Annotated in this window: 47 protein-coding genes; 17 read left to right on the top strand and 30 right to left on the bottom strand. The window is 67.9% G+C overall.

Annotated elements, in window-relative coordinates; translation table 11 throughout:
* Window positions 1-135: 135 nt before the first annotated feature.
* From ACEU5R_RS17385 to ACEU5R_RS17360, 6 genes are all read right to left on the bottom strand, one after another.
* A complete protein-coding gene (locus ACEU5R_RS17385; protein ID WP_212312711.1) occupies window positions 136-1032 on the bottom strand; it encodes a DUF6999 family protein in 897 nt (298 codons plus the stop codon).
* Window positions 1029-2960 carry a StlD/DarB family beta-ketosynthase gene (locus ACEU5R_RS17380; protein ID WP_103271672.1) on the bottom strand — a complete coding sequence of 644 codons (1932 nt, stop codon included), beginning with the start codon at window positions 2958-2960 and terminating at the stop codon, window positions 1029-1031. The genes ACEU5R_RS17385 and ACEU5R_RS17380 overlap by 4 nt, the downstream gene beginning before the upstream one ends.
* Before the next feature lie 28 nt (window positions 2961-2988).
* A complete protein-coding gene (locus ACEU5R_RS17375; protein WP_103271673.1) occupies window positions 2989-3897 on the bottom strand; it encodes a fatty acid desaturase in 909 nt (302 codons plus the stop codon).
* Window positions 3881-4657 (bottom strand): sterol desaturase family protein, encoded by a 777-nt coding sequence (locus ACEU5R_RS17370; protein WP_392411041.1) that lies wholly within the window; start codon window positions 4655-4657, stop codon window positions 3881-3883. The genes ACEU5R_RS17375 and ACEU5R_RS17370 overlap by 17 nt, the downstream gene beginning before the upstream one ends.
* Before the next feature lie 144 nt (window positions 4658-4801).
* Window positions 4802-5695, bottom strand: a complete 894-nt coding sequence (gene dapA / locus ACEU5R_RS17365; protein WP_103271675.1) for a 4-hydroxy-tetrahydrodipicolinate synthase — start codon at window positions 5693-5695, stop codon at window positions 4802-4804.
* A gap of 336 nt (window positions 5696-6031) precedes the next feature.
* Entirely contained in the window at window positions 6032-6517 is a 486-nt protein-coding gene (locus ACEU5R_RS17360; protein ID WP_212312715.1) for a GAF domain-containing protein, read from the bottom strand.
* A gap of 156 nt (window positions 6518-6673) precedes the next feature.
* On the opposite strand from ACEU5R_RS17360, the gene ACEU5R_RS17355 reads away from it, so the two are divergent.
* The 5 genes from ACEU5R_RS17355 to ACEU5R_RS17335 all read left to right on the top strand — a co-directional run bounded on the left by ACEU5R_RS17355 (window position 6674) and on the right by ACEU5R_RS17335 (window position 11560).
* A complete protein-coding gene (locus ACEU5R_RS17355) occupies window positions 6674-7873 on the top strand; it encodes a PLP-dependent aminotransferase family protein (protein ID WP_392411040.1) in 1200 nt (399 codons plus the stop codon).
* A 97-nt stretch (window positions 7874-7970) separates the two neighbouring features.
* Window positions 7971-8897, top strand: coding sequence for a 4-hydroxybenzoate octaprenyltransferase (gene ubiA, locus ACEU5R_RS17350; RefSeq protein ID WP_103271678.1), 927 nt, complete (start codon window positions 7971-7973; stop codon window positions 8895-8897).
* A gap of 108 nt (window positions 8898-9005) precedes the next feature.
* The gene (locus tag ACEU5R_RS17345) at window positions 9006-9404 is read left to right on the top strand and encodes a DUF1090 domain-containing protein (protein ID WP_392411039.1); all 399 of its coding nucleotides are present in this window, start codon (window positions 9006-9008) and stop codon (window positions 9402-9404) included.
* Window positions 9405-9834: 430 nt separating this feature from the next.
* Complete coding sequence (locus tag ACEU5R_RS17340; RefSeq protein ID WP_103271680.1) at window positions 9835-10218, top strand: DUF4148 domain-containing protein; 384 nt, start codon at window positions 9835-9837, stop codon at window positions 10216-10218.
* A gap of 223 nt (window positions 10219-10441) precedes the next feature.
* A complete protein-coding gene (locus ACEU5R_RS17335) occupies window positions 10442-11560 on the top strand; it encodes a saccharopine dehydrogenase NADP-binding domain-containing protein (protein ID WP_392411037.1) in 1119 nt (372 codons plus the stop codon).
* Between the two features lie 87 nt (window positions 11561-11647).
* On the opposite strand, the gene glcC is transcribed toward ACEU5R_RS17335, so the two are convergent.
* Window positions 11648-12412 carry a transcriptional regulator GlcC gene (glcC, locus tag ACEU5R_RS17330; protein ID WP_212312724.1) on the bottom strand — a complete coding sequence of 255 codons (765 nt, stop codon included), beginning with the start codon at window positions 12410-12412 and terminating at the stop codon, window positions 11648-11650.
* A gap of 247 nt (window positions 12413-12659) precedes the next feature.
* Here glcC and ACEU5R_RS17325 point away from each other — a divergent pair, with 247 nt between their 5' ends.
* The 3 genes from ACEU5R_RS17325 to ACEU5R_RS17315 all read left to right on the top strand — a co-directional run bounded on the left by ACEU5R_RS17325 (window position 12660) and on the right by ACEU5R_RS17315 (window position 16772).
* Window positions 12660-14834 (top strand): malate synthase G, encoded by a 2175-nt coding sequence (locus tag ACEU5R_RS17325; RefSeq protein ID WP_392411034.1) that lies wholly within the window; start codon window positions 12660-12662, stop codon window positions 14832-14834.
* A 217-nt stretch (window positions 14835-15051) separates the two neighbouring features.
* Entirely contained in the window at window positions 15052-15669 is a 618-nt protein-coding gene (locus ACEU5R_RS17320; protein WP_103271684.1) for a TetR/AcrR family transcriptional regulator, read from the top strand.
* A gap of 248 nt (window positions 15670-15917) precedes the next feature.
* On the top strand, window positions 15918-16772 hold the full coding sequence (locus ACEU5R_RS17315; protein ID WP_392411033.1) for a cysteine hydrolase: 855 nt from the start codon (window positions 15918-15920) through the stop codon (window positions 16770-16772).
* A 102-nt stretch (window positions 16773-16874) separates the two neighbouring features.
* Here ACEU5R_RS17315 and ACEU5R_RS17310 read toward each other — a convergent pair whose 3' ends face one another.
* The 7 genes from ACEU5R_RS17310 to ACEU5R_RS17280 all read right to left on the bottom strand — a co-directional run bounded on the left by ACEU5R_RS17310 (window position 16875) and on the right by ACEU5R_RS17280 (window position 23085).
* On the bottom strand, window positions 16875-17465 hold the full coding sequence (locus tag ACEU5R_RS17310; RefSeq protein ID WP_392411032.1) for a TetR/AcrR family transcriptional regulator: 591 nt from the start codon (window positions 17463-17465) through the stop codon (window positions 16875-16877).
* Between the two features lie 138 nt (window positions 17466-17603).
* Window positions 17604-17912, bottom strand: a complete 309-nt coding sequence (locus ACEU5R_RS17305) for a DUF4148 domain-containing protein (protein ID WP_392411031.1) — start codon at window positions 17910-17912, stop codon at window positions 17604-17606.
* An 80-nt stretch (window positions 17913-17992) separates the two neighbouring features.
* Entirely contained in the window at window positions 17993-18298 is a 306-nt protein-coding gene (locus ACEU5R_RS17300; protein WP_392411029.1) for a DUF4148 domain-containing protein, read from the bottom strand.
* 228 nt (window positions 18299-18526) lie between these two features.
* Complete coding sequence (locus tag ACEU5R_RS17295) at window positions 18527-19723, bottom strand: glycosyltransferase (protein ID WP_392411028.1); 1197 nt, start codon at window positions 19721-19723, stop codon at window positions 18527-18529.
* A gap of 42 nt (window positions 19724-19765) precedes the next feature.
* A complete protein-coding gene (locus ACEU5R_RS17290; RefSeq protein WP_392411027.1) occupies window positions 19766-20776 on the bottom strand; it encodes a hypothetical protein in 1011 nt (336 codons plus the stop codon).
* Window positions 20777-21098: 322 nt separating this feature from the next.
* Window positions 21099-21608, bottom strand: a complete 510-nt coding sequence (gene ssb / locus ACEU5R_RS17285; RefSeq protein WP_392411025.1) for a single-stranded DNA-binding protein — start codon at window positions 21606-21608, stop codon at window positions 21099-21101.
* Window positions 21609-21900: 292 nt separating this feature from the next.
* Window positions 21901-23085, bottom strand: a complete 1185-nt coding sequence (locus ACEU5R_RS17280) for an MFS transporter (RefSeq protein WP_392411024.1) — start codon at window positions 23083-23085, stop codon at window positions 21901-21903.
* A 131-nt stretch (window positions 23086-23216) separates the two neighbouring features.
* Between ACEU5R_RS17280 and uvrA the strand changes: the two genes are divergently transcribed.
* Together uvrA and ACEU5R_RS17270 are read left to right on the top strand one after the other, a co-directional pair.
* Window positions 23217-26075: an excinuclease ABC subunit UvrA gene (uvrA, locus tag ACEU5R_RS17275; protein WP_392411023.1), complete on the top strand. Its 2859-nt coding sequence runs from the start codon at window positions 23217-23219 to the stop codon at window positions 26073-26075.
* Window positions 26076-26101: 26 nt separating this feature from the next.
* Window positions 26102-26731, top strand: coding sequence for a glutathione S-transferase N-terminal domain-containing protein (locus tag ACEU5R_RS17270; protein ID WP_392411022.1), 630 nt, complete (start codon window positions 26102-26104; stop codon window positions 26729-26731).
* A 74-nt stretch (window positions 26732-26805) separates the two neighbouring features.
* Here the strand turns inward: ACEU5R_RS17270 and ACEU5R_RS17265 are convergent, their stop codons facing one another.
* Complete coding sequence (locus ACEU5R_RS17265) at window positions 26806-27708, bottom strand: LysR family transcriptional regulator (protein WP_392411021.1); 903 nt, start codon at window positions 27706-27708, stop codon at window positions 26806-26808.
* Between the two features lie 109 nt (window positions 27709-27817).
* On the opposite strand from ACEU5R_RS17265, the gene ACEU5R_RS17260 reads away from it, so the two are divergent.
* Both ACEU5R_RS17260 and ACEU5R_RS17255 read left to right on the top strand, forming a co-directional pair.
* Window positions 27818-28825, top strand: coding sequence for a tripartite tricarboxylate transporter substrate binding protein (locus ACEU5R_RS17260; protein ID WP_392411020.1), 1008 nt, complete (start codon window positions 27818-27820; stop codon window positions 28823-28825).
* A gap of 40 nt (window positions 28826-28865) precedes the next feature.
* Window positions 28866-30059, top strand: a complete 1194-nt coding sequence (locus tag ACEU5R_RS17255) for a M20 aminoacylase family protein (protein ID WP_392411019.1) — start codon at window positions 28866-28868, stop codon at window positions 30057-30059.
* Window positions 30060-30195: 136 nt separating this feature from the next.
* Here the strand turns inward: ACEU5R_RS17255 and ACEU5R_RS17250 are convergent, their stop codons facing one another.
* Genes ACEU5R_RS17250 through ACEU5R_RS17240 form a run of 3 tightly spaced genes read right to left on the bottom strand, consistent with a single transcriptional unit; the run spans window position 30196 to window position 33072 of the window.
* On the bottom strand, window positions 30196-31323 hold the full coding sequence (locus tag ACEU5R_RS17250) for a deoxyguanosinetriphosphate triphosphohydrolase (protein WP_103271697.1): 1128 nt from the start codon (window positions 31321-31323) through the stop codon (window positions 30196-30198).
* A 34-nt stretch (window positions 31324-31357) separates the two neighbouring features.
* Window positions 31358-32434: a 3-dehydroquinate synthase gene (gene aroB / locus ACEU5R_RS17245; RefSeq protein WP_392411018.1), complete on the bottom strand. Its 1077-nt coding sequence runs from the start codon at window positions 32432-32434 to the stop codon at window positions 31358-31360.
* The gene (locus tag ACEU5R_RS17240; RefSeq protein ID WP_103271699.1) at window positions 32431-33072 is read right to left on the bottom strand and encodes a shikimate kinase; all 642 of its coding nucleotides are present in this window, start codon (window positions 33070-33072) and stop codon (window positions 32431-32433) included. The genes aroB and ACEU5R_RS17240 overlap by 4 nt, the downstream gene beginning before the upstream one ends.
* 114 nt (window positions 33073-33186) lie before the next feature.
* Between ACEU5R_RS17240 and ACEU5R_RS17235 the strand changes: the two genes are divergently transcribed.
* Window positions 33187-35631 (top strand): penicillin-binding protein 1A, encoded by a 2445-nt coding sequence (locus ACEU5R_RS17235; RefSeq protein WP_392411016.1) that lies wholly within the window; start codon window positions 33187-33189, stop codon window positions 35629-35631.
* Window positions 35632-35766: 135 nt separating this feature from the next.
* Here ACEU5R_RS17235 and cyaY read toward each other — a convergent pair whose 3' ends face one another.
* The gene (cyaY, locus tag ACEU5R_RS17230; protein WP_103271701.1) at window positions 35767-36096 is read right to left on the bottom strand and encodes an iron donor protein CyaY; all 330 of its coding nucleotides are present in this window, start codon (window positions 36094-36096) and stop codon (window positions 35767-35769) included.
* Window positions 36097-36151: 55 nt separating this feature from the next.
* Here cyaY and ACEU5R_RS17225 point away from each other — a divergent pair, with 55 nt between their 5' ends.
* Complete coding sequence (locus ACEU5R_RS17225; protein ID WP_233772643.1) at window positions 36152-36316, top strand: lipoprotein; 165 nt, start codon at window positions 36152-36154, stop codon at window positions 36314-36316.
* Between the two features lie 93 nt (window positions 36317-36409).
* On the opposite strand, the gene ccsB is transcribed toward ACEU5R_RS17225, so the two are convergent.
* From ccsB to ACEU5R_RS17210, 3 genes are all read right to left on the bottom strand, one after another.
* On the bottom strand, window positions 36410-37759 hold the full coding sequence (ccsB, locus tag ACEU5R_RS17220; protein WP_103271703.1) for a c-type cytochrome biogenesis protein CcsB: 1350 nt from the start codon (window positions 37757-37759) through the stop codon (window positions 36410-36412).
* 7 nt (window positions 37760-37766) lie between these two features.
* Window positions 37767-39845: a cytochrome c biogenesis protein ResB gene (locus tag ACEU5R_RS17215; RefSeq protein ID WP_392411014.1), complete on the bottom strand. Its 2079-nt coding sequence runs from the start codon at window positions 39843-39845 to the stop codon at window positions 37767-37769.
* Window positions 39846-39956: 111 nt separating this feature from the next.
* Window positions 39957-40658, bottom strand: coding sequence for a cytochrome c (locus ACEU5R_RS17210; protein WP_103271704.1), 702 nt, complete (start codon window positions 40656-40658; stop codon window positions 39957-39959).
* Window positions 40659-40873: 215 nt separating this feature from the next.
* Between ACEU5R_RS17210 and yihA the strand changes: the two genes are divergently transcribed.
* A complete protein-coding gene (gene yihA, locus ACEU5R_RS17205; RefSeq protein ID WP_392411013.1) occupies window positions 40874-41497 on the top strand; it encodes a ribosome biogenesis GTP-binding protein YihA/YsxC in 624 nt (207 codons plus the stop codon).
* Entirely contained in the window at window positions 41494-42510 is a 1017-nt protein-coding gene (gene hemB, locus ACEU5R_RS17200; protein WP_103271706.1) for a porphobilinogen synthase, read from the top strand. Before yihA ends, hemB begins: the two co-directional genes overlap by 4 nt.
* 7 nt (window positions 42511-42517) lie before the next feature.
* On the opposite strand, the gene ACEU5R_RS17195 is transcribed toward hemB, so the two are convergent.
* The 7 genes from ACEU5R_RS17195 to ACEU5R_RS17165 all read right to left on the bottom strand — a co-directional run bounded on the left by ACEU5R_RS17195 (window position 42518) and on the right by ACEU5R_RS17165 (window position 50913).
* Complete coding sequence (locus ACEU5R_RS17195) at window positions 42518-43411, bottom strand: DMT family transporter (protein ID WP_392411042.1); 894 nt, start codon at window positions 43409-43411, stop codon at window positions 42518-42520.
* Window positions 43412-43570: 159 nt separating this feature from the next.
* Window positions 43571-44281, bottom strand: coding sequence for an ABC transporter ATP-binding protein (locus ACEU5R_RS17190; RefSeq protein WP_392411012.1), 711 nt, complete (start codon window positions 44279-44281; stop codon window positions 43571-43573).
* A gap of 12 nt (window positions 44282-44293) precedes the next feature.
* A complete protein-coding gene (locus ACEU5R_RS17185) occupies window positions 44294-46081 on the bottom strand; it encodes an ATP-binding cassette domain-containing protein (RefSeq protein ID WP_392411011.1) in 1788 nt (595 codons plus the stop codon).
* The gene (locus ACEU5R_RS17180) at window positions 46078-47001 is read right to left on the bottom strand and encodes a branched-chain amino acid ABC transporter permease (RefSeq protein WP_392411010.1); all 924 of its coding nucleotides are present in this window, start codon (window positions 46999-47001) and stop codon (window positions 46078-46080) included. The genes ACEU5R_RS17185 and ACEU5R_RS17180 overlap by 4 nt, the downstream gene beginning before the upstream one ends.
* Window positions 47002-47032: 31 nt before the next feature.
* Complete coding sequence (locus ACEU5R_RS17175) at window positions 47033-48223, bottom strand: ABC transporter substrate-binding protein (protein WP_103271710.1); 1191 nt, start codon at window positions 48221-48223, stop codon at window positions 47033-47035.
* Window positions 48224-48299: 76 nt separating this feature from the next.
* Complete coding sequence (locus tag ACEU5R_RS17170; protein ID WP_392411009.1) at window positions 48300-49061, bottom strand: SDR family NAD(P)-dependent oxidoreductase; 762 nt, start codon at window positions 49059-49061, stop codon at window positions 48300-48302.
* A 61-nt stretch (window positions 49062-49122) separates the two neighbouring features.
* Window positions 49123-50913, bottom strand: coding sequence for an FAD-dependent oxidoreductase (locus tag ACEU5R_RS17165; protein ID WP_392411007.1), 1791 nt, complete (start codon window positions 50911-50913; stop codon window positions 49123-49125).
* Window positions 50914-51032: 119 nt separating this feature from the next.
* Between ACEU5R_RS17165 and ACEU5R_RS17160 the strand changes: the two genes are divergently transcribed.
* A complete protein-coding gene (locus tag ACEU5R_RS17160; RefSeq protein ID WP_103271713.1) occupies window positions 51033-51884 on the top strand; it encodes an IclR family transcriptional regulator in 852 nt (283 codons plus the stop codon).
* An 89-nt stretch (window positions 51885-51973) separates the two neighbouring features.
* Here ACEU5R_RS17160 and ACEU5R_RS17155 read toward each other — a convergent pair.
* Window positions 51974-52406 (bottom strand): thioredoxin family protein (locus ACEU5R_RS17155; RefSeq protein ID WP_392411005.1); only part of this gene is annotated, 433 nt, incomplete at its 5' end.

Here is a 52406-nt window from a genome sequence, read left to right as displayed (position 1 = left end):
CCCCCCCCCCCCCCCCGCCCCACCCCCCCCCCCCCCCCCCCCCCCCGCGCCGGCCGGCCAGGCGCGCTGCCATCACCCGCCTGGGCACGGCAGGCGCTCCGGCCGGACATGACGTCCGACCGGCGCAGCCGTCGCTCAGGCGATGGGCGCGGGCGGATCGCCGCCGTCCTGCGCCGCCTTCATCTCCATCAGCAGGCTGTGCAGCATCTCGGTGGACAGGCCGTGCAGCACCAGCCGGTAGCCGGCCCGCAGCGTCGACATCGGCACCAGCGGATGGCTGTTGTTGACCAGGATCAGGTGCTGCGGCGCGCCCAGCAGCTTGGCCGCGTAGATGCCGATGGTCTCGTCCAGCTGCAGCGAATTGGCCGCGCGCCAGAAGTCGTTGTCGGTGAGCATGAGCTGGTACAGCGGCGTGAACAGCTCGATGGCGCTTTGCAGGTCCAGGAAGTTCAGCCGCGCCTGCGGCATGTCGTCCAGCAACAGCCCGGGATCGCGGATCATGGAGAAGTCGACCCGCTCGGGCGCGTGCATCTCCACGCCCGCCTCGCGCAGCGCGGTGTTGAGCCGGATGACGAAGTTGAACAGATTCAGGTCGTGCTTGACGAACAGTTCGTCCTTCAGGTCGTCGATATCGCGCGGCTCCAGCGGCGTGGTGCTGACCGGCACCGGCGAATTGGCGGCGATGAAGGCCAGGATCTGCGCGCCCAGGTGGAAGTGCCGCAGGATCAGCCAGTTGGCCTCGGGCGAGACGAAGCGTTTCAGGCCCCAGGCCAGGATGCGATGCAGCAGCTTCGAGTGCGACCAGCGCCGCGGCACGAAGGTCTTGACCACCTGTATCAGCACGATGAAGGCCCGCGCCAGCGGCCGCAGGAAGGGCAGCAGGTATTGGCGCGAGCTGCTGCTCGAATCCGTCAGCCAGGCTTTCTTGACCTTGTCCGGCAGCGGCGTGCTGCGGTCCAGGTACAGGGCCAGCCAGGGGCTGGGATCCAGCGGATCGTGCGCCTTGGCCAGGAACTCGGGTTCTTGCTTCATTGCGCCTCGTCCTCCATCACGTGATGGAATTGCATCAGGTAGAGCGCGGCGGTGCGGCGCGCGGTGTCCACGATGCGCCGCTCGGCGCGGCCGTCCTCGTCGCAGTCCAGCGCCAGCTCCACCGCCGCCAGCCAGCGCGCCAGATGGTGCTCGTCGTTCTGGCCATGGTATTCCAGGAAACGGAAGGCGTCCGGCGGCAGCGGCAGGCTGGCCTTGAGCAGCGGCAGCAGGGCCGGCACGATGCGCTGGCCGGTGCCCTCGATGATGTAGATCGCGCCGAGCAGGCCGATGGGATCGCGCGTGGCGGCCAGGCTGTGCAGGTAGGCGTTGAGCGCCTCGCCGCCGGGATTGCGGCGCAGCGCGTCGATGTCGTCCACCGGGCCGCCGGCGTTGCGGTAGTCCTGGAACAGGATCTTGAAGTCGTTCTGTTCCTCGCCCGCGTGCACGTCGATCAGCGCCGCCAGCGGCTGGTAGGCCTCGCTCAGCGAGGCCGCGCCCTCGCGCATCCACTTGCTGCCCTCGCGCACCTGCGGGATCCAGCTTTCCATCCAGGTCAGGTAGTCGGCGGTCTGGAAACGGCGCTCGCGCAAGCGCCGCACCACCGGCGTGCGCCAGACGCGCGAACGGTAGTCATGCCAGATCGAGGCCAGCTCGGTCAGCAGCTGGCCCAGGCCCTGCGGCGCGCTGTCCGGATCGTGCGGCGGGGCGATGGCGTCGGCATCGGCGCTGTGCGCGTCGTGCGGCTGCGCGGCCGCCGGGCTCGCGGACGCGACGGCCCGCGCGGGCTGTTCATGCACGGCCTCGGCCTCGAACAGCATGTACGCGGTCATGAAGCGACCCGACTCGGGGATGTAGCACAGCAGCTGCTCGCCCGGCTTGATCTCGCGCGTTTCCAGGAACTCGGCCAGCATGATGAGAATGGACGCCGCGCCGGTGTTGCCGCGCCACGCCAGATTGCTGAACCAGCGCTCGCGCGGAATGGCCAGACCGGCCTTGTCCAGCAGGTCGGCCACCACCGGAATGAATTTCTCGGACGAGTAATGGCACAGGAAATGGTCAATCTGGTCCGGATCTACCCAGCCATCGCGCACCAGCTTGGCGTATTCGTGGATGCCGATGTCGAACAGGTGCGGCAGCAGCCGGATGTCCTGGCGCAGCGACAGCGCGCCGTCGGCCTCGGCGTCGGTCCAGGATGGGTAGTCCAGGTGCCCGCGCTGGCGGTCGGCCGACAGGCCCAGCTGCATGCAGACCGGATAGTCGCCCGAGAACGAGCGCTGGTGCACCCACTTGAGCCGCAGGCGCACGCCGCGCGAGATGCCCGGCAGCGCGCGGCCGGAGTTGCCCAGCAGCAGCGCGCCGGCGCCGTCGGACAGCATCCAGCGCAGGAAGTGCGCATCGAAATCGGCGTCATAGTCGCGCGCGGCGAAGCGCGAACGCTTGAACAGGCGCGAGGGCAGCTCGCTGGCCACGGCCAGGGCGCTGGCGTGCCCACCCAGTTCCACGCCCTGCGCGGCCGCCTGGATGGCCGACACGCCGGCGGCGCAGATGCCATGCACAGACAGGGTTTCCATCGGATGCGCGGCCATCTCGCCCTGGATCATGTTGGCGAAGCCCGGCATCAGCGCATCGCCGCCCGACGAGCCACTGGCCAGCATCGACACATCGGCCAGCTCGGATTCGTTGCGCCGAAGGCAGTCGCGGATGGCGTTGGCGGCGAGCTGCGCGTTGCTGAACACGGTTTCGCCTTCCGGGCCGATCGCGTAATGGCGCTGCTTGATGCCGTTCTCGGCCAGGATGCGCTGCTTGATGCGCCCCGAGATGCGGTTCAGCGGCGCGATGTAGCGGTCCATATCGTCATTGGACACGGGCTCGCCCGGCATGAAATAGCCGGCGCTTTCCAGGTAGACACGATGAAACGCGATGGGCATGACGACCTCTGGTGATGTGCGTGGCGGCCTAGCGGATGTGCTTGGCCGCCATGCGGGAACGGGTACGGAAGCGCGGGCTGAACGCGCCCAGCACGAAAACGCGGAACATGTAGGGGACCAGGCCGCCTTCATTCAGCGCGGCGGGAACTTGATCGCGGTAACGGCCGTAGTGCAGCTCGGTCAGCTCGGCCCAGTGCGCGCGCGAATGCTCGTGATGCGCGGTGTGCAGGCCGATGTTGAACAGCAGCGGATTGAGCAGGCCCTCGAAATTGCGCGCATAGCTCAGCGCCGCGCCGCGTCCGGGACCGCCATCGGCGTGCGCGTGCTGCAGGTAATTGGTGGCCAGCAGCCAGTGCAGGCCGTGCAGCTGCGGCACGATCACGAACACCAGCGCCTTGGCCGGATTCAGCGCCAGCAGACCCGCCCACAGGCCCAGCCAGGCGCCGTACTGCGCCATGCAGTAGCGCCAGGCGCCGGGCCAGTGCCGGCGCAGCCGGCCCAGCCAGGTGAAGAACAGCGGATACAGCACCCAGACCGCCTGCGCCGGATGGATCAGGTAGCCCCACAGATGATTGGTGTCGCCGCCGAAGCGATAGGTGCGCGCCTGGTCGTCCGGACCGTGCTTGTAGCGATGGTGGTTGGCCACGTGCGCCGGATAGAACACGAAGGTGGGGTGTCCCTGCAGCAACGTGATCCAGAAATCCGTGGCCCGGTTGGCCCAGCGCCCGCGCCACATGCGCAGGTGCGTGTGGTTGTGGTGGATCACGCCGATGCCCAGCGTGAGAAACAGCATCAGCGCATACAGCGGCCACCAGAAGCCGTGGACCCATTGCCAGGCCGCCAGCGCAGGCAGCGCCGCCAGATAGGCCAGGCTCTGCCAGTCGCGCCGGTTGCGCAGCGTGGGCAGCGAGAAACGCCGGCTACGCGCGTCCGCCAAGCGACTCTCGCTTCTGGTGAGCCTGCAGCTGCGCCTCGGCCGCGTCGGCCTTCAGCCGGGTGCGGAACAGCCGGTCCATGAAGGTGAACTGGAAACCATAGTTGCCGTTGTAGCAGGCATGATGCAGATGGTGCCGGCGGCTGGCTGCGAACCAGTGCGCATAGGACACCTTGGGGAAGAAATCGTAGTTGGCGTGGCCGATACAGTTGAAGAACAGGCTGAACAGCGGCACCGAGGCCAGCGACCAGAAGCTGAAGTCGTGCAGCATCATGGGCAGCATGATCACGTTGCCCAGCATCAGCGCCTCGATCGGATGGAAGCTGTAGGTCGAGAACGGCGTGGTCACCACCGAGCGGTGATGCGGCAGGTGAAAGCGCCGCAGCGGCCGGGTGTGCAACAGGCGGTGGTTGACCCAGAAGTGCACGTCGTTCCAGGCCAGCAGGAACAGGATCTCCAGCGTGATCTTCTGCCAGCTGGCGTCCGGATCCAGATGCGCGCAGCCCAGTTGCAGCAGTCCCCAGGGAAAGACCATGCCGGTGCCGAACAACAGCACCGACACGCCGGACTGCGCCAGCTCGCGGCGCAGCTGCCCCGGCGCCAGCGGACGCGGATCCAGCGGGCGCCCGATGCCGAGCGCGGGCAGGATGTGATGCGTCAGCAGCCAGGTGGCAGCGCCGAACAGCAGGTAGATACCGCCGAAAAACAGCAGCCCCGCCAGCATGACCTGCCAGACGGACAAGGCTTGAAAAGCTTGGGCCATGGAGTTTTTATTTCACCCGGAGAATGGCCGCATCATAAGCAATCCGTCAGCATCCGGGGGAGGCATGTATTACCAAATGAATCCGAAGCGGACAAAGCCTGCCGGACGCCCCATCCGCGCGGCCGGCAGACGCCCGCGCCGCGCTCAACGCGGCGGAAACGCGCGGTCCAGCTCGGCCACCGCCGCCTGCAGGCGGTCCGCCAGCGCGGCGCTGGCCGCCGGCATGGGCGCGCGCAGCTCATCGGTGAGCAGGCCCTGCCGCGCCAGCTGCGCCTTGACGGGTCCGGGATTGGGTTCGGCGAAGGCCAGCTGGATCATCGGCGCCAGCGCCAGGAACAGCGCGCGGGCCTGGTCCAGCCGCTGCTCGCGCACGGCGCGGTACAGCGCCACGAACAGGTCGGGCCGGATGTGCGCGGCGGCCGCGATGATGCCGGAACCGCCCAGGCACAAGGTCGACAGCGTCTGCAAATCCTCGCCCGCCATCACTTGCAGCCGGCCATCGGCGATCAACGCCACGGTCTTTTCCAGCGAGCCGCCGCAGTCCTTGATGGCGGCGATGTTCGGGTGCGCCGCCAGCTCCAGCAGCGTGGCCGTGTCCAGCGCCGCGCCGGTGCGGTAGGGAATGTCGTACAGCGCCAGCGGGAAGCGCGAGGCGTCGGCCAGGCAACGGAAATAGGCGGACGCGCCGGCCTGTCCGGGCCGCACGTAATACGGCGCGGGCGCCAGGATGCCCGCCAGCGGCCGCGTGCCGAAGGCCGACAGGCGGCGCAGCACATGGCCCTGGTGGTTGCCGGCCAGGCCCATCATCACGGGCAGGCCGTCGGCGACGTTCAGCACCGCGTCCAGCACGGCCAGCTGCTCGGCGTCGTCCAGCGCCGCGGCCTCGCCGGTGCTGCCGCACACGACCAGGCCGTCAACGCCGGCCGCGGCGTAGTGGCGCACCAGCCGGCGCAGCGCGCCGCCATCGACGGCGCCGCCCGAGAACGGCGTGACCAGGGGAATCCAGATGCCCTGGAACGGGGATGTTTGAGTCGGCATGAGAGAACACTCCTTCGGTATGGACCGTGGTTGGACCGTACAGAAGTGCTCGGGAATGCGCTGGGAGGTCGCGGGCGGCGCCATGCGCCGCCGGGAAGGCCGCTGTTCCGTCGCCCATCTGACGGAACAGCATGCTCCGGTCAGATGAGCGGCTGTTTTTTGGATTTCAGGCCGGCAGCAGCCAGCGCCACGCACAGGGCGCGGAACGGGGCAGCGGATTGAATGGCCTGGATCATCATGAATCGGAAAGCGCCGCGCGGCATGCGCGGATGCGGAAATCTACCGGGCGGCAGGCAGGCTGTCAACGGCGTCGGCCGCCCCCTGCGCAACGGACGCTCAGCGCAGGCTGGCCAGGAAGATCGCGCACAACGCTTCCATGCCGGCCTGGTCGTCGGCGTCGAAACGGTCGGGCACCGGGCTGTCCACGTCCCATACGCCGATCAGCTCGCCGTCGCGCACCAGCGGCACCACGATCTCGGAACGCGAAGCCGCGTCGCAGGCGATGTGGCCGGGAAACGCATGCACGTCCGCCACGCGCTGCGTGCGCCGCTGGCTGGCGGCCGCGCCGCACACGCCGCGATTCAGCGGGATACGCACGCAGGCCGGCTTGCCCTGGAACGGGCCCAGCACCAGCTCGGTGCCGTCGTAGAGATAGAAGCCCGCCCAGTTCAGCTGCGGCAAGGCCTGGTAGACCAGCGCGCTCAGGTTAGCGGCGTTGGCGATGCGGTCGTGTTCGCCTTCCAGCAGCGCGCGGGCCTGCGCGGCCAGCTCGGCGTACAGGGCGGGCTTGGAATCGGCGGAAATCGGGGCGGCTTCAAACATAGGCAAATGTAACTGTACAGGCGCTTATCGGTGCAAGTGATTGTAGGGCCCGCCGGCATAAACGGGGCTGGCCCGCGCGCCTGTGTGACAATAGATTTTCGCCGGCGCCCGTGCCGGCGTCCCTTTCTCAACCCTTCTTGGTCAAGAAGCCCATCCATGGACAAGCCTTTCGAACCTGCGTTTTCCTTTTCGGAACGCGCTCAGCAGCTCACCAGTTCCGCCATCCGCGAGATCCTCAAGGTCACCGAGCGGCCCGAAGTCATTTCGTTCGCCGGCGGCCTGCCTGCGCCCGGCGGCTTCCCGGTAGAAGTGGTACGCGCTGCGTTCGACAAGGTCCTGTCCACCAACGGGCGCGCCGCGCTGCAGTACGGCCCGACCGAAGGCTACGCGCCGCTGCGCAAGTGGGTCGCCGAAGACCTGACCCGCGCCGGCGCCGACGTGTCGCCCGACCAGGTCCTGATCGTGTCCGGCTCGCAGCAGGCGCTGGACCTGCTGGGCAAGGTGCTGATCGACAAGGACAGCAAGATCCTGGTCGAAGACCCCAGCTACCTGGGCGCGCTGCAATCGTTCAGCCTGTACCAGCCCAAGTACGTGCCGGTGCCCACCGATGACGGCGGTCTGATCCCCGAGGCCATCACGCCCGAGCTGGCCAGCGGCGCGCGCTTCCTCTACGCGCTGCCCAACTTCCAGAACCCCACCGGCCGCACGCTCAACCTGGAACGCCGCATCGCGCTGGTCAAGCGCGCCGCCGAGCTGAACCTGACCATCATCGAAGACGATCCCTACGGCGAGCTGCGCTACGCGGGCGAACCGCAGCCGGGCCTCTTGACGCTGGCCGCCGAATACGGCGCCAACGTCATCCGGCTGGGCACGTTCTCGAAGGTGCTGGCCCCCGGCCTGCGCCTGGGCTTCATCGCCGCCGCGCGCCCCATCATCAACAAGCTGGTGCAAGCCAAGCAGGCGACCGACCTGCACACGCCCACGCTGACGCAGATGGCCGTGTACGAGATCGTCAAGGACGGCTTCCTGGAAGAGCACCTGCCCAACGTGCGCGAGATCTACCGCGCGCAGGGCAGCTGCATGCTGGACGCCATCCAGAAGGAATTCCCGGCCAGCGTCAGCTGGACCAAGCCGGAAGGCGGCATGTTCATCTGGGTCACGCTGCCCGAGCACATGGACAGCGCCAAGCTGCTGGAAAAGGCCATCGCCCAGAACGTGGCCTTCGTGCCGGGCGCGCCGTTCTACAGCGGCGGCGGCCGTGCCAACACCCTGCGCCTGAGCTTCGCCACGGTGCCGGAAGACAAGATCCGCACGGGCATCGCCATCCTCGGCAAGCTTCTGAAAGAGGCTGTGTAAGGTAAGCCCACCTGCGGTATCGAAGTCACGGCCGGGCAGATGCCCGGCCGTTGTTGTTTTATGCTGTCGGTTTTCCCCCTTCCTCAAGCCCGTGACAGTGAGCGCCTCGCCCCAATCCCCCGTCGACCTCAGCGACATCGTCTTCACCGACTGGGTCGAACGCTGGCTGCCCAAGTCCTGGCGTCCCTATGCGCGCCTGTGCCGGCTGGACCGGCCCATCGGCACCTGGCTGACGCTGCTGCCCTGTATCGCCGCGCTGGTCCAGGCTGCGGGCGGGCTGCCTGACCTGCAACGGCTGATCGTGTTCTCGCTGGGCGCGCTGCTGATGCGCGGCATCGGCTGCACGGTCAACGACATGTGCGACCGCAACTTCGATAAGCACGTCGAGCGCACGCGCTTTCGCCCCCTGACCAGCGGGCAGCTGAGCATGCGCCAGGCGGTGGCGTTCCTGATCGGCCAGCTGCTGGTCTGCGGCTCGCTGCTGTTCTTCCTGAACGACATGAGCCGCTGGCTGGCGGTGGCGGTGCTGCCCTTCGTCTTTGTCTATCCGTTGTGCAAGCGCGTGACCTACTGGCCGCAGGTAGTGCTGGGCATATGCTTCAACTGGGGCATGCTGATGGCCTGGTCCGACACGCAGAACCACCTGCCGCTGGCCGCCGTGGCCATGTGGCTGGGCGCGGTGCTGTGGCAGGTCGGCTACGACAGCATCTACGCCTACGTGGACGTGCGCGACGACCGCAGCCTGGGCCTGCATTCCACCGCCATGCGTTTCGGCGACCAGGGCAAGCTGTGGATTGGCGGCTTCTACCTGGCCACCGTGGCGCTGTGGGCCTGGGGCGGCTACGCCATCGGTATGTCCTGGGCCTATTACGTCGGCATCGCCGCCGTGGCCCTGCACCTGGCCTGGCAGCTCAAGGTCTTCGACATCCAGCACCCCGCCCGCAACTTCCGCCTGTTCCGCGCCAACCTGTGGCTGGGCGCGCTGTTGATCGCGGCCGCGCTGGCGGGCACCTTGATCCGCTGAGCAATCAGCATCGTCTGAAATCGCGGCCGGCTTTGCGCCGGGCACATTGCCCGGCGCCTCGCGCCGCGCGATGATGAAAGCTCCTTCGATCATCCAGGAGTTTTCCGCATGCGTGCCCTGTTCCCTACGCTCATGACGGCCGCCGCCCTTGCCCTGCTGGCCACGGGCCCCGCCCAGGCGGCCGACTGCTCGGCCGCGCGTGGCTGCGCCGCCAAGTTCTGCCAGATCGAAAACGACATCGCGCAGGCCCAGGCGCACGGCAACAGCCGCCAGGAAGCCGGCCTGCGCCGCGCGCTGGCCGAAGCCAAGGCGCACTGCACCGATAGCCGCCTGCAGAACCAGCGCGAAGCCGACGTGCGCGAGAAACAGAACAAGGTCGCCGAACGCGAAGGCGAACTCAAGCAGGCTCGCGCCAAGGGCAAGCCGGAAAGGATCGACAAGGCCCAGCGCAAGCTGGACGAAGCGCGCGCCGAATACGACGCCGCACTGGCCGACCTGAACCGCTGAACCCGACTGCGCGCAGCGCTCGGCGCCGGCCGGTATTGCCGGTCGGCGCCGCATGGCTGCCGCAGCGCCCGCGCCAGCATTGGCGGCAAGAGGCAAGGCGGCGCTGAACGCGCCGACCGTCGCGCCAGCTTGAAGCCTGCCGGCGGTCATCCAGCCGCCCGCCCCCCATCCCTGCGTTCCAACACGACAGAGGCCCGCCCGGCATCGCGGATCCCTTACGTGTCATTCATTGGAAATATCACCACCTATGGATCCATTTGGTGAAATCTATCTTCATTAGTACAGATTTTGGAAAGATGTTTTCAGGGAATCAGGGTTTATCCGGGGAGACATTGAGCACAGAATGCATCTCATCGGGACACAGCAAGCGAACCCCCCGCAATCAGGCCCGAGGTTCGGATCCCAAGCTCAAGACAAATGGAGGTCTGCTATGAAAACCCTTGCTACCGCTTTGATGCTGTCCATGTCCGTCATCGCCGCCGGCGCCCAAGCCGCTGAAACGGGCCCGTCGCGCGCCCAGGTCCAGGCCGAGCTGCAACAAGCCAAGGTCTCGGGTCAATACACCTTCGGCGAAGAAGGCTACCCCGCCCCCATCGCCCAGGCATCGAGCCTGAGCTCGCAGCAAGTGCAAGCCCAGCTGGCTGAAGCCAAGACCGCCGGCGTCGTCACCTTCGGCAACCTGGACTACCCGCCCGTCGCCCAGTCGCACGCCAGCACGCTGAGCCGCGCCGAAGTCCAGAACGAACTGGCCCAAGCCAAGACGGCCGGCCTGGTGACCTACGGCAACCTGGACTACCCGCCCCTGGGCAGCTGATCCAACCGCCGCGCGCCGGACCTTCCCTCACGGGTCCGGCCCAGGCGCAGCAAAGCCCTTCCGCCGCAAGGCGGAAGGGCTTTGTTTTTGTCGATTTGATGTCTGATTTCGTCGAAACAACGTTACATATAGCCGTTACGGCGTTTTGTGCTCTACAAATCGACAGCACCCAGGCATAGCATGAGGCCATCCCAACCCGCTCCCTATCCGCAGGAGACGCCTCATGTCCACCGCCACCAAACCCGTCCTGTTGCTGGGCGCCGGAAAAATCGGTTTCGCCATCGCCCTGATGCTGGAACGCAGCGGCGACTATTCGGTCCTGGTGGCCGACCAGGATCCGGCCCGGCTCGCCGCCGTGGCCGAACTGGGCTGTGAAACCCGGTTGATCCCGGATGACGACGCGCTGGCGCGCGCCATTGAAGGCCGCCATGCGGTGCTCAACGCCTTGCCTTTCCACCGCGCGATCGCGGTCGCGGGCCTGTGCGCCAAGGCCGGCGTGCACTATTTCGACCTGACCGAGGACGTAGCCAGCACCCACGCCATCCAGGCGCTGGCGGCCGACGCGCGCAGCGTGCTCATGCCGCAATGCGGCCTGGCGCCCGGCTTCATCGGCATCGTCGGCAACGCGCTGGCGCGCCGCTTCGACACGCTGCTGGACCTGCGCATGCGCGTGGGCGCGCTGCCGCGCTATCCGTCCAACAGCCTGCGCTACAACCTGACGTGGAGCACGGAAGGGCTGATCAACGAATACTGCAATCCCTGCGAGGCCATCGTCGACGGCCAGCTCAGCAGCGTGCCCGCGCTGGAAGGCTATGAGACCTTCGCGCTGGACGGCGTCGAGTACGAAGCCTTCAACACCTCCGGCGGACTGGGCACCCTGCCCGCCACCCTGCTGGGCAGCGCGCGCAACGTGGACTACAAGTCGGTGCGCTACCCGGGCCACTGCAATCTGATGAAGCTGCTGCTCAACGACCTGCGGCTGCGCGACCGGCGCGACCTGCTCAAGGACATCTTCGAGACCGCCATCCCCACCACCGAGCAGGACGTGATCGTGATCCTGGCCTCGGCCAGCGGCCACCGCCACGGCCGGCTTGAAGAAGAGTCGTATCCGATCCGCGTGTTCGGCGCCGACGTGGACGGCCACCGGCTCAGCGCCATCCAGCTGTCGACCGCCGCCGGCATCTGCGCGGCGCTGGACCTGGTGACGCAGGGCGCGCTGCCGCAACGCGGTTTTGTCGGGCAGGAGATGATCGCGCTGGAGAACCTGCTGCAGAACCGCTTTGGCCGCGTCTATGCCGGCAAGCCCCTGGCACTGGACAGCACGGTATTGAACGACCGCTGACATCCAGCGTCGCGGCATTCGCCAGGCGGCTGCGATCCGGCGCCTGGCGCATGCCGCAAGCCGGAGCGCAACCTTGCACGCGCCGGCCTAGGCCCAGCCCTCCAGCCGCCGCGTCGCGCGCACCAGGCGCTGCTCTTCCTGCTCGATGTCCGCCAGGCTCTGGCGCACGCTATCCACATGCTCGGCGGCAGCGCGTCGGGCCTGCTCGGGCTGGCGCGCGATCACGGCGTTGTACAGGCGCGCGTGCTGACGGTCGATGAGTTTTTTTTCCGGCTCGCGGTGATAGAGATTGTTCACGCAGGCGAAGACCGAGCCCAGCAGCAGATCGGTCAGCGATTGCAGCGTATGCACCAGCACCGGATTGTGCGAGGCCTCGCAGATCGCGCGGTGGAAGGCATGATCCAGATGCGCGTGGGTGGCGGCGTCGGTCTCGATGCCCTGGGCGGCCATCATCTCGTCATAGCGACGGCGGATCATGATGAAGTCCGCCTCGGTGCCGCGCAGCGCGGCCAGCCGGGCGGACTCGGCCTCCAGCAGCGAACGCACCTCGAGCAGGTCATACAGCGTGCGCGGCTGCGAGTTGAACAGGTGCATCAGCGGCCCGGCGTCCACCTTGGAGATCTGGGCCACGAACGAGCCCTTGCCCTGCGAGGTATGGATGATCTCGCGCGCGCGCAGCAGCTTCAGGCCTTCGCGCAGCGCCGTGCGCGACACGCCCAGCTTTTCGGTCAGACGCCGTTCCGACGGCAGGGCCTGGCCGGCCTTGAGCACGCCGTCCAGGATCAGGCGCTCGATGCGCTCGGCCACTTCGTCCGCCACCTGGCGGGGTTTTTCTTCGGTTTCCGCGTACATGCCTACTCCGGACCAGTGGTATGACCAAGCGATCGTCGGGCACGATCGCCTTGCATCAGCCCTCTGTAAGTTGCTGATATGAAACCATAAAAAATCGATTTTTGCCCAAGCAGGCGTAAACAAACTGGTATGACCAGCGGGTTTTCGTATGGACATCGGCACGCGCGCGGACGATCATGTGCGATGACCGATCCGTCCGGCGCCTCTCGCGGCGCCGTCCAGCCATACCCCTCAGTCAGAGATCAGCATGACGCAACGCATCGAGCATCACGGCCTGCAAGTGGCGGCCAATCTCAACCAGTTCATCGAACAGGAAGCCCTGCCCGGCACCGGCCTGGACGCCGCCAGCTTCTGGCAAGGCTTCTCGGCGCTGGTGCATGACCTGGCGCCGAAGAACCGCGCCCTGCTGGCCGAACGCGACCGCCTGCAGGCCGAGCTGGACGCCTGGCACCGCGCGCATCCCGGCCCCATCGCCGACCCGGCCGCCTATCGGAAATTCCTGGAAGGCATCGGCTACCTGCTGCCGCAACCCGCCCAGGTGCGCGCCACCACCGAAAACGTCGATACCGAGATCTCGCAGCAGGCCGGTCCGCAGCTGGTGGTGCCGGTATCGAATCCACGCTACGCGCTCAACGCCGCCAACGCCCGCTGGGGCAGCCTGTACGACGCGCTATACGGCACCGACGCCATTCCGGCCACGCCCGGCGATGACGGCAAGGGCTACAACCCCGAGCGCGGCCGCGCCGTGATCGCGCGCGCCCGCGCCTTCCTCGATTCGGCCGCGCCGCTGGCGCAGGGCTCGCACGCCGACGCCACCGGCTACACCATCGACAATGGCCAGCTGCGCGTGACGCTGGCCAGCGGCGCCACGACGCTGAAGTCGCCGTCGCAGCTCATCGGCTATCAGGGCCCGGCCGACGCGCCGTCGGCCGTGCTGCTCAAGAACAACGGCCTGCATTTTGAAATCCAGGTCGACCGCGGCCACGCCATCGGCGCCACCGACGCCGCCGGCGTCAAGGACGTGCTGCTCGAGGCCGCGCTCACCACCATCATGGACTGCGAGGATTCGGTCGCGGCGGTGGACGCCGAGGACAAGGTCCATATCTACCGCAACTGGCTCGGCCTGATGAAGGGCGACCTGACCGAACAGGTCAGCAAGGGCGGCAAGACCTTCACCCGCAAGCTCAACGCCGACCGCCAGTACACGCGGCCGGACGGCTCGGCGCTGACGCTGCACGGCCGCTCGCTGATGTTCGTGCGCAACGTCGGTCACCTGATGACCAACCCCGCCGTGCTGGACCGCGAGGGCCGCGAGATTCCCGAAGGCATCCTGGACGCCGTGGTCACCAGCCTGGCTGCGCTGCAGGATCGCAAGAACAAGCTCAACTCCCGCACCGGCTCGGTCTACATCGTCAAGCCCAAGATGCACGGCCCCGTCGAAGCCGCCTTCGCCAGCGAGATCTTCGACCGCGTCGAAGACCTGCTGGGCCTGCCGCGCCACACGCTCAAGATGGGCATCATGGACGAGGAACGCCGCACCAGCATCAACCTCAAGGCCTGCATCGCGGCCGCCGCGCCGCGCGTGGCCTTCATCAATACCGGCTTCCTGGACCGCACCGGCGACGAGATGCACTCCAGCATGGAAGCCGGCCCGATGCTGCGCAAGGGCGACATGAAGTCCACCGCCTGGATCGCGGCCTATGAGCGCAACAACGTGCTGGTGGGCCTGGACACGGGCCTGCGCGGCCGCGCCCAGATCGGCAAGGGCATGTGGGCCATGCCCGACCTGATGGCCGCCATGCTCGAGCAGAAGATCGCGCATCCCAAGGCCGGCGCCAACACCGCCTGGGTGCCCTCGCCCACGGCGGCCACGCTGCATGCGCTGCACTACCACCAGGTCGACGTGCAAGCCGTCCAGCAGGAACTTGAACGCATCCGCCTGACCGACGTGCGCGACGAATTGCTCGGCGGACTGCTGACCGTGCCGGTCGGAGATCGCGGCAAGTGGTCGGCGGCCGATATCCAACAGGAGCTGGACAACAACGTGCAAGGCATCCTGGGCTATGTGGTGCGCTGGATCGACCAGGGCGTGGGCTGCTCCAAGGTGCCCGACATCCATAACGTCGGCCTGATGGAAGACCGAGCCACGCTGCGCATCTCCAGCCAGCACATCGCCAACTGGCTGCGCCACGGCGTGACGCAGCGCGAGCAGGTCATGGAGACCTTCCAGCGCATGGCCAAGGTGGTGGACGGCCAGAACGCCGGCGATCCGCTGTATCGTCCGATGGCCGGCCATTTCGATACCTCGCTGGCCTTCAAGGCGGCCTGCGCGCTGGTCTTCGAAGGGCTGACCCAGCCCAACGGCTACACCGAGCCGTTGCTGCACAAGTACCGCCAGGAGTTCAAGGCCGCGCAGGCCTGAGCGACGGCGCAATGGCCCAACAGCCGGACGGCGCGAGCTGTCCGGCTTTTTTGTCGGCCAGCGTCCCGGCGCCGATCGCCGCCGCGTTGCGTCTCCTCTGCCCCCCACCCGCCGGGCGCCTCGCATTGCCAAGGCCGTGCGTCGTGCCTGCTGTCCGCTCCCAACCGCCCCTATTTAAAGTCCTGCTTTTTTAGCACGGTCGTGCTAAATTTTGCCCATGCCTGCCAAAACGGAAAAAAGCGAACTCACCTACGCGGCCATCGTCGACGCCGCGCTGGACCTGGCCGCCGCCCAGGGGCTGGAGAGCCTGTCGCTGGGACAGGTCGCCAAGCACCTGGGCATCAGCAAGAGCGGCGTGTTCTCGCGCGTGGGCTCGCGCGAAGCGCTGCTGCAAGCCGTGCTGGATGAATATGACCGCCGCTTCGTCGCCGCCGTGTTCACCCCGGCGCTGGAACAGCCTCGCGGCCTGCCGCGCATGAACGCGATGGTGACGCACTGGATAGACCGTGCTTGCAACGTGGAGACGCTGACCGGCTGCATCTACGTGGCTGGCGCCTTCGAATACGACGACCGCGAATCGCCATTGCGGCCGCTGCTGGAAAACAATGTGCGACGGTGGCGCGCGGCGCTGGTGCGCACCGCCGGGCAGGCGCTGGAAGCTGGCCATCTGCGGCCCGACACCGACCCGGAACAGCTGGTGTTCGAGATCTACAGCCTGATGGTGGGCCTGATGCACGACGCACGTTTCCTGCGCGATCCGCAGGCCCACGAGCGGGTGCGCAGGGCGTATGAACGATTGATCTCCACTTATCGCAGTTTCAGCTACATCGAGTAAGACCCAACCCGCGCCGGCCCGTGCCGGCGTTTCTCGCAACCAATTTCGCACGATCGTGCGAATTTATGAAGGATAGCGCCATGTGGATTCTTGTGATCATCGTCGTCCTCGCGGTGCTGGCGCAGGCCTGGCGTGCGCTGCGCGCGCTCTCTCGTCAGCTGCCGGATCGACCGGAACACCTGGTGCTGTTCTGACGCATGGCGCGCATCCCGTTCTATATTGCAGGGACTCCTCCTCCGAACCGCGTCATGTCCCGTTCCGTACAGTTGCTGATCGTCGATCCGCAAAATGATTTTTGCGACCTTCCCGATGCCTACCTGCCCGTCGATCCGCTCAGCCGGCAGCCCGTGAAACCGGCGCTGCCCGTGGCCGGCGCGCACGCCGACATGCAACGGCTGGCCCGCTTCATCGATGCCGCCGCGCCCGCGCTCACCGCCATCACGGTGACGCTGGATTCACATCATCGCCTGGACATCGCGCACCCGACCTTCTGGCGCACCGGAGACGGCCGGCCGGTGGCGCCCTTCACGTCCATTACCGCCGCGCAGGTACGCGCGGGCGATTTCCTGCCCCGCCACGACGACGATCTGCCGCGCACGCTGGCCTATCTGCAGGAACTGGAAACACGCGGCCGCTACACGCTGATGGTGTGGCCGATCCACTGCGAGATCGGCAGCTGGGGCCACAACGTCCATGCCGACGTGCGCGCGGCCTATAACCGCTGGGAAGACGCGGGCCAACACATCGTGCGCAAGGTGCCCAAGGGCACCAATCCCTGGACCGAGCACTACAGCGCGCTGATGGCCGAGGTGCCGGACCCGGACGATCCGCGCACCCAGCTCAATCGCGGCCTGCTCGATGCGCTGGACCGCGCCGAACTGCTGCTGATCGCTGGCGAGGCGGGCAGCCATTGCGTCAAGGCCACGGTCGAAGATCTGGCCCAGCACCTGCCGGGCGGCAAGCTGTCGCGCGTCGTGCTGCTGACGGATTGCATGAGCCCGGTACCGGGCTTCAACGCTGGGCAGACCGCCTTTCTGCAGCGCATGCGCGAACTGGGCATGCAGACCCGCGGCAGCATGGACGTGCTGCAATCGCTGCGCTAGGTGGCCCGCCGTCCGGACCGGCAGCGCCAATGAACACGGCCGCGAGCATGCGCATCGCGGCCGGGATCAGGGAAGAACGGGACGGTAGCGGCGCGCCGCGCCTCAGTCCTTGCACGGCACGTAGAGCGCGCCGATGGCCTCGCAGAATGCCGGCGGCTGCTGGAACAGGCGTGACACCAGCATGCAGCCCTGCACGGTGGCGAACACCGCGCGGCCAGCCGATTCGGCGGTGCCGTTGAATTTCAGGGTGCCCTGCGCCTTGCCCTCGGCCAGCACGCGCGCCAGCCAGGCTTCGTGCGCGCGGAAAAATCCTTGCAACGCGCCGCGCACCCGATCCGGCAGCGTCATGACTTCGGCGGCCAGCATGCCGCCCAGGCACAACTCGCCCGAATCACAGGCGCGCGACTCCATCAGCGACAGGTAGGCCTCGAGCTGCGCGCGCGCGGGCAGGGACTGGTCGATGGCGCGCAAGGCCGCCAACGCGCGGGCGCTGTATGCCTCGACCGCTTCGTACAGCAGGTCGTCCTTGCCAGGAAAGTAGTAATGGATGCTGGACGTCTTCACGCCCACATGCTCGGCCAGGTCGCGATAACTGAAACCGTTGCAGCCGCGCGTGCGGATCAGCTTTTCGGCGTGGGCCAGCAATTGGTCGCGCGTATTGGCGGAAGACTTGGCAGAGGTCGGGGTATCCATGGCTGAATATTACCTACTAATAGATCAGCGCGTCATCGTCCATGACGAATCGGGCACGATCAGCAGAACGGAAACACCAGGCGAGCCCCGGCCGGGATAGCCTCCCGCCCCCCGGGGCTCGACTTGCCTGCATGCCGCTCAGCCTTGCGCGGGCGGGTAGTCCAGTTCGCCGCTTTCCGTCAGACCCCGGGCGCGGGCGGCAGCCAACTCCTGCTGCACCTGGACGCGAGTCTTGGCGGCGCCGACTTGGGCGTAAGCGGTGGCGGGATAGCCTTCCTCGCCCGAGGCCAGCTCGCCCTTGGCGCGGGCAGCGGCCAGTTCCTGCTGGACCTGGGCGCGCGTCACGCTGCTGTGGCTGTCCTGAACGGGCGGGTAGTCCAGCTCGCCGGCGTAGGCTGCGCCCATGAAGGTCGCGGAAAGAATCAGGGCGGATACAAGGGTCTTCATGAGAGATCTCCGGTAGACAGCCTGCTCATGCCATCGGGCATGGAGCTATCTATTCATAGGTAGATTTTTGAGGAAAATGATCAGCCACGGACGGGCGGGTAGTCCAGCTCACCGCTGTCGGTCAGGCCTTGCGCACGGGCCGCAGCCAACTCTTGCTGGACCTGGGCGCGGGTCTTGTCGCCGGTCTGGGCGAACGTGGCGACGGCGTAACCTTCTTCTCCCGACACCAGCTCGCCGTTGGCGCGGGCCGCGGCCAGTTCCTGCTGGACCTGGGCGCGCGTCACGCTGCTATGCGTGTCCAACGCGGGCGGATAGTCCAGCTCGCCGGCCTGGGCGGCGCCGATGAAGGAAGCGGAAAGGATCAGGGCGGATACGAGGGTCTTCATGAGGAATCTCCGGTTGGGATCTGGTCTTGCTATTGTTTGGCTATCTACTTATAGATAGATGATCGGGGTAAAAAAATTTGCTGCGTACCACTGTATTTCTGGATTCGACCTTGCTGGCCTGTTCGGTCCGCTGCGTCGATGGCTGAATATTACCTACTAGTAGATAGATAGTGCAAGCCACTATTGTGCAACAACTTATTTCGCCGGTGGCGCCACGCCAAGCCAGCCTCAGATGAACAGATCCTGGATCCAGAACGTGGCGGCGCCCAGGGCGAACCATCCGATAGGCCACAGGCGGCTGGGACGCGGCAGATCAAGCGCCTCCCGGTACACCGCCTGTGTCTGCGCGACAAAACGCGGCAATCCGAACTCGGCAAGCGCCCTGGCGCGCGCGGCCTCGCTCATGACCGCGAGCGCCTCGGGTTCGCGCAGCGCCTCGCGCAGCACCTCCGACACGGCCGCCGGCGCGCAAGCCGGCACGATCCAGCCGTCCACGCCATCTTCCACATTTTCCGGCAGGCCGGCGACATCGGTCACCACCACGGGCAGGCCCATGGCCATCATTTCGCGGCAGGCGAAGGAAATGGTCTCCACGCGGGACGACAACACGAACCCCAGGTCCAACGCCGCCAGGAATGGCCGCACATCGTCAAGCAAACCGACGAAGATCACGCGGTCCTGCATTCCCAGCGACTCGACGTAACGCAACGGGTCCTCGTCCGGCGGCTCGCCCGCGATCAGCACCACGATCCGCCTGCGCAGCGCGCCGGGCAACATAGCCACGGCTTCGAGCATGTCAGGCCAGTTCTTGTACGCAGCGGTGCCGGCGTTGCTGCCGACCACCAGGCAGCCTGTCTGCGATGGCGGCAGCCAGCGTTCGCGGGCGAGCGCCTTCTGCGCCGGCGTGGCCGGCGTGAAATAGTCCACGTCGACACCATTCTTCACCGTGCGCAAGCCACACCCTGCGTAAGGCGTGTTCATCAGGCTGCGCCGGGTGTGCTCGCTGACGCAGATCACGCGATCCGTGGCCAGGCGAGCCCGCAACCCCGCGCCCAGGCTGCGGCCGGAACGCGAATTGTGTTGCGTGTAGACGATCGCCGGACGTCCGCCACGCAGTCCCATGCTCGCCAGCATGCAAAGCCGGTGATCGGCCGCGCCGTTCACATGCACCAGATCGAAGCGCTCGATCTTCAGCAACGCGCGCATGCGCCGGATCCGGGGCCAGGCAGAGAGCAATCCGCCCTTGAACTCCATCGGCACGACACGCACGCCCGGCATGCCCGAGGCTTCCAGAAACAGGCGGCTGCCGGCCGGCGCGGCAACCACGATGTCGTGCGCGGCCCGCAGCGCCTGCACCAGCGACAGTACGTAGGTTGTATGGCCGCCGCCGTCGGCCTGGTGGAAATTGGTATAGAGAATGCGCATGAAGTGGCCTTGAACGAACGAGGATTGCCGCCGCGCGGCGGGTCAGGACGGAAGCGCGTGCCGTTTCAGCGTCGTCCAATGGCGCTTGGGAAACACGCTCTCGTCCAGGGCGCTGTCGGGCGACAGGTTGTAGATGCGCAGGCCGCGCCAGCCGAGCAGCCGGCTGGCGCCGCGAAATGCAGGCGCGATATGCGAGTCGAACTGCCGGTCCAGCGCGCTCGGCAGGCGTGCGTCGGCGGACTCATAGAAGCGCGGCGAAGTGCTGGCGCCATGCAGGTCCAGGCCGTGTAAATAGAGCGTGCGGAATCCCAGCCAGACCAGCAGTTGCAAGGCGCTATAGGCCACCGTGCCGCCGCCGAACAGGCCTCGGGCCGGGTCCAGGCTGAAACCCAGCGGATGCACCGGCGCATGGGCGTCGAAGAGCACAAGATCCAGATCGCCGTGCAACGTGCGCGCCAATTGTTCCGGTCGCGCGCGAGGCATGTAAGCGCGCTGGTGCACTTCCTCGAAGACCGTGATGCGGCACCGGATCTCGCCCGGCGAGAACAGCTGCGCGATCCAGCGCAGCACTTCTGGCGTGACGAACAGCAACAGGTCTTGGGCCAGCACGTCGGCGACAAGATCGCGGCGGCGCGTCACGAAGCCGGCGTCCAGCATCGCGTAATAGGCGAAACGCAGGTGCGGATGGCTGCGCCGCAGCGCAATCGAACCGTTCACACCCATCACCGCGGGCAGGTCCAGTTCGGAATAGCCGATATCGGCCACCGACGGACCGCTCAGGATCAGGTGGGCGACATCGCCCGCGGGACGCCGGATGCTGGAGAAGGCGGTCAAGACCGGCGTGAAGCCCCAGCGCATGGCGCAACGCGTCAGCCTGCCCTGGCCATCGCGCTCGATGCGCAACAGCGGCCACAGCACCTGGTTATGGCGCAGCGCGCGCGAGTGGGTCCAGCGGTACAGGTTGCGCAGGATCCTGGTCACGGCGCGGCTGGCCAGCAGACGCTGCGCGATGGACCGGTATCGGCCGGTGGCTGACGAAACCGGGGTTTTCAAAAGCCGCTCTCGCCGTCGCGGCGAGGCTGGCGCAGGGAGGAAGGGTCAGGCACACGCATTGCAGTCTCGGAGGTGGGGCGCCAGCTTGCCGGCGAATCCGAAACACTCTACGCAGAGCTTGGTGACACGAACCGAACTCGGGGATTACGTTTTGGGAAGGGAATGCACGCCACGCGACATAGCTAATACACAGGGTATCCACAGGCTACCCACCGCCTTGCCCACAGGGATATGCACAGGCAGTCTCCGCCGCTCGCCAGGGCAATAAAAAACCCGGCAAGTCATCGACTTGCCGGGTTTGGAGAATGCGACCGTATGACGTTCAGAACGGAATATCGTCGTCCATGTCCGCCAGGTTGGCGCCGCTGCTGGCCGGGGCGGCCTGCGGAGCGGGACGCTGCTGCGGCGCCGGGCGCGGGGCCGGCGCGGCGCGCTGCTGGCGCGGGGCTTCGTCGAAGCCGCCACCGCCGCCGTAGCTGCCGCCTTCGCCGCCCTCGCGGCCGCCCAGCATCTGCATCTGGTCGGCGACGATTTCGGTGCTGTAGCGATCGGCGCCGGTGTCCTTGTCCTGCCACTTGCGGGTCTTCAGGCGGCCTTCGATGTAGACCGAACGGCCCTTCTTCAGGTATTCGCCGGCGATTTCAGCCAGGCGGTTGTACATGACCACGCGGTGCCACTCGGTTTCCTCGCGGCGTTCGCCGGAGGCCTTGTCCTTCCATTGGGAGGTGGTGGCGATGGACACGTTGCAGATTGCCGCCCCGTCCGGGCTGTAGCGGACTTCCGGGTCGCGACCCAGGTTGCCGACGAGTATGACTTTGTTGACCGATGCCATGCCGATGTCCCTCTGTTGTTGGCCTTGCGCCCACGCGTTGCCGCGAGCGCGCCGGCAACAACATAAAAAAACGATGTTGAAGACCGGCTTCATGAAACACGCCGGTCACCATGATGATGACCGGCGGCACAGTATGAAACCGTAAATTGATCCCGCTATTATCGACGAAAAGCGCCTGCCGCGCCAACGCCATTCGTGACAAATCTATCTCTGCGGTCCGCCGATTTGCCTGATGTTCGCGCCTGATGGCGGCGCGTTCCGCGACTTTCTGGCGTATCCGCCGCCCCGGGCGCTAGGCCAGCGGCCGCAGCGCCCAGGTAACGGCCAGCCAGAGCAGCGCCAGGGCCGCCGCCGCGATGAAGACCGCGTTGGCGCCCGAATGCGAGGCCAGCCAGCCGCCCAGCGCGCCGCCGGTGAACAGGCCGGCGGCCTGGGCCGTGTTGTAGAAGCCCAGCGCCAGGCCCTTGTAGGCCGCCGGCGCCACCCGCGACACCAGCGACGGCTGCAAGGCTTCGAGCACGTTGAACACCACAAAAAAGCCGGTCAGGGCGATGGCGAAACCATAGAAACCCTGGCTGGCCATCGGCAGCAGCGCGCACACCAGCGCCAGGCCGGCCACGGCCGCGCGCAGCGCGCCGCGATGGGCGCGGCGCTTTTCCGCCACGAACACGACCGGCACCATCAGCACGAAGGACACCAGGATGACCGGCAGATAGACCTTCCACAGTTCGCGCGCGTCCAGCCCGCCGGCCTTGGCCAGCAGCGCCGGCGCGACCACGAACAGCGCCACCTGCACCAGATGCAGCACGAACACGCCGAAATTCAGCCGCAACAGGTCGGGATGCAGCAGCACCTCGCGCGGCCGGGCCGCCTGCATGGCGCGGGCCTGGGTGCGCGGCACCACCGGCACGACCCAGCGCGCCACGGCCAGGCACACCACGCCCAGACAGGCGATGGTCCAGAACAGGCCGGACAGCCCCCACCAGCCCACCAGCACGGGCGACAGCACCAGCGAGGCGGCGAAGGACAGGCCGATCGAGCCGCCGACCATGGCCATGGCGCGGGTGCGCACCTCGTCGCGGGTGGCGTCGGCCAGCCAGGCGGTGACGGCGGCGGAAATCGCGCCCGCGCCCTGGATGGCGCGGCCGATGGTGATCCAGAACACGTCCGACGCCTGGGCGCAGACCACGCTGCCGGCCACGAACAACAGGAGGCCGGCGATCACCACGGGCCGGCGGCCCCAGCGGTCGGACGCCAGCCCGAAGGGTATCTGCATGAAGGCCTGGGTCAGGCCGTACATGCCCAGCGCCAGGCCCACGCGGGCCGGATCGTCGCCGCCGGGCAGGCCGCGCGCCGCCACCGCGAAGACCGGCAGCAACAGGAACAGCCCCAGCATGCGCGCCGCGAACAATCCCGCCAGCGCCACGCTGGCGCGGCGCTCGGAAGGGGTCAATTTCAGTTTGGTTTCTGCCGGCATGCGGATTATTGGACGGTAATGGCCTCGAAGCGGCCCCTCGGCAAACCTGGCGGACCAACCTTGAACGCGGGACTACTCGGCGCGCTATAGTACCAAGTTGGCCTGCGATGCCAGGACGACGGACGCAATCGATGGACTCGACGATACGCATACGGGGTGCGCGCACCCACAACCTCAAGAACGTCTCGCTGGACCTGCCGCGCCACAAGCTGGTGGTGGTGACCGGCCTGTCCGGTTCGGGCAAGTCCTCGCTCGCCTTCGACACGCTGTACGCCGAAGGCCAGCGTCGCTATGTCGAGAGCCTGTCGGCCTACGCGCGGCAGTTCCTGCAACTGATGGACAAGCCGGACGTGGACCTGATCGAGGGCCTGTCGCCGGCCATCTCGATCGAGCAGAAGGCCGCCGGCCACAACCCGCGCTCCACCGTCGGCACCATCACCGAGATCCACGACTACCTGCGCCTGCTGTACGCGCGCGTCGGCACGCCGTATTGCCCGGACCATGGCCTGCCGCTGCAGGCGCAGAGCGTGAGCCAGATGGTGGACGCCGTGATGGCCTGGCCGGCCGACACCCGGCTGGCCGTGCTGGCGCCGATCGCGCGCGGCAAGAAAGGCAGCTTCGAGGACGAATGCGCCAGCCTGCAGGCGCAGGGCTACGTGCGGCTGCGCGTGGACGGCCAGCTGCTGGAAATCGACGGCATGGCGCCGCTGAAGAAATCCGAGAAGCACGACATCGACGTGGTGATCGACCGCCTGCGCATCAAGCCCGAGAGCAAGCAGCGCCTGGCCGAGAGTTTCGAAACCGCCTTGCAGCTGGCCGAGGGCCGCGCGCTGGCGCTCGACATGGACAGCAGCCGCGAACAGGTCTTCTCCAGTCGCTACGCCTGCCCGGTCTGCAGCCACAGCCTGCCGGAACTGGAGCCGCGGCTGTTCAGCTTCAACAACCCGATGGGCGCCTGCCCCAGCTGCGATGGCATCGGACAGGTCGGATTCTTCGACCCCAAGCGCGTGGTCGCCTTCCCCGAGCTGAGCCTGGCCGCCGGCGCGATCCGAGGCTGGGACCGCCGCAACGCCTTCACCCACTCGCTGCTCACCAGCCTGGCCGCGCACTATGAATTCGAGATCGAAGCGCCGTTCGAGGAACTGCCCGAGGACGTGCGCCAGAAGGTGCTGTACGGTTCGGGCGACGAAGAGATCTCCTTCGTCTATCTGAACGAGAAGGGCCGCAGCACGGTCAAGCGCCACACTTTCGAAGGCGTGATCCCGAACCTGGAGCGCCGCTGGCGCGAGACCGATTCGGCCACCGTGCGCGAAGAGCTGGGCAAGTACCGCAACATCAAGACCTGCCCCGATTGCGGCGGCTCGCGCCTGCGGCCCGAGGCCCGCAACGTGCTGATCGGCCAGGATCCGCGCGGCGGCGAACGCCAAGGCCAGGCCATCTACGAAGTCGAGGCCATGCCGCTGTCGGCCTGCCTGGCCTGGTTCCGCGACCTGAGCCTGGCCGGCGCCAAGCAGGAGATCGCGCAGCGCATCGTGCGCGAGATCGAGGCGCGGCTGAGCTTCCTGAACAACGTGGGCCTGAACTACCTGTCGCTGGACCGCAGCGCCGACACGATTTCCGGCGGCGAGGCCCAGCGCATCCGGCTGGCCAGCCAGATCGGCTCGGGCCTGACCGGCGTCATGTACGTGCTGGACGAACCGTCCATCGGACTGCACCAGCGCGACAACGACCGCCTGATCGGCACGCTGCAGCACCTGCGCGATCTGGGCAACAGCGTGATCGTGGTCGAGCACGACGAGGACATGATCCGCATGGCCGACTGGGTCGTGGACATGGGCCCCGGCGCCGGCGAGCACGGCGGCCAGGTGGTGGCGCAGGGCGATCCCGAAGCGGTGCAGCGCGACCCCGCCTCGCTCACCGGCCAGTACCTGAGCGGCGCGCGCGCCATCGCCATTCCGCAACGCCGGCCGGTCAACGACGAGCTGCCGTGGCTCACGCTCACCGGCGCCACCGGCAACAACCTGAAGAACGTGGACCTGCGCATCCCCGCCGGCCGGCTGGTCTGCGTGACCGGCGTGTCCGGCTCGGGCAAGTCCACGCTGGTCAACGACACCCTGGCCGTGGCCGTGTCGCGCCAGCTGCACCACGCGCAGAGCGAACCCGCGCCCTACGCGGCCATGCAGGGCCTGGAGCACTTCGACAAGATCATCAGCGTCGACCAGAGCCCCATCGGCCGCACGCCGCGCAGCAACCCGGCCACCTACACGGGCCTGTTCACGCCGATCCGCGAGCTGTTCGCCGGCGTGCCGGAAGCGCGCACGCGCGGCTACGATCCGGGCCGCTTCAGCTTCAACGTGAAGGGCGGACGCTGCGAGGCCTGCCAGGGCGACGGCGTGGTCAAGGTGGAGATGCACTTCCTGCCCGACATGTACGTGCCCTGCGACGTCTGCCACGGCAAGCGCTACAACCGCGAAACGCTGGAGATCCGCTATCGCGGCCGCAACATCAGCGAGGTGCTGGACCTGACGGTGGAACAGGCGCTGGAATACTTCGAGTCGGTGCCGGCCATCGCGCGCAAGCTGCATACGCTGATCGACGTGGGCCTGTCCTACATCCGACTGGGCCAGAGCGCCACCACGCTGTCCGGCGGCGAGGCGCAGCGCGTCAAGCTGTCGCTGGAGCTGTCGCGCCGCAGCACCGGGCGCACGCTGTACATCCTGGACGAACCCACCACCGGCCTGCACTTCCGCGACATCGAACTGCTGCTGCAGGTGCTGAACCAACTGGTGGACAGCGGCAACACCGTGCTCATCATCGAACACAACCTGGACGTGATCAAGACGGCCGACTGGCTGGTCGACATGGGCCCGGAAGGCGGCGACGGCGGCGGGCGCGTGGTCGCGCAAGGCACGCCCGAAACCGTGGCGGCCACCAAGACCAGCCATACCGGCCACTACCTGGGCAAGGTGCTGCGCCGCACGGCCAGCTGAGTTTTCACCCTCATAGAACGCGACACATGTACACCCTGATCATCGGCAACAAGAATCTCTCTTCCTGGTCCATGCGCCCCTGGCTGGCGCTGCGCGCGGCGGGCATTGCCTTCACCGAGCAGAAACTGGCGTTCAACACCGAGGCGTTCGCCCGCGGCGTGGGCGAAGTTTCGCCCGCCGGGCTGGTGCCGGTGCTGCTGGATGACGAATTCGCGATCTGGGATTCGCTGGCCATCTGCGAATACCTGGCCGACCGCCATCCCGAGGCCGGCCTGTGGCCTGCGCAACCCCAGGCGCGCGCCCGCGCGCGTTCGCTGGCGGCGCAGATGCACAGCGGCTTCGCCGCGCTGCGCCAGGCCATGCCGCTGAACGTGGCGGCGCGCCTGCCCGCCGCCGAATTCTCCGACGCCGTCCGGCAGGACATCTCCCGGATACTGGATCTCTGGCAGGACGCGCGCGCGCAGTTCGGCCAGGGCGGACCGTTCCTGTTCGGCGCCTTCACCATCGCCGATGCGTTCTACGCGCCAGTGGTGTCGCGCTTCACCACCTATGGCGTCAGCGTCACCGGCGACGCGCGCGCCTACATGGATGCCGTGCTGGCGCACCCCGCCATGCAGGAATGGATCCGCGACTCGCAGGCCGAAGCGGCCGCGTGACCGCAACCCGGGCGCGCTGAGACACCTCGCCGCGAGGCAACTCAGCGCCGGCTCGCGCACCGGGCCGGCGCGCCTCAATCGCGCAGGCGGTCGCTCACGAAGGCGCGCAGCAGTCCCATCGCCGGCGCCTCGGTGCGGCCGGCCAGCGTCACCAGCGCGAACTGCGCATGGCTGTCCAGCGGCGGATCCAGCATCAGCTCGATCAGCTCCCCCGACAGAATGCCCTCGCGCGCCGCCGCCACGATGCCCAGGAACACCGCGTCCGACGCGCGCACCGTCTCCAGCAGGCTGCCGATCTCCTCGCAACGCAGGCGCACGGCGGTCTTGGGATCGGCGGCGATGCCGTAGCGGTCGATGAGGATCCGCGCGGTGTCCGCCGGCAGGAAGGTGGACGCCAGCGGGTACGCCGCCACTTCGGCGAAGCGCGGTGGCCTGGACAGCGCCGCCAGCGGATGGCCGCTGCGGCAGATGAAGCCGGCGCGCATCTGCGATACCGGTTCGATGCGCAGGTCCGCCGACGGCGCGATGCCGCGGATATCCACCACCAGCGCATCCAGTCTGCGCGTGCGCAGCATGCCCAGGTGCGCTTCCTGCGACCCGCGCATCACCTCGATGCGCAGCTGCGGGTGCTGCTGCGCCACATGCACCAGCAGCGGCGTCAGCAGCAGCACGCCCGGTCCCGAGCCCAGCGCGATGCTGATGGTGCCCTGCCCGCCTTGCGTCAACAGATCCGTGCTGCGGCGCAGCTCGGCCGACTCGAACAGGATGCGGCGCGCGCGGCTGGCCACGGTCAGTCCCAACGGCGTCAGCTCGGTGCGCTTGCCCATGCGGTCCAGCAGCCGCGTGCCCAGGTCTTCCTCCAGCAGGCGGATGCTGCGGCTCAACGCGGACTGCGTGAGATGCAGACGCTCGGCCGCGCGGCTGAACGAACCGGCCTCGGCCACGGCCAACAGGTGCTCAAGCTGCTTGAGGTTCATGTCCAGGTATGAGTATTTTTTCTACATCCCAGAATAACAAGTCGTTAGACAACTAGCGAGCACTGTCCCTAGGATTCCGGATACTCATAACACTTCAAGGGAAACACGTATGGGCACGCTATCCGGATGCTTGCGCCTGGCCGGCTGTATGCTGGCGCTCGGCGCCACGCTGATGAGCCAGGGCGCGAGCGCGGCGGACTACCCCAGCCGCCCCGTCATGATAATGGTCCCCTACCCCGCCGGCGGCGCGTCGGACGCCATCGCCCGCGTCGTGGCGGCGCCCACGTCCAGGCAGCTGGGCCAGCCGGTGCTGGTGGAAAACCTGGGCGGCGTCAGCGGCGCACTGGGCGCGCAGAAAGTGCTGTCGGCCCGCGCCGACGGCTACTACCTGTTCCAGGGCTCGCCCAACGAACTGATCCTGGCGCCCCTCGCCAACGCCAGCGTCAAGCTCAAGAGCGAGGACTTCCAACTGGTGCAGATGATCGGCCTGGCGCCGCTGGTGATCGTGGCGCGCAAGGACCTGCCGGCCAACAACGCCGATGAACTCGTGAAGCTGGCGCGCTCGCGCGCGGCCACGCAGCCGCTCAGCTTCGGCAGCGTGGGCGTGGGCTCGCTGTATCACGTGCTGGGCGAACACATGGCGCGCACCATCGGCGCGGAAATGATGCACGTGCCCTACAAGGGCGGCGCGCCGCTGATGCAGGACATGGGCGGCGGCCAGGTCGATTTCGCCATCCTGCCGCTGGCGCAGCAGCACGTGGCGCTGGCCGAGCAGGGCCGCGTCAAGCTGCTGGGCACGCTCAGCCCGCGCCGCAGCGCCCTGCCCGCGCTGGCGGCCGTGCCGTCGGTCAACGAAGGCGAGCTGCTCAAGGGCTTCAACTTCACCACCTGGACCGGCTACTTCGTCAAGCGCGATACCCCGGCGGACGTGGTGGCGCGGCTGCACGCCGCGCTCAACGCCGCGATGCAGGACGCCGAGGTCAAGCGCGGCCTGGAGACGCAGAACATCGAGGTGTCGGCGCCCATGACCCCGGCCGAGGCCGACGCCATGTACCAGGCCGAGACCGTGCGCTTCCGCGAAATTTCCAGCCATGTGAAACTGGCTGACGCGCCCTGACCGCCCCAAGCGCCACCTACTCAAACGGAGACACACCGACATGCATCCGATCCTTGAAACCGTCACCCAAGGCGCCGACGAATTCGTCGCGCTGCGCCGCGATATCCACCGCCATCCCGAACTGGGCTACCAGGAATTCCGCACCAGCGACCTGGTGGCGCAATGCCTGACGCAATGGGGCTATGAAGTCGAACGCGGCCTGGGCGGCACCGGCGTGGTCGGCCAGCTGCGCCGGGGCAAGGGCGGCAAGCGCCTGGGCCTGCGCGCCGACATGGACGCGCTGCCGATCCAGGAAGCCACCGGCCTGGAACACGCCAGCTGCAACGAAGGCATCATGCACGCCTGCGGCCACGACGGCCACACCGCCATGCTGCTGGCGGCGGCGCATCATCTGGCCAGGCATGGCGAGTTCGACGGCACGCTGAACCTGATCTTCCAGCCCGCCGAGGAAGGACTGGGCGGCGCCAAGCGCATGATGGAGGACGGGCTGTTCAGCAAGTATCCCTGCGACGCCATCTTCGCCATGCACAACATGCCCGGCCATCCGCAAGGCCACCTGCTGCTGCGCGACGGCGCGGCCATGGCGTCCTCGGACAACGTCACCATCACACTGGAAGGCGTGGGCGGGCACGGCGCGATGCCGCACTGCGCCGCCGATCCGGTGGTCGCCGGCGCGGCCATCGTCATGGGCCTGCAGAGCATCGTGGCCCGCAACGTCGATCCGCTGCACATGTCGGTGATCACGGTGGGCGCCTTCAACGCCGGCAAGGCCAACAACGTCATTCCGCAGACGGCCACGCTCAAGCTCAGCGTGCGCGCGCTGGACCGCGACGTGCGCAACCTGCTGGAAGACCGCATCACCGAGCTGGTCCACAACCAGGCCGCCAGCTACCAGGTGCGCGCCACCATCGACTACAAGCGCGGCTATCCGGTGCTGGTCAACACCGTCGCCGAAACCGATTTCGCGCGCCAGGTGGCGCTGGAACTGGTGGGCGCGGACCAGGTCGTGCCGCAGACGCGGCCGCTGACCGGCAGCGAGGACTTCGCCTTCATGCTGGAGGAAGTGCCCGGCTCGTACCTGCTGGTCGGCAACGGCGATGGCTCGCCGGACGGCTTCAACAGCGGCCACGGCGCCTGCATGGTGCACAACCCCGGCTACGACTTCAACGACCACAGCCTGCCGGTGGGCGCGGCGTACTGGGTGCTGCTGACGCAGCGCTTCTTGGAGGGGTAGGCCCACCCCCGAAGCGCTGACGCGCTTCCCCCTCAAGGGGGCATGCCTGCGGACCGGCAAAGCCGGCTCCGCGGCATCCCGATGCAACAATGCCGGTCGCAAGCGCTGCGGCCGCGCCGTGGAAACCGATGTGTGTTTACGCCATCTCGAACAGGCGCTTGTGTTCCCGGATGGCGTAGCGGTCGGTCATGCCGGCGATGTAGTCGGCGATGGCGCGCGCCTGTTCATTGAAGGCCGGCCGGCGGTAATCGGGCGGCAGCAGGCGCGGGTCGTCCAGGAAGGCCGCGAACAGTTCGCGCACGATGCGGCGCGCCTTGGTGGTCATGCGCAGCACGCGGTAGTGGCGGTACAGATTGTCGAACAGGAATTTCTTCAGCTCGTCGGCCTCGCGCCGGATGCCGTCTGAGAAACCGGCCAGCGGCGGCGCGCGCCGCACGTCGTCGGCGCTGGCCGGCGCATGCTCGGCGATGCGCGCCAGCGAGGTGCGGGTCAGGTCGGTGATCAGCGTGTTGATCATGCGGCGAATGGTTTCCGACACGGCGCGGCGCGACGGCAGCTCGGGATAGCGCGCCAGCACCTCGGCGTGATGACGGCCGAAGATGGCCACATCCTGCATCTGCTCGACCGTGATCAGGCCCGACCGCAGGCCGTCGTCAATGTCGTGGTTGTTGTAGGCGATCTCGTCGGCCAGGTTGGCCAGCTGCGCCTCCAGCGAGGGCTGGGTGCGCTCCAGGAAGCGCACGCCCACCGCGCCCAGCTGGCGCGCGTGCGCCGCCGAGCAGTGCTTGAGGATGCCTTCGCGCGTCTCGAAGCACAGGTTCAGGCCGTTGAAGTCGGCGTAGCGCTCTTCCAGCTCGTCCACCACGCGCAGGCTCTGCAGGTTGTGCTCGAAGCCGCCGGCCTCGGGCGCCAGCTCGCGCATGCAGGCGTTGAGTTCGTCCTGCCCGGCGTGGCCGAACGGCGTGTGCCCCAGATCATGGGCCAGCGAGATGGCCTCGGTCAGGTCTTCCGACAGGGCCAGGCTGCGCGCCAGCGTGCGCGCGATCTGCGCCACTTCCAGGCTGTGGGTCAGGCGGGTGCGGAACAGGTCGCCTTCGTGGTTGACGAAGACCTGGGTCTTGTATTCCAGCCGCCGGAACGCGCCGGAATGCACGATGCGGTCGCGATCGCGCTGGAACTCGGTCCGATTTTCCGGCGGAGGCTCGGCATGGGTCCGACCGCGCGATCGGGACGGGTCGGATGCATAGGAAGCCAATTCGTTCATCTGCACTGCACCGTCTCCTGTCACGGTTGTCGGTCTAGCCGGTGGTCCGGGCCAATACGGCGCGCACCGCCTCGTCGGGCGCCGCGCGGGTCACGGCCTCGCCGATGCGGGTCATGAGCACGTAGCGGATCGAGCCGCCCTCGGTCTTCTTGTCGACCTGCATCAGGTCCAGCCAGCGGTCGGCGCCCAGGTCGGGCGCGGTGACCGGGCAGCCGATGCCTTCGACCAGCGCGCGCACGCGCGCGACGTCGGCGCGCGGAAAGCCCGCCACATCGGCCGACAGCTCGGCCGCCTGCACCATGCCGCAGCCCACGGCCTCGCCGTGCAGCCAGGCGCCGTAGCCCAGGCCCGCCTCGATGGCGTGGCCGAAGGTGTGGCCCAGGTTCAGGATGGCGCGCAGGCCGGACTCGCGTTCGTCCTTGCCCACCACCTGCGCCTTCAGCTCGCAGGAGCGGCGGATGGCGTAGGTCACGGCGTCCGGATCCAGCGCGCGCAGCTTGGGCGCGTTCAGTTCACACCAGGCCCAGAATTCCGGGTCCAGGATCAGGCCGTACTTGATCACCTCGGCCAGACCGGCCGACACTTCGCGCGCCGGCAGCGTGTTCAGCACGTCGGTATCGATCTCGACCGCCACCGGCTGGTAGAACGCGCCGATCATGTTCTTGCCCAGCGGGTGGTTGACCGCGGTCTTGCCGCCCACCGAGGAATCGACCTGCGCCAGCAGCGTGGTCGGCACCTGCAGGAAGCGCACGCCGCGCATGTAGACGGCGGCCGCGAAGCCGGCCATGTCGCCGATCACCCCGCCGCCCAGCGCCACCAGCACGCAGCGCCGGTCCAGCCGCTGTGACAGCAGCGCGTCGAAGATCAGGTTGAGCGACTGCCAGTCCTTGTAGGACTCGCCGTCGGGCAGCTCGATCCGCAGCACGCGCTTGCCGGTGCGCGCCAGCGCCGCCTCGGCGCGCTCGCCATACAGCGCCGCCACGGTCGGGTTGGTGACCACGGCAATGGCGGTGGCGTCGGCCGGGATGCATTGATCCAGGCGATCCAGGCGGCCGGGGCCGATATGGATGGGGTAGCTGCCCCCGGGAGTGTCGACCTCGACTACATTCATATGCGCTTCTCGAAAGCTTGCAATTGCGGCAACAGACCCTTGACCAGGGTCTGGATGGGCGTGGAACCGGTCTCGACCACCAGGTCGGCGACTTCGCGGTAGTAAGGCTCGCGGCGGGTCATCAGGTCGCGCAGCGTGCCCTTGGGATCGGCCGTGGCCAGCAGCGGGCGGTTGCGGTCGCGGCAGGTGCGGCGGAACAATTCGTCCACGCTGGCCCTCAGATAGACGACGATGCCGCGCTCGTGCAGCCGCTGGCGGTTTTCCGGCGCCAGGATGGCGCCGCCGCCGGTGGCGAGAATAATGTTGCGCCGTTGGGTACACTCTTCCAGTGCGGCGGATTCCCGGCGACGGAAACCGGCCTCACCCTCGATTTCGAAGATTACCGGCACACGCACGCCGCAACGCGCCTCCAGCTCATGATCCAGATCGACGAAGTCGCGCCCCAAGGCGCGCGCCAGGCTGCGGCCTATGGTCGTCTTGCCCGCCCCCATCATGCCCACCAGGAACACGGGCAGGTCATGCGGCAGGGTCACGGCCTTGCCGGCGCATTCGGCGGCGCAGGGCTGGAGTTCGGGCGCCTCGCCGGAGGGCGCCAGGTCCGGGTCAGCCTCCGGACATGAGCTTGCGGATACGTTCATGACGGCAATTATCACATTGCCGCAAGTTGCCCGCGCGCCACACTGAACGATATTGTTACAGAAACCGGCTTCCCGCTCCCAGGCGGGACCTGAGATACCCGTAAAATCGCCGCGATGAGCAAGCCCCAGAATTCCTCCAAGAAAGACAAGCCCGCCAAAGGCGGTTCGCCGTTCCTGCGATTTTTCGTCAAGGCGGGCATTTTCTGCGCGGGCCTGTTCCTGTGCGGCGTGCTGCTGGCCGGCATGGCGCTGGCGCTGGCCTGGCCCAACCTGCCCGACCTGAACGCCATGACGGATTACCGCCCTCGGGTGCCGCTGCGCGTCTACACGGCGGACCGGGTGCTGATCGGCGAGTTCGGCGAAGAGCGCCGCAACGTGCTGCGCTTCAACGAAATCCCGGACGTGATGAAGTCCGCGGTGCTGGCGGCCGAGGACGACCGCTTCTACCAACACGGCGGCATCGACTGGGTCGGCGTGGTGCGCGCCGGCCTGACCAACCTCGTCAACATGTCCAAGACGCAGGGCGCCAGCACGATCACCATGCAGGTGGCGCGCAACTTCTACCTGTCGTCGGAAAAGACCTACTCGCGCAAGTTCTACGAGCTGCTGCTCACATTCAAGATCGAGTCCCAGCTCACCAAGGACCAGATCCTTGAGCTGTACATGAACCAGATCTACCTGGGCCACCGCGCCTACGGCTTCGCGGCCGCGTCGCGCACCTATTTCGGCAAGCAGCTGTCGGACATCACACCGGCCGAGGCCGCCATGCTCGCCGGCATCCCCAAGGCCCCGTCGCGCTTCAACCCGATCGCCAACCGCCCCCGCGCCGAGCTGCGCCAGCGCTACGTGCTGGGCCGCATGCAGTCGCTGGGCTACCTGACCGAGGCTGAGTACAAGCAGGCGATGGCCCAGCCCATCGTGATGAAGTCGGCCGAAGGGACGCCCGCCGGCGGCTACGCCATCCACGGCGAATACGTGGCCGAGCTGGCGCGCCAGCTGCTGTTCAACGTGTACCAGGACAACGTCTATTCGCGCGGCCTGAACATCTACACCACGGTCCAGTCCAAGGACCAGGAAGCCGCCTACCGCGCCGTGCGCGAGGGCGTGCTGGAATACACCCGCCGCGCGCCCTACCCCGGTCCGGAAGAGCAGCTCGACCTGCCCGCCGGCACCGAGACCAACCCGCAGGCGCTGGATGACTTCCTGGATGGCGTGTTCGACAAGTTCAGCGACAGCGGCGACCTGCTGACCGCGCTGGTGCTGTCGGCCAGCCCCACCGAAGTGAAGCTGGCGCGCAGCTCGCGCGAGATCATCACCATCACCGACAAGAAGGTGCTGGGCGTGGTGGCGCGCGCGCTGAATGACAAGGCCAAGCCCGAACAGCGCATCAAGCGCGGCTCGGTGGTCTACATCCGCAAGTTCGGCGACAACTGGGAAATCATCAACCTGCCGGCCGTGCAGGCGGCCTTCGTCGCCCTGTCGCCGCAGGACGGCGCCATCCGCGCCATGGTGGGCGGCTTCGACTTCTATCGCGGCAACTTCAACCGCGTGACCCAGGCCTGGCGCCAGCCGGGCTCGAACATCAAGCCCTTCATCTACGCCGCCTCGCTGGAACGCGGCCTGACGCCGGCCACGCAGATCTCCGACCTGCCGTTCGAGCTGTCGGCGGCCCAGACCGGCTCCAAGGCCTGGACGCCCAAGAACTACGGCAACCAGTACGAGCCCATGCTGACGCTGCGCCAGGGCCTGTACAAGTCCAAGAACATGGTGTCGATCCGCATCCTGCAGGCCATCGGCCCGCAGTACGGCCAGGACTACCTGACCCGCTTCGGCTTCGACAAGGCCCGCCAGCCGGCGGTGCTGCCGCTGGCGCTGGGCGCGGGCTCGGTCACGCCGCTGCAGGTGGCCGGCGCCTACGCGGTGTTCGCCAACGGCGGCTACCGCATCACGCCCTACCTGATCGACCGCGTGACCGACAGCAACGGCAAGGTCATCATGCAGTCCAAGCCGGTCGTGGCCGGCGACGCGGCGGCCCGCGCCATCGATCCGCGCACCGCCTGGATCATGGACGACATCCTGCGCGGCGTGGCCACCTACGGCACCGCCGCCCGCGCGCGCGTGCTGCTCAAGCGCAACGACATCGCCGGCAAGACCGGCACCACCAACGAATCGGTGGACGCCTGGTTCTCGGGCTACACGCCCTCGCTGGTGGCGACCTCGTGGCTGGGCTTCGACCAGCCCAAGTCGCTGGGCTCGCGCGAGACCGGCGGCGGCGTCGCCATGCCGATCTGGGTGGACTACATGCAGACCGCGCTCAAGGGCGTGCCCGAGGAAAAGCCGCGCCCCCGCCCGGACGGCATCATCGTCGAGAACGGCGAATACTATTTCTCGGAATTCCCGCCGGGACAGGCGGTGGCCCGCCTGGGCCTGCCGCAAGCCGACACGCTGGGCGAGTTCCTCAACGGCCTGGGCGGCGGCGGCGAGGACAACAGCATCAAGGTGGCGCCGGGCGTCGGCGCCCAGGGCAACGCCCCCTGGTCGCAGAAGATACCGTTCTGATCGTGAAAAAAGCCGGCTCTGACAGAGCCGGCTTTTTCATGGCCGGGCCGCCGCCCGACGGGTGTTCGCGTCCGGTCGGGCGGCGGCTTCGAGAGAAGCCCGCGCGGCGGACGGCGCGATGCCTCGCGGGAACGGCTACAGGCGGATCGTCACCGGCACGCCGGCGGCGGCCGAACAGATCTGCGACAGCGCATCCGGCAGCTGCGGACCGCCCCGCGTGTCATTCCAGTGCTGGCCGTCGAAGCGATAATGGAACCCGCCGCTGCGCGCCGCGACCCACAGCTCCTGCATGGCGGCCTGGCTGTTCACCACCACGTGGGTGTTGTCTTCGAACACCATCGTCAGCACATTGCCGCTGCGGCTGGTCTCGACATCGACATCGAGCGAAGCCGCCCAGTCATCGGCCTGGCTTTCGATGCTGTTCAGCACCTGGTCGATCAACGCAAGAAATTCGGTTTCGGTCATAATCGAGCCTGCAAGAATTACGGAGTTCCCAGTGTCCCAATTGGCATATAGCCGCATGGCTCTTCGCATTGTAGCCACGCTCGTGGCGACCGGCCTGGTCGCGGCCTGCGGTTACAAGGGTCCTTTATACATGCCGACGCCCGATGGCAAGCCGCCGTCGACCGCCAAGCAGCAGAAACAGCAGCAGCCGATCATCCCGCCCGCCCCCGCGCTGCCCTGACGCGCCAGGACGGCATGCGCCTGGGCAGCCAGGCGCGGCAGACAACAAAAAGCCCCCGCATGGGGGCTTTTTGCTGGGCGCAATCCCGGCCGATCAGAGCTGGCCGTAGGAATGCAGGCCCGACAGGTACATGTTCACGCCCAGGAAGGCGAAGCCGGTGATCAGCAGGCCGGTCAGCGCCCAGTACGCCGCCATGGTGCCGCGCAGGCCCTTGATCAGGCGCATGTGCAGCCAGGCCGCGTAATTGAGCCAGACGATCAGCGCCCAGGTTTCCTTGGGATCCCACTGCCAATAGGCGCCCCAGGCGTCGGCCGCCCACAGCGCGCCCAGGATGGTGGCGACCGTGAAGAAGGCGAAGCCGATGGCGATGGCGCGATACATGATGTCGTCCAGCACCTCCAGCGACGGCAGCGCGGCGGCGATGCGGCGCCGGCCCAGCAGGATGGCGCCGACGATCACCGCGCCGATGCCGAAATACAGCATCCAGGTGGCCGACAGGCCTTCCGAGCGGAACACCATGGGTTCGGCGCACAGCAGCACGCCCAGCACGAACAGCGGCGCCAGCTTGAGCCAGGACGAGGTCTGGCCGTGCTGCTTGACCAGGTAGGCGAAGCCCACCATGGCCGCCAGCGAGAAGGTGCCGTAGCCGATGAAGTTGGCCGGCACGTGCAGCTTCATCCACCAGCTCTTGAGCGCCGGCACCAGCGGCTGGATCTGCCCGGCGTCGCGCGTGAACGAATACCAGAGCAGGAACACCACCGCCGAGGTCACCACCAGCAGCACGAAGCCGCCCAGCGCGCGGGTGGCGTACTTGCGTTCGTAGTACAGGTAGAACAGGGCCGTGATCAGCGCGAACAGCACGAACACTTCATACAGGTTGCTGACCGGGATGTGCCCCAGGTCCGGGCCCATCAGGTGGCCTTCGCGCCAGCGCACCAGCATGCCGGTGGTGCCGGCGAACACCGCGCCCCAGGTCAGCGCCGTGCCCAGCCAGGCGGCCGTGGGGCTGAAGAAGCCGATCCAGTAGCAGACCATGGCCAGCGCGAACAGCGCGCTCATCCACAGGATGGCGGATTGCGACGAGAACAGGTACTTCAGGAAGAACACCTGCTCGGCGCGCGCCAGGTCGTTGCCGTAGAGCATCAGCGCCACGCCGGCCGCGATGGCACAGGCCACCATCAAGCCGCGCAGCGGACGCCACAGCCAGCCCAGCCAGGCCAGCGCCGGCACGGTGCCGCAAAGGATGATCTTCTCGTAGTAGTCCATGGCGCCGCCATGGCGCATGAGCGCATAGCCCGCGCCGGCAGACAGCAGCAGGAAGAACACGAGGTCGGTCCAGTCGGGCCGGCCGCGCTGGGCGCGGCTGTCGCCGGTTTCGGACAGCCCGTCCTGCCACAGCGTTTCAGGCGAGGAGGAATGCGTGGTGGTGGTCGTCGTGGACATGGAACCCTCAGGACCTATTCTGGCGCAGCAGCGCCGCTTTGAACCGCTCGAACTCCTGGTTGAAGTCGAGTGTACGCTTCTGCGATGTCATGGCGGCCAGGATGCCGCTGCCGCCATCCTGCGGCTTGACCCAGATCCAGATGCGGCGGTCACGAATATAAAACATCGCGAACACGCCCAGCACCAGCAGCAGGCTGCCCAGGTAGACGGCGCGCTTGCCCGGCGTGCGGCTGACCTGGAACACGCTGGCCTGGACATGCTTGAAGTCCGCCAGCGACAGGAAAACCGGGGCCGGATACACCGTCAGGTCCGACAGCGCCGCCACGGCCAGCCGCGACCAGACCGCCGCGCGCTCGCCGTCCGGACCCGAGGTCGCCACCGGCGGCAGGCCGGCGCGCTCGCGCTCGATGGCGCGCAGCTCGTTCATGCTGGCGCCGATCAGGCGGATCACCACGTCGGCGGCGCGCTCCAGGTCGGCGGGCGGCGTGTTGGCTTGCAGGAACGCGGCCACGGCCTGCAGGCCGCCGCCGGCGAAGGTTTCCAGCGCGCGCTCGGCGGCCGTCTGCAGCGGCTGGCGGTCGGCGCCCGACGGGCTGTTGCGCTCGGCGAAGCGGCGCGCGGCTTCCTGGCGCGCCGCCGGATCGGCCAGCGTGGCGCGCAGGCGCATGAATTCGGCGACCGAGCTGTCGTCATCCGCCGGGATGCGCAGGTAGCGGAAGGACTCGGACGCGTTGTTGCGCACACCGGCCAGGAAGACCGTGGCGCCGTCCAGCTCGACCGGCAGCATGTAGTTCTGGAATTCGTGCGCCTGACCGGCGTCGTCGATCAGCTTGTACTCGACGCTGGGGCCGACGTTGCGCAGGTTCTCGTTCTTCTTGCCAGCGGCACTGCCGGCCACCGAGGCCACGTGCTCGGCGAAGCTCTGGTTGCCGCCCTTGGGGTCGCCGCGCGTCAGGTCCTCGACGTTGATCGGGCGCAGCGCGGTGATCTCCACGCCCATGCTGCGCGGACCGCGCGCGGTCTGGGCCGACACTTCGGTGGTCTTGCCCACGGTGCCGTCCACGGTAAAGGTCGCGTCGCCCGCGCCCACCAGCGGATAGCCCTTGAGCGCCACCGTGCTGCCGCCATCATCGAAGCTGGACTGGTAGACCGTCATGCCCTTGAAGCGCAGCGGCTCATTGACCTCGATGGTGGACTCGAAGCTCTTGCCGGTGTCGGGATCGGTGACCACCACTTCGCTGGCGAAGCGGCTGGGCATGCCGGTGGAGTAGTAATCGACGACGAATTTCTTGAGCTTGAGCGTGAAGGGCATGGGCTGCACCAGCGCGCCGTCGCCCACCATGACCACGGCGGTGGAGGCCTGGCCGTCCTCGGGCACCAGCACGCTGGCGCGGAAGCTCGGGTTGTTGACCGACAGCCGGCCGCTCTCGGGCACCTCGGAGATCAGCATGTTCTCGACGATGGGCTTCTTGCCACCGAACATGACCTGCAGCCGCACCGGCAATTCGCTGTCGAGCAGCCCGCCGATGCAGATGATGACCATGGCCGCGTGAGCGAACACATACCCCAGGCGGTTGGCGCTGCCCTTCTTGGCCGCCAGCAGCACGCCGTCGCCGTCCTGGCGCTCGCGCACCGCGTAGCCGAAACGTCCCAGGAGCGTCTTCAGGCCCGTCACCGTGCTCGGCACGTCGGTGGGTTCCTGGCTTTCGACGCGGTGCGGGAACGCGCGCAGGCTGCTGGCGCGGACGTGCTCGCGGAACGAGCGCGCGTCGCGCAGCATCTTGGGCGCGTTGCGGATCAGGCAGACGGTGGTCGACACCACCAGGAAAGCCATGATCAGCAGGAACCACCAGCTGTTGTAGACATGCCAGATCGAGAACTTGTCGAACACCTCGTACCAGAACGGACCGAACTGGTCGATGTAGTTGCTGGACGAGCGGTTCTGCTGCAGCACCGTCCCGACCACGCTGGCCACGCAGATGAACATCAGCAGGCTGACGGCAAAGCGCATCGAGCCGAGCAACTCGAAAAAGTCGCCGGGCAGGCTGCGCAGGGAGGGACGGGTATGGGTACGGGTCGAATTCATGAAAAAAGGGGGACCGCGCTGTCGGCTGCCCCCCTCATAGACTGGCGCGAGGCGATCTGGTTCCTCGCGCCCGTGTTGACGACGCGGACGAGCCGCGCGCAGGATGGTCCGCTAGCGCAGGCCCGCGGCGTAGTCGGCCACGGCCTTGATGTCGGCGTCCGACATGCGATCGGCGATGGCGTGCATCACGTCATTCGCGCGGTCGCCGCTGCGGAACAGCTTGAGCTGCTCTTCGATGTACATCGGGAACTGGCCCGACAGACGGGGGTATTGGCCGGGAAGTCCGGCGCCATTGGCAGAATGGCATGCCGCGCAGGCCGGCACGTTGCGTTCGGGCAAACCGCCGCGCCAGATCTTTTGACCCAGATCAACCAGCTTCTCCTGGCCAGCCGTGGCGGGCTGCTTGAGCGGCTGCTGCGCCAGGTACAGCGCGATGTTCTGCATGTCGGCCGGCGTCAGGTTCTGCGCCATGGCGGTCATGGGGGTCGGATTGCCGCCGGCGCCATTGCGCACGGGCAGCTTGGCGCCCTGCTTGACCTGGAAGTCGGTCAGCTGCTTGACGAGGTATTCGTGGGGTTGCGCGGCCAGGTTGGGGTTCACCGGGATGGTGCTGTTGCCCGCCGCGCCATGACAGGAGGCACAGGCGATGATGCCGCGCGAGGCGTCTCCCTGGTCGAACAGCTGGCCACCCTTGGCAGCATCGGGTTTGGCCGGACCGGCCGCGCCCTCGGCGGCGAAACTGGCGGTAGATAAGGCGGAGGCGCCGAGCAACAGCCCGCTCGCAACCAACATCCGGGACAGCACACGCTTCATGAAGACCTCGCGACAATCGCACGATCAAGGCGCAAATGGCGCCCACGCCTGCCCGCACACCCTGGAAAGCCGTAACGAACCTGTTCTGCCAGTTTTGCCTGCCGAAAACCGCTGCTGGCAGTGGGCAAAAAAGACGGCTCCGCGCACGGGACCACTGTTGCAAACGCCGGATTATACAATAGGGGCTGAAACCAACCGCACCCAAAAGCCCTGTCGTGTCCCTCCTCCATCGCGCCTCCTTCCTCACTTCCGCGGCCCGCCTCGACCAGCTGCCGGCCGCCAGCGCGCCGGAAGTCTGCTTCGTCGGCCGTTCCAACGCCGGTAAATCCACGGCGATCAACGTGCTGTGCAACCAGCGCCGGCTGGCCTTCTCCAGCAAGACGCCGGGCCGCACGCGGCTGATCAACATGTTCGGCCTGCCCGATCCGCTGGATCCCGAAGCCCACATCGGCTTCCTGGTCGACCTGCCCGGCTACGGCTACGCGTCGGTGGCCCGCAACGAAAAGGAAAAGTGGGCCGACATCCTGGGCGGTTATCTGCGCGACCGGGAATCGCTGGCCGGCATCGTGCTGCTGATCGACATCCGCCGCGGCGTCACCGAGCTGGATCGCCGCCTCGCCAATTTCATCGCCCCCACCGGACGCCCGGTGCTGGCGCTGCTGACCAAGGCCGACAAACTGCCGTATGGCCAGCGCATGCGCACCATCTTCGCGGTCCGCAAGGATCTCGCGGACATCGGCGCGCTGCACACCATCCCCTTCTCGGCCACCGAGCGCATCGGCCTGGAAGAGGCCGCCTCCCACATCGAGAATTGGATTTCCCCCAAGGTCGTACCATGAACCCGCAGATCATCGCCCCTGAGTTCCCGGTTTCCCGTCCCCGTCGCCTGCGCCGCGACGACTTCACCCGCCGCCTGGTGCGCGAGAACGCGCTGACGGTCAACGATCTGATCTACCCGGTCTTCGTGGCCGAAGGCAAAGGCCTGCAGCAGGCCGTGCCCTCGCTGCCGGGCGTGGTGCGCTACTCGCTGGACACGCTGCTTCCGGTGGCCGAGGAATGCGTGGCGCTGGGCATCCCGGTGCTGGCCCTGTTCCCCGCCATCGATCCCGCGCTCAAGACGCCCGACGGCATCGAGGCCACCAATCCCGACGGCCTGATCCCGCGCGTGGTGCGCGCGCTGAAGGAACGCTACCCCGAACTCGGCGTGCTGTGCGATGTGGCGCTGGACCCGTACACCAGCCACGGCCAGGACGGCGTGATCGACGCCAACGGCTACGTGGTCAACGAGCCCACCGTCGAGATCCTGGTCAAGCAGGCGCTGACGCAGGCCGCGGCCGGCGTGGACATGGTCGCGCCCAGCGACATGATGGACGGCCGCATCGGCGCCGTGCGCCGCGCGCTGGAAGCGAACGGCTACATCCACACGCAGATCATGGCCTACTCGGCCAAGTACGCCAGCGCGTTCTACGGCCCGTTCCGCGACGCCGTGGGCTCGGCCACCAACCTGGGCAAGTCCAACAAGATGGCCTACCAGATGGATCCGGCCAACCTGGACGAGGCGCTGCGCGAAGTGGCGTCCGACCTGCAGGAAGGCGCCGACATGGTCATGGTCAAGCCCGGCATGCCGTACCTGGACGTGCTGCGCCGCGTCAAGGACGCCTTCCGCGTGCCGACCTTCGCCTACCAGGTCAGCGGCGAGTACGCGATGATCAAGGCCGCCGCCGCCAATGGCTGGCTGGACCACGACAAGGTCATGATGGAAGCGCTGCTGTCGTTCAAGCGCGCCGGCGCCGACGGCATCCTGACCTATTTCGCCATCGAGGCCGCGCGCCTGCTCTCGCGCCCGCGCTGAGCCGCGCTCAGGGCCGGGCCTTGCCCGGCTCGCCGGCGGCGCCCGCCGGGCTGGCGCCGCGCCGCAATCCCAGCCAGGTGCCGCCCAGCACGCAGGCCAGCCCGGCCGCGTGCGTGGCGCCCACCTTCTCTCCCAGGAACAGCGCCGCGAACAGCAGGCCGAAGATCGGCAGCCAGTTCAGGAACAACGAGGCGCGGCTGATGCCCAGCCGCGCGATGCCGCCGTTCCACAGGATGTTGCTGATGCCCGAGGCCACCACGGCGGAGAACATCAGCACCAGCCACGGCCACCAGGCCATGCTCCAGGACTCGGCCCGGTAGGTGGATGGCGCCGTCCCCGCGTGCGCGGCCAGCATCAGCCCGCCGGCCAGGTACATGTACCAGAGCATCGCCAGCGGCGCCATGCTGCGCGACATGCGCTGGATCACCAGCCCGCCGCACACGAACACCACCACCGCCAGGAAGACCATGGCGTCGCCCCAGCCGGCCGCGCCCAGCGCCTTGCCGCTGCCCAGCACCACCAGCGCCACGCCGGCCAGGCCCAGCAGCGCGCCGAACACGCGCGCCGGCGTCAGCCGCTCGCGATAGAACACCGCGGCCAGCACCGCCGACAGCAAGGGGCTGGTGGCCATGATGAGCGTGCCGTTGGCGGCCGAGGTCAGGCCCAGCCCCGCCACCAGCGCCGCCTGGTGCGCGTACACCACCAGGAATCCCGCCAGCGCCAGCCAGCCCAGCTGCGCGCGCGTCAGCTTCGGAATGCGGCCGCCGCGCGCCTTGATAATGAGCGTGACGACAAGCAGCGCGATGACGATGCGCACAGCCGCCAGGATGCGCGCGTCCATGTACTGCGTCAGGTACTTGACCGCGACGATGTTCAGGCCCCACGTGGCCATGACGAACATCAGTTGCAGATAGATGAAGCCGGCGCGGTCATGGCCCGCATCGAGGGTTGAGGACGTCACGGCGTCGGCCTGCGCGTAGGGTGGGTTGCGGATGAATGGCGGATGAAGCGCGCCGCCCGCGCGGCGCCGCCGACATGGTAGCGCGGCGGCCCGTCGGGCTCAATGCGATCCCAGGTAGGCCGCGCGCACCTTCGGGTCGGACAGCAGCTGCGCGCCGGTCCCGCTGAGCGTGACGCGGCCGGTCTCCAGCACATAGGCGCGGTCGGCCACGCCCAGCGCCTGGTTCGCCATCTGCTCCACCAGCACGATCGTCAGTCCGTCGTCGCGCAACTGCCGGATGGCCGCGAAGATGTCCTGCACGATCAGCGGCGCCAGCCCCAGCGAGGGCTCGTCCAGGCACAGCAGGCGCGGCCCGCACATCAGCGCCCGCGCCATCGCCAGCATCTGCTGCTCGCCGCCGGACAGCGTGCCGGCCAGCTGGTCGCGCCGTTCGCGCAGTCGCGGGAACAGCGCATAGCCCCGCTCCACGCCGGCCGCGATGGCATCGCGATCCTTGCGCCGCGCATAGCCGCCCAGCAGCAGATTGTCGTAGACGGTCTGGTCGGCGAACACGCCGCGCCCTTCCGGCGACAACGCCAGGCCCAGCCCGACGCGCTGGTGCGCCGGCAGCTGCGTGATATCGCGGTCCATGAAGGTGATACGACCGTCCTGCGCCGGTTCCAGCCCGGCCACGGCCTTGAGCAGCGTGCTCTTGCCGGCGCCGTTGGCGCCGATGATGGTGACGATCTCGCCCGTGCGGATCTCAAGCGACACGTCGCGCACGGCCTGGATCGCGCCATAGGACACGCGCAGGGATTCAAGTTTCAGCATTTCGTTCCCGCCTCAGGCCATGCCGGCCCCGAGATAAGCTTCGATGACCCGCTTGTCGGCCTGCACCTCGGCGGGCTTGCCTTCCGCGATCTTGACGCCGTAGTCCAGCACGATCACATGATCGGAGATCGCCATCACCAGGTCCATGTGATGCTCGACCATCAGCAGCGTGATGCCGCAGGACGCGCTGATGCGCGCCAGCAAGGCGCCCAGCTCGGCGGTCTCCTGAGGATTCAGGCCGGCGGCGGGTTCGTCCAGCAGCAGCAGCGAGGGCTCGGTCGCCAGCGCGCGCGCCAGCTCCACGCGCCGCTGCAGGCCGTAGGGCAGGCTGCCGGCCGGCGTGTCGGCCAGATGCGACAGGCCCACCATGGCGATCAGTTCACGGGCGCGCACCCGCGCCAGCCGTTCCTGCTCGCGCGCGCCGGGCAAGCCCAGCAGCGAGACCCAGAAACCGTTCGTCATGCGGCTGTGGCGGCCCAGCAGCACGTTGTCCAGCACCGACAGCTCGCCGAACAGGCGCAGGTTCTGGAAACTGCGGCCCACGCCCAGCGCGCAGATCGCGTGCGGCCGCGCGCCGGCGATGTCGGCGCCGCGATAGCGGATCACGCCGCTGTCGGGCAGAACCACGCCGCTCAGCATGTTGATCAGCGTGCTCTTGCCGGCGCCATTGGGGCCGATCAGCGCATGCACATGGCCGCGCCGCAGGCAGAACGAGATGTCCTGCGCCGGCTTCACGCCGCCATAGGATTTGCACAGGTTCTCCACCACCAGCAGCAGGTCTTCCCGCGCGGGCGCGCAGGGCTTGGCGGCGCCTGGCGTCGCCGTCGCGGCGGGCGGCGGCGCGACGCCCGGTTTCGCGTCCGCCTCGTCGACTCGGCGCGGACGGCGCGCGAACAGGCCCATCACCCCGCCCGGCATCACGTACAGCGCGAACAGCAGCAGCGCGCCGTAGAAGAAATGCTGCACGGACGGCCAGCGCGCCAGCAGCGCGTCCACCACGGTCAGCACGATGGCGCCGACCGCCGGCCCGGCCTTCGAGCCCGCGCCGCCGAACAGCACCAGCAGCAGGATGAAGATGGACAGGTTGAAGCTGATGAAATCGGAATTGATGTACTGGTTCTGCTGCGCCACCAGCGCGCCGGCAATGCCGCAGGTCACGGCCGCCACCACGAAGGCGATGACCTTGGCGCGATAGACCCGCACTCCCACCGACGACGAGGCGATCTCGTCGGCCTGCACCGACAGCAACGCGCGGCCGAAGCGTCCTTGCAGCACGTTGGCCAGCAGCAGCTGCGTGGCCACGCACAGGATCAGCGCGAACCACACCCATTGCTGGTTGCTGAGCGGATTGCCGTTCCAGGTCGGCGGCAGGATGCCGAACAGGCCCGACGGGCCGCCAAACACGTCCACCCATTCGGTGATGATCTTTTCCATCACGATGCCGAAGGCCAGCGTCACCATCGCCAGGTAGGGGCCCTTGACCCGCAACGACGGCAGCGCGATCAGCACGCCGAACACGCCCGCGACCACGGGCGCGGCCGCCAGCGCCAGCCAGGGATCCACCTGCCAGCGCGAGGTCAACAGCGCCGCGGTGTAGGCGCCGGCGGCGAACAGGCCCGCCTGCCCCAGCGACTTCTGCCCGGCATAGCCCACCAGCACGTTCACGCCGGCCGCGCACAGGTAGTACACGCAGGACATGAACAGGATGCGCAGGTAGTAGTCGTTGTCCACCAGCGCCGCGCAGGCGGCCAGCGCCGCCGCCACCGCCAGGGTGGCCAGGGTTTGTCCGCGCCGCGTCATACCTTCTCCACCAGGCGCTTGCCGAAGAGGCCCGTGGGACGCACGGCCAGCACCAGGATCACCAGCGCGAAGATCGCCACTTCGCGCCACTGCGACTGCCACAGGTTCACATAGGATTCCAGCAGGCCCAGCACGAAGCCGCCCAGCACGCAGCCGCGCGGATTGGTCAGGCCGCCGATCATGGCGCCGGAAAAGCCCTTCAGGCCGATCGCCAGCCCCATGAAGATCGAGGCCGAGGTGATCGGCGCCACCAGGAAGCCGGCCAGGCCCGCCAGCGCCGAGCTGGCGAAGAAGGCGCCGATCATCACCGCGTTGACGTTGATGCCCATCAGGTTGGCCACCGCCGGATTGGCGGCGACCGCGCGCATCGCGCGGCCCAGCATGCTGCCGTTCATGATGCGGTCGAACGCCAGCATCACGATGACGGCCACGGCCAGCAGCAGCAGCTCCTGCGTGCGCACGCCCGCGCCGAACACGCGGATCACCTCGTCGCCGAACGGCGCCGGCACCGTCACGGGCGCCGGCCCCCACACGGCGAAAGCCGCGCTTTGCAGCAGGATGCCGAAGCCCAGCGTGCTCATGACCCAGGCCATGCCCGGCCGCGCGGCGAAGGGCCGCACGCCGAACACATACAGCAGCACGCCCAGCAGCCCCATCGCCAGCGCCGCCGCGACGGCGGCCAGCAGATACTGCCAGCCGGTCAGGTCCAGCCCCGTGAAGGCGGCCGTGGTGGCCGGCTTGCCGGCCAGCAGGAACAGGGCCCCCACGCCGACGAACGCGCCCACGGACACGAACTCCCCATGCCCGAAATTCAGCGTGCGCGTCGTGGTGAAGGTGATGCTGAATCCCAGCGCCACCAGCGCATACGCGCCTCCCACGGCGAGCCCGCTGACGAGCGCCTGCAACAACGTCGCCATCATGATGGCCCCCTCTTCTTTCCCGGCCCCGCGCTTACTTGGCGCCGGCGCGCGTCACGTCGTCCGCGTACGGAACCAGCTTGCCATCCTGCCAATGCGCCCACTTGTAGTCGCCCACCAGCAGCGCGTCATGCCCCGTCGGCGAGAACGGCTTGGTGTAGGTCTTCATGGCGCCGTCATACGTGCCTTGCAGGTTTTCCAGCGCCTGGCGCAGCTTGTCGCCATCGGTGGAGCCGGCCTGCTTGACCGCCATGGCCATCAGATGCATGCCGTCATAGGCATGCGCCAGGAAGCCGAAGGCGGTGGGCGAGGTCATCTGGCCCGAGACGCGGTCGTACAGCTTCTGCTGCGCCGGCGAACGGTTGTCGGTGATGGTGCGCAGGAAGAACGGCTTTTCCGACAGCGTCTTGCCGGCCGTGTCGTAGAACGCGATGTTGTCGGCGGCCCAGGACGTCAGCGTCAGCGGGAACCAGTTGATCTTCTCCATGCTGCGGAACACGTGGGCGATGGGCGTGCTCTGCGCCCAGATCACCACGGTATCCACGCCGGCCGATTTCAGCTTGTTCAGCTGCGAGGTCATGTCGGTGTCGGCCACGCCGAACTTCTCCACCGCCACGGCCTTCACGCCCTGCGCCGCGCCCACTTCCTCCAGGTCCTTGAGCGCGCTCTGGCCGTAGCCGGTGGTCTCGATCATGAAGCCCACGTTCTTGACCTTGGGATTGCGCTTCAGGTAGCCGATCACGCCCTCGACCTGTTCGCGGTCGACCATGCCGACGCGGAACATGTAGTTGTCGGCGCCGGCGCGCATGGGCTTGGTGATGTCGGTGCCCGAACCGATGGCGCCCATCACCGGCACCTTCTTCTGGTTGGGAATGTGCTTCCAGGCCAGCGCGTTGCCCGAATTGGTCGGGCCGAACACGGCCACGACTTTTTCATTGTCGATCAGGTCCGTCATGTTCTGGATCGACTTTGGCGGCTGCGACAGGTCGTCGCGCACCACCAGCACCACCTTGCGGCCGAGCAGGCCGCCGGCGGCGTTGATGTCCTCGATGGCGGTCTTCAGGCCCAGCACCGCGGCCTGGCCGCTCTGTGCCGAGGGCGAGGCAGACAGGTCGCCGTTGAAGCCGATCTTGATGTCCTGGGCCAGCGCCTGCTGCGCGCCCGCGGCCAGCGCGATGCAAGCCGCCGTTCTGGAAAGACGGGAGAGGATCCCCTTGGTGTTCATCGTTGTCTCCTGTGTTTTTTATGGAAGGTGCTGCGTGTCGATGAAGAATTGCGGCCCGGCGTGGCCGGGCCTGTCGCTAGACCGCCAGGAAGCCGCCGTCCACCGGCAGCGACACGCCGGTCACATAGCGCGCCATGGACGAAGCCAGGAAGACCACGGGGCCGACCAGGTCGTCGGGCTGCCCCACGCGGCCCAGCGGAATGCGTTGCATGAAGCTGGCCAGCTTGGCCGGATCCTCGCGCGTGGACGCGGTCATCGGCGTCTCGATCACGCCCGGCGCGATGGCGTTCACGCGGATGCCGTCGGCGGCCAGGTCGCGCGCCAGCGACTGCGTCAGCATCTTCACGCCGCCCTTGGACGGCGAATAGCCCAGCGCCGCGCCCACGCCCGCGAACGAGGCGATCGAACCCACGTTGATGATCACGCCGCGCGTGGCGCGCAGCGCGCCCAGGAAGGCGTGGATCATGTTGAAGCTGCCGTTCAGGTTCACGTCCAGCACGCGGCGCCAGTTCTCGGCCGCGCGCGGGCTGTCCAGGCCTTCGCGGATCAGGATGCCGGCGTTGTTGACCAGCACGTCGATCGGTCCGGCATGCCGCTGCACGTCGGCGGCGGCGGCCGCGCAGGCTTGGGCGTCGGTCACGTCCAGCGCCAGGCTCCAGGCCTGTCCGCCCGCGGCGATGATGGCGTCGGCGGTGTCGCGCGCGCTGTCCGCGCGCAGGTCCGCCGCCATCACGCGCGCGCCGGCGGCGGCCAGCCCCAGCGCCAGGGCGCGGCCGTTGCCCTGCCCGGCGCCGGTCACCAGCGCCAGCTTGCCTTGCAGCAGTCCTTCCTTGTCCATGTGCTTCTCCGTCGCGTTCAGCGGATGCGGGGCGCGCGCGTCGCGCGCCTGGCGGCCCGGCTCATGCCTGGGCCTCGGCTTGCGCGGCGCGCGCGGTCTTGCGGTTCGCCAGCAGACCGGCGATGCTGCGGCCGGCGATATAGCCGAAGGTCAGCGCCGGGCCCAGCGTGATGCCCGCGCCGGGATAGTTGCCGCCCATGATGCTGCAGGCGTCGTTGCCCACCGCGTACAGGCCGTCGATGGCCGCGCCGCCGGCATCGGTCACGCGCCCCTCGGCGTCGACCTTCAGGCCGGCGAAGGTGCCGATGTCGCCGATCATGACCTTGATCGCGTAGTACGGTCCCTGTTCGATGGGCGCCACGCAGGGATTGGGGCCGTGCAGCGCATCGCCCTGGTAACGGTTGTAGGCCTTGCTGCCCTTGCCGTGGAGCGGATCGCGGCCCAGCCGCGCTTCGGCGTTGAAGGCTTCCACCGTCTGGCGCAGGCTGCCGGCATCGATGCCGGCGCGTTGCGCCAGCTCGGCGACGCTGGAGCCGCGCAGCAGGTAGCCGGTCTGCAGATAGCGCTTGATCGGCATCGGGAACGGCGCGGCGCTGCCCAGGCCGTACTTGCGCAGCGTCTTGTGGTCGCAGACCAGCCAGGCGCAGATCTCGCCGCCGTCCTGGCAGGCGCGCACCATGTCCTGCACGAAGTCGTGATACGACGCGCCCTCGTTGGTGAAGCGGCGGCCGTTGCGCGTGACGGCGATGACGCCGGGCTTGGCGCGGTCGATGAAGTGCGGCATGTAGCCGGGACTGCCGTCCTTGCGCGTGACCACCGACACCGGCACCCAGGCCGCGGCGTTGGGCAGGCTGGTGTTCACGCTGCCGCCCGCGCTCTCGGCCAGGCGCAGGCCGTCGCCGGTATTGCCCGAGGGCGACGGCGAATAATGCTCGACGCCGGTGGGCGCGTGGGCGTAGAGCTGCTTGCGCCGCTCGATATCGTAAGGAAAGCCGCCCGCCGCCAGCACCACGGCGCGCGCGGCGCGCACGCGCACCGATGCGCCATCGCGCTGCACCACAGCGCCTTTCACCACGCCGTCCTCGATGATCAGCGACTTGGCCGGCGCGTTCAGCCACAGCGGTATGCCCAGCTTGAAGGCGCTGGCCGCCAGCCGGCCCGCCAGCGCATTGCCGTTGGTCAGCGTCATGCCCCGGCCATGCTTGAGCACGTCCAGGAAATGGCGCGACAGGCGCTTGGCCACGTACCAGGCCGAGGCCAGCGAACGCGTGGCGCGCATGAAGTGCACGATTTCCTTGCCCGAGCCCAGCATCATGCCGAACACGGTCAGCTCGGGCAGCGCGGGCGCCAGGTCCTTGACGTGCGCGCCCAGCTTGCGGCCGTCGTAGGGGCGCGCCACCATCGAGCGTCCGCCCTGCTTTCCGCCGGCGGCTTCCGCGTGATAGTCGGGGAACACCAGCGGCATGTCGAACTGCACTTCGGTATTGGCGGTGAAGAAGTCCACCGCTTCCGGGCCGTGCGCCAGGAAGGCGTCGACGCGCTCGCCGTTGTAGCTGTCGCCGGCCTCGTGGCGCAGGTAGGCGCGGGCCTCGTCGGGCGTTTCATGGATGCCCTGCACGCGCGCCAGCGCGGTGCCGGGTATCCAGAGCCAGCCGCCGGAGCGGGCCGTGGAGCCGCCAAAGCGCGGCTCCTTTTCGATGATCAGGACCTTCAATCCGGCGCTGGCCGCGGTGATGGCCGCGGCCATTCCGGACGCGCCCGATCCCACGACCAGCACGTCGCAGTCGTATTGCCGAGTATCTTCCACGTTGTCTCCATACCCACTTATCGCCCCGCCGGGGCTGGCCCGCATCCGCTCGAAACGGACGGGCCTTGTTATGGTTGCGACTGTAGACAGACGGTTCGATAATGTCAATACTGTTCGCTATTAGCGAAACTACCAACATAGACAACTGAGTTCGACAAAGCAAAATGGTAGCCCACACCTCTTCCGGCAAACGCCAGGCGCCCGCGGGCGCGCAGGCCGCCGCGCCCCGGCGCCGCGGCATCCAGTCCATCGAAGTCGGCGGCAAGCTGCTGCTGGCCTTGCTGGAACACTCCTCTCCCTTGCCGCTGGGCGCGCTGGCCAAGGCCGCCGGCATGTCCGGCGCCAACGCCCACGCCTACCTGGTCAGCTATGGCACGCTGGGCCTGGTGCGCCAGGATCCCGCCTCCGGCCACTACGAACTGGGGCCGCTGGCCTTGCAGCTGGGCCTGGCGGCGCTGCACCGGCTCGACCCCATCAAGATCGCCGTGCCCATGACGCGCGAGCTGGCCGAGCGCACCGGGCAGACCATCGCCATCGCGGTGCTGGGCAACCTGGGGCCGGTCATCGTGCACCTGCACGAATCCAACTACCCGATCCACGTGAACATGCGCACCGGCACGGTCATGTCGCTGACCAACACCGCCACCGGCAAGGTGTTCGCGGCGCTGCTGCCGCCCAAGAAGATCGAAAGCCTGCTGCACGAGGACTTCCTGCGCCTGGGCGCGGTGCCCACGCTGAGCCATACCGAGAAGTTCGAGCAGTCGCTGCGCGAGGTGCGCCAGCGCGGCGTCGCGCGCGCGGTGGGCGATCCCATCCCCGGCATCAACGGCCTGAGCGCGCCGGTGTTCGATTCCAATGGCAACGTGGTGCTGGTGATTACCGCGATCGGCGCGGCCGGCGTGTTCGACGCGCGCTGGAACAGCCCGTTGGTCGCGGACATCAAGCGCTGCGCCGACGCGGTGTCGGCCGAGCTGGGCTGGCAGAACGTGGACGCGCGCGCGACGCGGCAATCCTGAAAGCGCAAGGGCCGCGCATGACAGGCGCGGCCCTTGCGGCATGGCGTGGTCCGAAGCTGCCGCGTGCGCAAGCTTGCGGCAGGCGGCATTCAGCGCGTCAGCACGCGATCCAGCGATTCAGTGAAGCGCTTGGCATCCTGGAAGCCCACGACGCGCGCATCCGGCAGCTCCTTGCCGCCGGGTTCGAAGAACATGATGCCCGGCGGGCCGAACAGGCGGAAGCGCTTGAGCAGCGCCCGGTCATCGGCGTTGTTGGCGGTCACGTCGGCCTGCAACAGCAGCATCTGTCCCATGCGTTGCGCGACGCCGGGATCGGTGAAAGTGAAGCGCTCCATCTCGCGGCACGACACGCACCAGTCGGCGTAGAAGTCCAGCATCACCGGCTGGCGGCTTTGCGCCAGCGCGGCATCCAGCTCGGCGATGGTGCGCACGCGCTTGAAGTGCGCCTCGCCAGCGCTTGCCGCGCCCGGCGTGGGGGGGGGGGGGGGGGGGGGGGGGGGGGGGGGGGGGGGGGGGGGGGGG

Source organism: Achromobacter sp. 413638 (assembly GCF_043119405.1).
Classification (GTDB): domain Bacteria; phylum Pseudomonadota; class Gammaproteobacteria; order Burkholderiales; family Burkholderiaceae_B; genus Achromobacter.
Note: the sequence above shows the minus strand (reverse complement) of the source record. Positions and strands in the feature narration are given on the sequence as shown.

Coding starts and splice junctions, on each gene's coding strand:
- ACEU5R_RS17385 (WP_212312711.1), bottom strand. CDS start 1,032: ATGAAGCAAGAACCCGAGTTCCTGGCCAAGGCGCACGATCCGCTGGAT.
- ACEU5R_RS17380 (WP_103271672.1), bottom strand. CDS start 2,960: ATGCCCATCGCGTTTCATCGTGTCTACCTGGAAAGCGCCGGCTATTTC.
- ACEU5R_RS17370 (WP_392411041.1), bottom strand. CDS start 4,657: ATGGCCCAAGCTTTTCAAGCCTTGTCCGTCTGGCAGGTCATGCTGGCG.
- dapA (WP_103271675.1), bottom strand. CDS start 5,695: ATGCCGACTCAAACATCCCCGTTCCAGGGCATCTGGATTCCCCTGGTC.
- ACEU5R_RS17360 (WP_212312715.1), bottom strand. CDS start 6,517: ATGTTTGAAGCCGCCCCGATTTCCGCCGATTCCAAGCCCGCCCTGTAC.
- ACEU5R_RS17355 (WP_392411040.1), top strand. CDS start 6,674: ATGGACAAGCCTTTCGAACCTGCGTTTTCCTTTTCGGAACGCGCTCAG.
- ACEU5R_RS17345 (WP_392411039.1), top strand. CDS start 9,006: ATGCGTGCCCTGTTCCCTACGCTCATGACGGCCGCCGCCCTTGCCCTG.
- ACEU5R_RS17340 (WP_103271680.1), top strand. CDS start 9,835: ATGAAAACCCTTGCTACCGCTTTGATGCTGTCCATGTCCGTCATCGCC.
- ACEU5R_RS17335 (WP_392411037.1), top strand. CDS start 10,442: ATGTCCACCGCCACCAAACCCGTCCTGTTGCTGGGCGCCGGAAAAATC.
- glcC (WP_212312724.1), bottom strand. CDS start 12,412: ATGTACGCGGAAACCGAAGAAAAACCCCGCCAGGTGGCGGACGAAGTG.
- ACEU5R_RS17325 (WP_392411034.1), top strand. CDS start 12,660: ATGACGCAACGCATCGAGCATCACGGCCTGCAAGTGGCGGCCAATCTC.
- ACEU5R_RS17320 (WP_103271684.1), top strand. CDS start 15,052: ATGCCTGCCAAAACGGAAAAAAGCGAACTCACCTACGCGGCCATCGTC.
- ACEU5R_RS17315 (WP_392411033.1), top strand. CDS start 15,918: ATGTCCCGTTCCGTACAGTTGCTGATCGTCGATCCGCAAAATGATTTT.
- ACEU5R_RS17310 (WP_392411032.1), bottom strand. CDS start 17,465: ATGGATACCCCGACCTCTGCCAAGTCTTCCGCCAATACGCGCGACCAA.
- ACEU5R_RS17305 (WP_392411031.1), bottom strand. CDS start 17,912: ATGAAGACCCTTGTATCCGCCCTGATTCTTTCCGCGACCTTCATGGGC.
- ACEU5R_RS17300 (WP_392411029.1), bottom strand. CDS start 18,298: ATGAAGACCCTCGTATCCGCCCTGATCCTTTCCGCTTCCTTCATCGGC.
- ACEU5R_RS17295 (WP_392411028.1), bottom strand. CDS start 19,723: ATGCGCATTCTCTATACCAATTTCCACCAGGCCGACGGCGGCGGCCAT.
- ssb (WP_392411025.1), bottom strand. CDS start 21,608: ATGGCATCGGTCAACAAAGTCATACTCGTCGGCAACCTGGGTCGCGAC.
- ACEU5R_RS17280 (WP_392411024.1), bottom strand. CDS start 23,085: ATGCCGGCAGAAACCAAACTGAAATTGACCCCTTCCGAGCGCCGCGCC.
- uvrA (WP_392411023.1), top strand. CDS start 23,217: ATGGACTCGACGATACGCATACGGGGTGCGCGCACCCACAACCTCAAG.
- ACEU5R_RS17270 (WP_392411022.1), top strand. CDS start 26,102: ATGTACACCCTGATCATCGGCAACAAGAATCTCTCTTCCTGGTCCATG.
- ACEU5R_RS17265 (WP_392411021.1), bottom strand. CDS start 27,708: ATGAACCTCAAGCAGCTTGAGCACCTGTTGGCCGTGGCCGAGGCCGGT.
- ACEU5R_RS17260 (WP_392411020.1), top strand. CDS start 27,818: ATGGGCACGCTATCCGGATGCTTGCGCCTGGCCGGCTGTATGCTGGCG.
- ACEU5R_RS17255 (WP_392411019.1), top strand. CDS start 28,866: ATGCATCCGATCCTTGAAACCGTCACCCAAGGCGCCGACGAATTCGTC.
- ACEU5R_RS17250 (WP_103271697.1), bottom strand. CDS start 31,323: ATGAACGAATTGGCTTCCTATGCATCCGACCCGTCCCGATCGCGCGGT.
- aroB (WP_392411018.1), bottom strand. CDS start 32,434: ATGAATGTAGTCGAGGTCGACACTCCCGGGGGCAGCTACCCCATCCAT.
- ACEU5R_RS17240 (WP_103271699.1), bottom strand. CDS start 33,072: ATGAACGTATCCGCAAGCTCATGTCCGGAGGCTGACCCGGACCTGGCG.
- ACEU5R_RS17235 (WP_392411016.1), top strand. CDS start 33,187: ATGAGCAAGCCCCAGAATTCCTCCAAGAAAGACAAGCCCGCCAAAGGC.
- cyaY (WP_103271701.1), bottom strand. CDS start 36,096: ATGACCGAAACCGAATTTCTTGCGTTGATCGACCAGGTGCTGAACAGC.
- ACEU5R_RS17225 (WP_233772643.1), top strand. CDS start 36,152: ATGGCTCTTCGCATTGTAGCCACGCTCGTGGCGACCGGCCTGGTCGCG.
- ccsB (WP_103271703.1), bottom strand. CDS start 37,759: ATGTCCACGACGACCACCACCACGCATTCCTCCTCGCCTGAAACGCTG.
- ACEU5R_RS17215 (WP_392411014.1), bottom strand. CDS start 39,845: ATGAATTCGACCCGTACCCATACCCGTCCCTCCCTGCGCAGCCTGCCC.
- ACEU5R_RS17210 (WP_103271704.1), bottom strand. CDS start 40,658: ATGAAGCGTGTGCTGTCCCGGATGTTGGTTGCGAGCGGGCTGTTGCTC.
- hemB (WP_103271706.1), top strand. CDS start 41,494: ATGAACCCGCAGATCATCGCCCCTGAGTTCCCGGTTTCCCGTCCCCGT.
- ACEU5R_RS17195 (WP_392411042.1), bottom strand. CDS start 43,411: ATGTTCGTCATGGCCACGTGGGGCCTGAACATCGTCGCGGTCAAGTAC.
- ACEU5R_RS17190 (WP_392411012.1), bottom strand. CDS start 44,281: ATGCTGAAACTTGAATCCCTGCGCGTGTCCTATGGCGCGATCCAGGCC.
- ACEU5R_RS17185 (WP_392411011.1), bottom strand. CDS start 46,081: ATGACGCGGCGCGGACAAACCCTGGCCACCCTGGCGGTGGCGGCGGCG.
- ACEU5R_RS17180 (WP_392411010.1), bottom strand. CDS start 47,001: ATGATGGCGACGTTGTTGCAGGCGCTCGTCAGCGGGCTCGCCGTGGGA.
- ACEU5R_RS17175 (WP_103271710.1), bottom strand. CDS start 48,223: ATGAACACCAAGGGGATCCTCTCCCGTCTTTCCAGAACGGCGGCTTGC.
- ACEU5R_RS17170 (WP_392411009.1), bottom strand. CDS start 49,061: ATGGACAAGGAAGGACTGCTGCAAGGCAAGCTGGCGCTGGTGACCGGC.
- ACEU5R_RS17165 (WP_392411007.1), bottom strand. CDS start 50,913: ATGCGGGCCAGCCCCGGCGGGGCGATAAGTGGGTATGGAGACAACGTG.
- ACEU5R_RS17160 (WP_103271713.1), top strand. CDS start 51,033: ATGGTAGCCCACACCTCTTCCGGCAAACGCCAGGCGCCCGCGGGCGCG.